The following is a 55,461-nucleotide window of genomic DNA, read 5'->3' as shown; positions in this document are numbered from 1 at the left end:
TCGCGCGGCCTCCTCGTACGTGAGGTCGCCCCAGGCGATCAGCAGCAGGACGTCGCGGTCCCTGGCGGGCAGCGCGGCCAGGGCGCCGGCCAGCTCCGCGCGGACGGCGCGGGCGGACACCCCGGCCGCCACCCGGTCTGCGGGCGACTCCACCTCGTGGTCGACAGGGGCGCGCAGGAGTGCGCGGTAGCGGGCCGCCTCTGTGCGGTGGTGCCGGGAGATGAGCTTGGTGAGGATGCCGAAGAGCCACGGCCTGGCGTCCGGATAGGCCAGGTCATAGCTCTTCCTGCGGGAGAAGGCGACCAGGAACGTCTCGCCGACGAGGTCCTCGGCGGGTTCCGGGCCGAGGCGTCTGGAGACGTACCTGAAGAGCATGGCGGAGTAGCGGTCGAAGAGCTCGGCGAACACCTCGGGTTCTGTCAGCGAGGCGCTCACGAGCTCGGCGTCCGCACCCCTGACGGCGGGCTGCGTGATCATCTCCGCCCTTCTGCGGGGAATGGGTCACGGATGTCTTGCCACAACCCGCCGTAAGGGTTCAGGGATCGTCGCGCCGGCGGCGTCAGAGGAGCGGGGGGAAGGCGTGTCCCCTGCGCAGGCGCAGCTCGTTGAGCAGCTGCTGGATGACCTCGCGCACGTGGTCGGTGAGGTTGAAGACCAGCATGGGGTCGTCGGCGGCCGACGGGTCGTACTCGTCGGTGCGGATCGGCTCCCCGAACTCGATCATCCACTTCGACGGCAGCGGCACCAGGCCGAGCGGCCCGAGCAGCGGGAAGAACGGGGTGATCGGCAGGTAGGGCAGCCCCAGCAGCCGGGCCAGCGACTTGAGGTCGCCGATCTTGGGGTAGATCTCCTCGGCCCCGACGATCGCGGTGGGCACGATCGGCACGCCCGCGCGGATCGCGGAGGCCACGAAGCCGCCGCGCCCGAAGCGCTGCAGCTTGTAGCGCTCGGAGAACGGCTTGCCGACGCCCTTGAAGCCCTCGGGGAACACCCCGACCAGCTCGCCCTTGCGCAGCAGCCGGTCGGCGTCCTCGCGGCAGGCCAGCGTGTGGCCGGTCTTGCGGGCCAGGTGGCTGAGCAGCGGAAGCTGGTAGACCAGGTCGGCGCCGAGCAGCCGCAGCGGCCTGGCGGCCTCGTCGTGCAGCGCCACCTGCAGCATCAGCGCGTCGACCGGCAGCGTGCCCGAGTGGTTGGCCACGATGAGCGCGCCGCTGTCGTCGGGGATGTTCTTCAGCTCGAGCGTCTCGACCCTGAACCAGTGGCGGTAGAGCGGCCTGAGCAGCTCGAGCACGACCTTGTCGGTCAGCTCGGGGTCGTAGCCGAACTCGTCGACCTCGTAGTCGCCGGTGACCCGCCGCCTGATGAAGGCGAGCGCCTTGGCCACGGGGTCGGGCTCGTCGTACGACGGCGCCGCGGTGATGGGGATCACCCGGCCTTCCTCATCTGGCGCTGGGCGCGGAACGCTCATGCGCGGAAACTTCCCAGCGGACGCAGCCCGCGCGAGCGCAGGAAGTCGTCGAACGCCGCACCGGTGCTGAACTTGGGCTTCCAGCCCAGCTCGGCCTCCAGGTGGGCGGTGTCGACCGCGCGGCCGTGGCTCATCAGCCGCAGCTGCTCGGGCGAGTATTCGACCAGGCCGAGCCGGCGCGCGGCACCGCCGAGCACGGTGAAGGCGGGCGAGATCAGCGGCAGCGAGGGCCGCCCCGCCCTGCGCGCGCACTGCGACAGCAGCAACACGCCTGCCCCGGCCACGTTGTACGTGCCGGGGTGATCCTCGGTCGCCATCCGGCGCAGCACCTCGACCGCGTCGTCCTCGTGGACGAACTGCAGCCGCGGGTCGAAGCCGAGCACGGTCGGCAGCACCGGCTGGGTGAAGTAACGCGTCAGCGGCGAGTCGACGCCTGGACCCATGAAGTTGGCGAAGCGCAGCAGCGACACGGTGACGTCGGGACGCCGCCGCGCGAAACCGCGGACGTAGCCCTCGACCTCGGCCGCGTCCTTGGCATAGCCGTGGACGGGGCCGTCATGCGGCTCCAGGCCCTCGGTGAACACCGCGGGATCCCGGGGGGACGAGCCGTAGACGGCGGTGGTGGATCGCACCACCACGCGCCGCACGGTCGCCGACCGCTGGCAGGCACCGAGCAACTGCATGGTGCCGATGACGTTGTGCTCCTTCATGGCAGCCCTGCCCCCATTGTGTGAGGGAGCGCTGACCAGGCTCATGTGCACAACGGTGTCGATGTCCGCGGCCGCGATCACCTGGGCGATGTCGGGGCTGCGCAGATCCACCCGGACGAACTCGGTCCGGCCGAGCGAGATGCCGCCGTCTCGCGTGAGCGAGGGGGGCGGCACGGTGTCCACTCCGATGACACGGCTGATGTCCGGGTCCGCCGCCAGAACGCTCGCCACCCGGGCGCCGATGTGGCGCGAGACCCCGGTGACAAGCACGGTGTGGGTCATCAGCGCCTCGCAGCTGCGTCGGTTACTTCTTGTTGCGCCGCTGGATGCGCGTCTTCTTGAGCAGCTTACGGTGCTTCTTCTTAGCCATCCGCTTGCGGCGCTTCTTGATCACAGAGCCCACGGGACCCCCAGGTACTGATAGCACGTTTGAATCGGAGTGCGAGCGCACACCGGCTCACAGACTACCGGCGATCCACGGTAGATCGCCCCTCGGGGGGCGAGCGCCCGGCCGTACCAGCGGGCGGCCGGGCCTCTCCCGCGACACACTCACGACACGTTCGGGCGTGTCGCTACGTCATCCTGCCTCGATGTAGGCCTCCCGGAGATAATCGTGTACCGCCTGCTCAGGCACCCTGAACGAGCGGCCGACTCGGATGGCCGGCAGCTCGCCGGAGTGGACGAGCCGGTACACCGTCATCTTGGACACCCTCATGACCGTCGCCACTTCTGCGACGGTCAGGAACTTCACCTCGCTGAGAGGTCTTTCGCCTGCACCCATCGGACGCCTCTTCCGCACGTGTTTCCGGGTTATCCCCACTGGTGCCATTGCTCACGCACGTGTACTGCCGTCAGCGTAAGTCGGGACTCCGAGTGCGCAAACCCCCTATTTTTCCAGCCGACGGAGCCACCTGTCAGCCGAACCAGCGAAATCGCTGGCCAACCGCCTGGCCAAGCACCTCGCCTGGACGCTGGAACTGTCCAAGCTGCCACACATAAGAGTCGCCGGAGCCCTGCCAAAAGTTGGCAAAGGGACAGCGAGCCCCTTGGAATGCAGGCGCGAAAAGACGGTATGGGGAGGGCCGTTATCGACTCAAAGGGCTCGTGAGACTTCTGTGACTAGCCGCTCCGTCAACGGAGAGTAATAGCGGGGTAGCACGTTGTCGTCAAGTGGCACGACCACGTCAAGCTTGCCCTCCGCCTCCCCGAGGAACAGCCCGGGGTCGTTGCAGTCGGCGAAGGCCACCGTCGGCACGCCCGCCTCGCCCGCCGCTCCGGCCCAGCCGTGGTCGGCGATCACCAGGTCGGGCAGGTCGCCGCCCAGCTCGTCCAGCATGTGGCGCATCGGGATCGCGTCGTGGGTGTGCACGAGCGCGCCCCGGTCGTCGAGCATCGCGACGTCCTGGAGGTAGCGAATCCTGCGCGGCCTGCCGAAGCCGGAGCCCGCGTACGACCAGCCCTCGGCGGGGGTCAGCAGCCGCGCGCCGCGCGCCACGCAGAAGGCGGCCAGCGGCAGGTGCACGGCGAGCAGGCCCGTGGGGTGTCCGGTGGCGAACAGGACGCGGGGCTCGGGCCGCGCCAGCACGGCGGCGATGCGCTCGGCCATCGCGTCGAGCGCGTCGATGGTCAGGTCGGGGTCGATGGTGTCCTGGCCGTAGCGGTGGTCGGGGTCGGCGACGACGCCCGCGGACTTGGCCATGAGGGCCAGGATGTCGCGGTAGGACCACGGCTGGTCGAAGGTCAGGCCGAGCGCGTAGTAGGGGTCGCCGTTGGCCAGCGAGCTGTAGTGGTCGAGGTTGTTCTCGCGAGAGGTCGCGACATCGCCGGCGATGCGGCTGTGAACAAGGTGATCTCGAAGTTCGTCGCGGCTCAGCACTGCTTCATTCCTCGTCAGGGCATCGGATCGAGGCCGTGCAGGGGGAACACCGCTTGCCGGGTCGCCATGACCGCACGGTCAATGGGGTCCGCAGGATCATAACCACCAGATAGGTCGCTGAATTCCGGATGGCGGCCGTCTGTCATGGTGAGGGGTGGTGTCTCCCCCGTACGCTCGCGGACGAACCTGCGCCACTCCTCCGGCGTCGGCGTGGCCGGATCGATCGGATGCCCGGCCAGCTCGGCCATCAGGTGCGTCCACACCCGCGGCACCACCTGCACCAGCTCGTAGCCGCCACCGCCGGTCGCGATCCAGCGCCCGCCCGCCGTCTCGTGGGCCAGGCGGTGCAGCGCCTCGCAGGCGGCCCGCTGACCGTCGACGCTCAGCATCAGGTTGGCGAGGGGGTCGAGCGCGTGGCTGTCGCAGCCGTGCTGGGTCACCAGGATCTCCGGCCCGAACTCGTGCAGCAGCGGCGGCACCACCGCGTGGAAGGCGCGCAGCCAGCCCGCGTCGCCGGTGCCGGCCGGCAGCGCGACGTTGACCGCCGTGCCGTCGGCGCCGGTCTCGTGCGGGAAGCCGGTGCCGGGGAACAGCGTGCGCGGGCTCTCGTGCAGGCTGATCGTCAGCACCCTGGGGTCGTCGTAGAAGATCGTCTGTACGCCGTCGCCGTGATGGACGTCGACGTCCACGTACGCGACGCGCCCCACTCCCTGCTCCAGCAGCCACGCGATCGCCAGCGCGGGGTCGTTGTAGACGCAGAAGCCGCTCGCCAGGGCCGGCATCGCGTGGTGCAGCCCGCCCGCGACGTTGACGGCGTGCTCGGCCGTGCCCTCCCAGACCGAGCGGGCGGCGGCCAGCGAGGCGCCGGCGATGAGCGCGCTGGCCTCGTGGACGCCCGCGAAGGCCGGGTTGTCGGTGGTGCCGAGCCCGGCGCTCATGTCGGGCAGGCCGGAGGCGGAGACGCGCTTGACGGCCTCGATGTAGCCGCGGTGGTGGACCCGCACCAGCTCGTCGTCGCTCGCCGGCTCACAGCCGGCCAGCTCGACCTTGTCGAGCACGCCCATCGCGCGGGCCAGCGCCATGGTCAGCTCGACGCGCACGGGGGCCAGCGGATGGCTCGGGCCGAAGTCGTAGGTGGTCAGAGCGTCGTCCCAGATCACCCGTGCCGAACGGCTCATGCCAACCCCTCTGCCGCGTGCCCTCGCCTTGCGCCGACGTTACCGCAGCGCAGACCGCTGGTTGTAGCCCGGCCTCAAGCGGCCTGAAAGATCACGTCGATATCGAAATCTCGTGATTTAAGGTCTTAGCGTGCGCTTAGCACGGACGTTCATGAGCATCGTGCGGTTCTTCCGGCGGCCCACGGTGTACGACCGCACGCTGGTGATCGTGCTGTGCCTGCCCGGGCTGATCAGCGTCGTGACGGGCGTGCTGGGCATGACGGAGATGCTCCCGGGCAACGTCACGTACCTCGTGGGCACGTTGTTCCTGCTCATGCGCCGCAACCGGCCGCTCCTCACGACCGGCGCGGTGGTCGCCGTGGACGCCGTCTCGATGGCGACCGGCCTGGTGACCAGCTCTAACGTGCACAGTGCCGTCGCGCTCTACAGCCTGGGCCGCTACACGGGGGGCCGTCCGACCGCGATCGCCACCGGAGCCGCCTTCGCCGTGTACGCCGTCGCCATGGAGGTGGGCAGGCCAGGCGTCAACAGCTGGCTGAGCGCCCTGTTCCTGGTCGGCGTGTTCGTGGGCACGGGCCAGTTCGTCCGGCTCAGGACCGAGCTGCGGGAGCGCACCACCCGCGAGGCCGCCGACGCCGCCGTACGCGCCGAGCGCAGGCGCATCGCCAGGGAGCTGCACGACGTGGTGGCGCACCACATCACCGTGATCAACGCGCTGGTCGGCGGCGCCAGGGCCACCCTGCCCCCCGGGCAGCAGGTCACCAGGGAGGCGCTGGAGAGCGCCGAGCAGACCGCCCGCCAGGCCATGTCGGAGATGCGGCGGCTGCTCGACGTGCTGAGGGCCGAGGGCGGGGAGGGCGCGGACGCGGCGACAGGGGTCGGCACGGACCGGTTGCCCGCCCTCATCAACGAGGCGGGGTCGGCGGGCCTGCCGGCCACCCTGACCGTGACGGGCGAGCCCGTCGAGCTGCCCGCCGCCGTGGACCACGCCGTCTACCGGATCGTCCAGGAGGCGCTGACGAACACCCGCAAGCACGCCGTCGGAGCCAGGGCCAGCGTGCTGCTGACCTATGACCCGGAGGCCGTGGAGGTCGAGGTGCTCGACGACGGCGTGGCCAAGAACGACGGCACGCCCCCGGGCTTCGGGCTCGGCGGCATGGCGGAGCGGGTGGCCCTGTGCGGCGGCCGGCTCTCGACGGGGCCCAGGCCAGAAGGAGGATTCCGCGTGCACGCCCGCATCCCGCTGGAGAGCGCATGACGCCCGCGATCAGGGTGCTGCTCGCCGACGACCACGCCCTCGTGCGCAGGGGCTTCAAGCTGATGCTGGACGCCCAGCCCGACCTCGGCGTGGTCGGCGAGGCGGCCGACGGCGAGCAGGCGGTGGAGCTGAGCCGGCGGCTGCGGCCCCACGTGGTGCTCATGGACCTGCACATGCCCGGCATGGACGGCGTGCGCGCCACCGAGCTGATCACCGCCGAGCTGCCGCAGGTGCGGGTGCTCGCGCTGAGCACGTTCGACCTGGACGAGAACGTGGTCGCGGCGCTGCGCGCGGGCGCCGACGGCTTCCTGCCCAAGGACGTCTCCCCCGAGGAGCTGATCGAGGGCGTCCGGGTCGTGCACCGCGGCGAGTCCGCCGTCGCGCCCCGGCTGCTGACCCGGCTCATCGGCACATATGTCCGCACCACGCCGCCGCGATCCACCCCCGCCGAGCTGGCCGGGCTGACCGTGCGCGAGCAGGAGATCCTCGTGCTGATCGCCCGCGGCCGCTCCAACACCGAGATCGCCGCCGAGCTGTCCGTCTCCCCCTCGACCGTCAAGAACCACGTGACGAGCCTGTTCGCCAAGATCGGCGTCAGGGATCGGGCGCAGGCGGTGATCGCCGCGTACGAGGCGGGGCTCGTCCGACCCGGAGAGTAGGACCAGGGTCCCAGAACGCCGCCGCGCGAACGGTTCGCGGGCAGGAGGTGATCGGGGGCGCGCGACGGCACGCTTGAGTCCATGACCGCGATTCGGGCAACCAACCTGAGCAAGCGTTACGGCGGCACCGTGGCCGTCGACGACCTGTCGTTCGACGTCGAGCCCGGCAGAGTGACCGGCTTCCTCGGCCCCAACGGGGCGGGCAAGTCGACCACCATGCGCATGATCCTCGGGCTCGACCACCCCTCCGGCGGCTCCGTGCTCGTGGACGGCAAGCCGTACGCGGAGCTGAAGCACCCCCTCCGCAAGGTCGGCGCGCTGCTGGACGCCAAGGCCGTGCACGGCGGGCGCAGCGCGCGCAACCACCTGCTGGCCATCGCCCAGAGCAACGGCATCCCGGCGAGCCGCATCGACGAGGTGCTGGAGATCGTCGGGCTGAGCGGCGTGACGAAGCGGCGCGTCGGCGGGTTCTCCCTCGGCATGGCGCAACGCCTGGGCATCGCCGCGGCGCTGCTCGGCGACCCCGAGATCCTGCTGTTCGACGAGCCGGTCAACGGGCTCGACCCCGACGGCATCCTGTGGATCCGCACCTTCATGCGCCGACTGGCCGCCGAGGGGCGGACCGTGTTCGTCTCCAGCCACCTCATGAGCGAGATGGCGCAGACCGCCGACCACCTCATCGTGATCGGCAAGGGGCGGCTCATCGCCGACACCAGCGTGCCGGAGTTCATCGGGCGCAGCTCCCAGGGCTACGTACGGGTGCGCTCGCCCCGCCTGGCCGAGGTCGCCGAGCTGGTCAAGGTGGGCGAGCTGCACCCCGACCACCTGCGGGTGACCGCGATGACCACCCTCGAGATCGGCACCCTCACCGCGCGGGCGGGGCTGCCGCTGGAGGAGCTGACGTTCGTGCAGCCCTCGCTCGAAGCCGCGTACATGGAGCTCACCAAGGACAGCCTGGAGTACTCGTCATGACCGACATCCTGCGATCAGAGTGGACCAAGATCCGCTCGGTGCGCTCCACGATGTGGACGCTCGGCGTCACCTTTCTGCTCATGGCCGGCTTCAGCACGCTGCTGGGCGTCGCCGCCACCGCCAGCGGCAGCGGGCCGATCCCGGCCGAGGAGGCGCTCTCCATGAGCCTCGCCGGTGCGCTCTTCGCCACGCTCGCCCTGGCCACTCTGGGCGTGCTGGTGATCTCCAGCGAATACCGCACGGGAGGCATCAGGACGTCGCTGATGGCCGTGCCTCAGCGGTACAAGCTGCTGACCGGCAAGCTGGTCGTGTTCACCGCGACGGCCCTCGTGGTCAGCGCGGTCTCCTCGGCCGCCGCGCTCGCCGTCGGCGTGGCCATCATGCAGCCCGCCGGGCTCGAGATCGGCGACGCCGTACGCGCGGGCTTCGGCAGCACGCTCTACCTGACCGCGTGCGGGCTGTTCGGGCTGGGGCTCGGCACGCTCGTCCGGCACACGCCGGGTGCGCTGCTCTCAGCCGTCGCGCTGATGCTGGTGCTGCCGCAGCTCACGAACATGCTGCCGGGGGCCTGGGGCCAGACCGTGTCCGACTACTTCACCACCAACGCCGGGTCCCTGGTGGTCTTCGGGCAGTCCAACGAGTCGCTGGGGGCGTGGAGCGGGTTCGGCGTCTATCTCGGGTGGATCGCCGTGACGGTGCTGGCGGGGGCCGTACTGATGCGGCGGCGCGACGCCTAGAACGTCTCACTCGGCGCGCAGGGCGACGACCGCATCCATCCGGCCCGCCCTGCGCGGCGGCGCGACCGGCGCACGCCGAACCTGGGGCTCCGGGTGGTGAGCGCCGGATCCTCACGTAGAGCAACAGAAGCAGGTAAGCAGCCGTATTTCGGTGAAAACCAAAAGGTCAGAGCCGGTTTTCAGGACGACACCCCCGTTGCGATGCCGCTATGGTGGCCGCGATCAACGGGAAAGGATCACTATGCTGCGCATTCTCCGGCGTTCCGTCCTCACCGGCGCGCTCGCGACGGGACTCGCCATGGCGGCCGTCGGCATCGCCCCTGCCTCGGCCTCGGCCACCCCACCGTACGCGCTGGTGAAGCTGACCTGGAACTGCTCGAGGGTGGGCGACGTGACGATCATCCTCAAGGGCCCCGGCGTCGCGTCCTCCGCCCGCAAGTCCACCGGCACGGGCTACTGGCGCGGCCGGCCCGGCACCTTCAAGTTGGAGCGCCTCTCCAACGGCCGGATCGCCCCGAAGACCAAGTCGTTCAAGATCGGAAACTTCTCGACCAAGCGCATCTCGGTCTGCTCCAGCAAGTGGTAGAACCGCCGTTCCTGCGGTGACCTGCCGCCCCGAGTCCGGCCGGGGCGGCAGCGTCAGGCAGGGCCGGTCGTTCAGGGCCGGTCATTCAGGACTCGACGACGCGGCTCAGCAGCCCCATGAGCTGTCGCAACTCGGCGTCCGTCAGCACCTTCAGCGGAGTCTTCTCCAGCGTCGTCCGCAGCAGCTCCTCGCGGATCCGACGCCCCCGGTCGGTCAGGACCAGGACGCGCGAGCGCCGATCGTACGGATCGACGGCGCGCTCGACCAGCCCTCGCTCGGTGAGCTGGTTGGTGATGAACGTCAGGTTGGGAGCGTTGCAGTGCAGCCGCTCCGCCATCACCTTCATCGACGGCGGCGGCTCGGCCGGATCGATGGCCCACAGCGCCTGGAACGTCGCGGGCGTCAACCGGTGCCCGGCCAGCGCATCCATGATCAGCGCGTTGGTCCGCATCCAGATCTCGTAGGTCGCCGTGACCACTGCCGTGAGCTCGTGTACGGACATGACCGCCATCCTACGACGCTTCGAGCCTCGAAGTAATCGTGCTACCTTTACTTCGAGACTCGAAACAAAGGAGGCGCAAATGAGCGACGGCTATCGAGGCGTCACCGCGCTGGTCACCGGCGCGTCCAAGGGGCTCGGGCGGGCGTACGCGATGGAGCTGGCCCGCCGGGGTGCCCGGGTGATCCTGCTGGCGCGCTCGGAAGGCGACCTGCGCGAACTCGCCGCGCAGCTCCACGAGCGGCACGGCGGGCAGGACGCCGAGGTGGTCGTCGGCGACCTCGCCGCCCCCGACGGCCCTGACCGGATCCTGCGCGAGCTGCACGACCGCGGCCTGACCGTCGACCTCCTGCTCAACAACGCCGGCGCCGGCAGCGCGGGTCCGTTCCTCGGCCGCCCGCTCGGGCCGCAGCTGCGGTCGGTCAGCCTCAACGTCGGCGGCCTGCTCGCGCTGACCCACGCGATCGGGGCCGAGATGGTCGCGCGCGGCTCGGGCGGCGTCATCAACGTGTCCTCCACCGCCGCCTTCCAGCCCATGCCCTACCAGGCCAGCTACGCCGCGACCAAGGCGTTCGTGCTCTCCTTCACCGAGGCGCTGGCCGAGGAGCTGCGCGGCACCGGCGTGCACGTCATGGCCGCGCACCCCGGCGCGATCGCGACCGGCTTCTTCGACGGCACCTCCGCCACGATCGACCCCCGGGCCGACACCCCGGCCACCGTCGCGGCCCGCACGCTGGACGACTACGCCAGGCGCCGCCCGGTCTCCTACCCGGGCCGCCCCGTCAACCGGATGCTGACCTGGCCCGCCCGCCTGCTGCCCCGCACGGCCGTCGCCCGCATCGCCGGCGCCTTCAACCGCCGCCAGCACCTGCACGAGACCGTCGACGTGACCTGATCGCCCAGAGGTCAGCCGGCGGCGAGTTCGCGGCCCCGGTCGCGGGCGGCCTCGATGGCGGCGAGGAAGGCCGCGCGTACGCTGTGGCGCTCCAGCTCAGCGATGGCCGCGATGGTCGTGCCGCCCGGCGAGGTGACCGCCTCGCGCAGGATGACCGGGTGCTCGCCCGAGTCGCGCAGCATCACCGCCGCCCCCACGATCGACTGGGTGACCATGTCAAGGGCCGCCGCGCGCGGCATGCCCAGCAGGATGCCCGCGTCGACCATGGCCTCGACCAGGTAGAAGAAGTAGGCGGGCCCGCTGCCGGACAGCGCCGTCGCGGCGTCCTGCTGCGACTCGGGGATGCGCAGCACCTTGCCGACCGGCCGCAGCAGCCCCTCGGCGAGCTGGAGATGCTCTTCGCCGGCGTGCGCCCCCGCCGAGATCACGCTCATCGCCTCGTCGAACTTGATCGGCGTGTTGGACATCACCCGCACCACCGGCACCTCGACTCCCAGCCGCTGCTCCACGAACGACGTGGTGATGCCCGCCGCGGCGCTGATCACCAGCGTCTGCGCCGGCACGTAGGAGGCGATCTCGGCCAGCAGGGTGCCCATGTCCTGGGGCTTGACGGCGAGGATGAGCGTGTCGGCGGCCTTGGCGGCCTCGGAGTTGGACACGACGCGCACGCCGTACGTCTCGCGCAGCGCCTGGGCCCGCTCCTCCCTGCGCGTGGTCGCCAGGATGTCGCCCGGCTTGAACCCGGCGCGCAACAACCCGGACAGCAGGGCCTCGCCCATCTTGCCCGTGCCCAGAATCGCGATCATCTTCGGAGCCCCTCGTACGGAACGGACGCTAGATCCAGGTCTCGCAGCCTATCGGCTACCGCCGCGACAGCAGCGAACGCAGGAAGAACGTCAGATTCCTCGGCCGCTCGGCGAGGCGGCGCATGAGGTAGGGGTACCAGTCGGAGCCGTACGGCACGTAGACGCGCACCCGCGCGCCCAGCCCGGCCAGGCGGCGCTGCTCGTCGGGGCGCACGCCGTACAGCATCTGGTGTTCGAAGCCGGTCGCGTCACGGCCGGCCAGCTCGGCGAGCGTGGCGGCGATGCGGATCAGCCTGGGGTCGTGGGTGGCGACCATGGGGTAGCCGGTGCCGGACATGAGGACTTTCAGGCACCGTACGTAGGAGCGGTCGATGTCGGCCGGCCTGGTGTAGGCGCCGGGCGCGGTGTAGGCCCCCTTGCACAGCCGTACGCGGGCGCCGCCGAGCTTCTCGCACCGGTCGAGCGAGTCGGGCAGGTACGACTGCACCACCACGCCCACGTCGGGATGCTCGCGGCGCAGCGCGGCGTGCACGGCGTGCAGCCCGGCGATCGTGTCGTGCTCCTCGGCGTCGAGCGTCACCGTGAGGTCCCGCTGCGCGGCGGCGGCGCAGACGGCGGCGGCGTGTTCGAGCGCGAGCCGCTGCGACAGCCGCAGCCCGAGCGCGGTGAGCTTGACCGACACGTCGGCCCCCGTGGGCAGCAGGTCGAGCAGCGCGAGGTAGTGGGCGACGGCCTGCCCCGCCGCGGCCTCGTCGGTGACCTCCTCGCCGAGGTGGTCGACGCTGACCAGCAAGCCCTCGCGGGTCAGTGCGCCGACCACGCGGGCGACGTCGTCCGCGACATAGCGATCGACCACGTCCGCGGTCAGCGGCGAGGTGGTGACGAGCCGTTCGGCGCGCCGGCTCTTGGAGAGGGCGAGCATGGCCTGACGGAGCACGAGATCCACACTAATCACTCGGACCGCTCCGCTTGAACCGCCGGGGAGCGGAATCCGTCCTAGGGGTATGCGGACTATGACAGCGACTCTCCTGGCCGGATGTCTCGCGCTCGCGACGGGCTGCGCCGCCGCGCCGTCGCCGGAGCAGCAGCGGGTGGCCGCCACGACCCCTGGCAGGCCACCGGTCGTGTCGGAGCCGGTGACCACGGCGCCCACGAAGAAGCCCCAGGTGGTCAAGCCGCGGGGCGACGCGATCAACGTGCGCAAGGTCCGCTGGACCAAGGCGAAGCCGGTCGACAAGGGCCGGAAGGTTCAGCTCACGTGGTGGTCGGGGGTGGAGCCGTGCACGGTGCTCGACCGGGTCAAGGTGAAGGAGACCGCCAAGAAGGTCACCGTCACCCTGTACGAGGGCACCGCCCCCAAGGCGAAGAACACGGCCTGCATCATGATGGCCGTCGAGAAGACCACGACGGTCAAGCTCAAGAAGCCGCTCGGCGAGCGCAGGCTGGCCGACGGCGCCAAGAAGTAGATCCTCCTCGAACGGGGTCCGGCACGCGCCGGGCCCCGTTCTTTCGTCCCTGAGATGTCCCTGAGTCGCCCCTGAACCCGGAACCCGGGCAGGCCCGGTCTCGTTGGCCCCGGTGTGCGCTTGCTCCGCTGTTCGTGCTCGTCAGAGGGAATGCATCCGCGCTCAGGGGGGTTGAGTCAGGTAGGCTCAAGTCGTTTGACAAAGGCGACACCCATCCATAGGTTGAGTCCAAACGACTCAACTTTGACTACAAGGACGTACTCATGGCACGTGCGGTAGGTATCGACCTTGGGACGACCAACTCCGTCGTCTCGATCCTCGAGGGCGGTGAGCCCACCGTCATCGCGAACGCGCAGGGCTCGCGGACCACCCCGTCCGTGGTCGCCTTCGCTAAGAACGGCGAGGTCCTCGTCGGAGAGGTCGCCAAGCGGCAGGCCGTCACCAACGTCGACAGGACGATCCGTTCCGTCAAGCGCGAGATGGGCACCAACTGGTCCCAGGAGATCGACGGCAAGAAGTTCTCGCCGCAGCAGATCAGCGCCTTCGTCCTGCAGAAGCTCAAGCAGGACGCGGAGGCCTACCTCGGCGAGAAGATCACCGACGCGGTGATCACCGTCCCGGCCTACTTCAACGACGCCCAGCGGCAGGCCACCAAGGAGGCCGGCACCATCGCGGGCCTCAACGTGCTCCGCATCATCAACGAGCCGACCGCCGCGGCCCTCGCCTACGGGCTCGACAAGGAGCAGGACCAGACGATCCTGGTCTTCGACCTCGGTGGCGGCACCTTCGACGTGTCGCTGCTCGACGTCGGCCAGGAGGACGGCCACGGCTTCGTCGAGGTCAAGGCCACCTCCGGTGACAACCACCTCGGTGGTGACGACTGGGACCAGCGCATCGTCGACGAGCTCGTCAAGCGCTTCCAGAACGCCCATGGCGTCGACCTGGCCAAGGACAAGATGGCGCTCCAGCGCCTGCGTGAGGCGGCCGAGAAGGCCAAGATCGAGCTGTCCAGCCAGTCCGAGACCAACATCAACCTGCCCTACATCACGGCTTCCTCCGAGGGCCCGCTGCACCTCGACGAGAAGCTGACCCGCTCCGAGTTCCAGCGGCTGACGGCCGACCTGCTCGAGCGCACCAAGGGCCCGTTCAACCAGGTCATCAAGGACGCCGGCATCAAGGTCTCCGACATCGCCCACGTGGTGCTGGTCGGCGGCTCGACCCGCATGCCCGCCGTCTCCGACCTGGTCAAGGAGCTGACCGGCGGCAAGGAGCCCAACAAGGGCGTCAACCCCGACGAGGTCGTGGCCATCGGCGCCGCGCTCCAGGCCGGCGTGCTCAAGGGTGAGGTCAAGGACGTCCTGCTGCTCGACGTGACCCCGCTGTCGCTGGGCATCGAGACCAAGGGCGGCATCTTCACCAAGATCATCGAGCGCAACACGACGATCCCGACCAAGCGCTCCGAGGTCTTCACCACGGCCGAGGACAACCAGCCGTCGGTGCAGATCCAGGTCTACCAGGGCGAGCGCGAGATCGCTTCCTACAACAAGAAGCTGGCCACGTTCGAGCTGACCGGCATCGCGCCGGCGCCGCGCGGCATCCCGCAGATCGAGGTCACCTTCGACATCGACGCCAACGGCATCGTCAACGTCTCCGCCAAGGACCTGGGCACGGGCAAGGAGCAGACGATGACGATCACCGGCGGCTCCGCGCTGCCGAAGGACGACATCGAGCGGATGATGCGCGAGGCCGAGTCGTACGCCGAGGAGGACAAGAAGCGCCGCGAGGAGGCCGAGGTCCGCAACAACGCGGACGGTCTGGCCTACCAGACGGAGAAGTTCCTCCGGGAGAACGACGACAAGGTCCCCGGCGACATCAAGACCGAGGTCAACGACGCCCTCGCCGAGCTGAAGAAGGCTCTGGAGGGCACCGACACCGACGTCATCCGCACCTCGGCGGAAAAGCTCGCCACCGTGAGCCAGAAGATGGGCTCGGCCATCTACGCCGCCAGCCAGGGCCAGCAGGCCGGCCCTGAGGGCGCCCCGCAGGACGCCTCGGCCGGTCAGGGCAGCCAGAAGGCCGACGACGACGTGGTCGAAGCCGAGATCGTGGACGACGACCAGCCGAAGAAGGACCAGTGATGCCGCCGCGTGACAACGGGCACGAGGAGCCGGTGATCCGCGACAACCGCAAGATCGACCCTGAGACGGGCCAGGTCAAGGACCAGCCGCCCGCCGAGCAGCCGCAAGAGGCGCCCGGCGACGTGCTGGAGCCGCAGGACGGCGAGCTGGCGGCCCAGCTCGCCGAGCGGACGGCCGACCTGCAGCGTCTCCAGGCGGAGTACACCAACTACCGCCGCAGGGTCGAGCGCGACCGCGTGGCGGTCCGCGAGCAGGCGGTCGCCGGGGCGCTCACGGAGCTCCTGCCCGTCCTCGACGACATCGGCAGGGCCCGCGAACACGGCGAGCTGACCGGCGGTTTCGCCAAGGTCGCCGAGTCGCTGGAGTCCGTGCTGACCAAGCTGGGCCTCAGCGCCTTCGGCCAGAAGGGCGACCCGTTCGACCCGACCGTCCACGAGGCGCTGATGCACAGCTACTCGACGGACGTGACCGAGCCGACCGCGGTCGAGGTGCTGCAGCCTGGATACCGGATGGGTGACCGGGTGCTGCGCCCCGCGCGGGTGGCCGTCGCCGAGCCGGAGGACGCTCCCGCGGCGTCCGATGACGACGAAGAAAACTGACCACAAGGACGAAGGGCCGTAGATGAGCACCAAGGACTACCTGGAGAAGGACTACTACGCCGTCCTTGGTGTGCCCAAGACCGCCACCGCCGAAGAGATCAAAAAGGCGTACCGGAAGCTGGCCAGGCAATACCACCCCGACACCAACCAGGGCGACTCGACCAAAGAGACCAAGTTCAAGGAGGTCTCCGAGGCTTACGACGTCCTGTCCGACGCCAAGCGCCGCAAGGAGTACGACGAGGCGCGCACGCTGTTCGGGTCCGGGGTGGGGGCCCAGCGTCCCGGCGGCGGTGGCGGTTTCCCGTTCGACTTCGGTGACCTGTTCGGCGGCACCAGCCAGCAGGGTCCCGGCGGGAGCGCGGGCGAACGGCTCGGCGACCTGTTCGGCGGGCTGTTCAACCGGGGTGGCGCCGGAGGCCGCACCACCGGCGGCACCACCAGGGCGCGGCGTGGCCAGGACATCGAGTCCGAGGTGACGCTGACGTTCACCGAAGCCGTCGAGGGCACCACCGTCTCACTGCGGTTGACCAGCTCCGCCGCCTGCACCGCGTGCAGCGGCACCGGCGCCAAGGCGGGCACGACCCCCAGGGTCTGTCCCACCTGCGAAGGCACCGGCGCGGCCAGCCGCAACCTGGGCAGCTTCGCCTTCTCCGAGCCGTGCCGCGACTGCAAGGGCCGCGGGCTGCTGGTCGACGACCCCTGCCCCGTGTGCGAGGGCAGCGGCCGGGCCAAGAGCACCCGCACCATCCAGGCGCGCATCCCCGCCGGCGTGGCCGACGGCCAGCGGGTCAAGCTCAAGGGCAAGGGCGCGCCGGGCGAGAACGGCGGGCCGGCGGGCGACCTCTACATCCAGACCCACGTCAAGCCGCACGCCGTCTTCGGCAGGACGGGCGACAACCTGACGATCACCGTGCCGGTGACGTTCACGGAGGCCGCCCTGGGCGCCGAGATCAAGGTGCCGATCCTCAGGGGCATGCCGGTCACCCTCCGCATCCCCCCAGGCACCCCCAACGGCCGCACGTTCCGCGTCCGTGGCAGGGGTGTCACGAGGAAAGACGGCACCAAAGGCGACCTGCTCGCCACCGTCGAGGTGCTCGTGCCGAAGACGCTCGACGACAAATCGCGCGAGCTCCTCACCGAGTTCAACACCGCGACCGCGGGTGAGGACCCGCGCGCCGAGCTGATTCAGCGAGCCAGAAGCGAGTGAGCGGATGGACGCCAACTATTTCGACCTGTCTGACGACACCCCTGTCTACGTGATCTCGGTGGCCGCGCAGCTGTCGGGGCTGCACCCGCAGACCCTGCGGCAATATGACCGGCTCGGCCTGGTCAGCCCCGGCCGTACGGCGGGGCGCGGCCGCCTCTACTCCACAAGAGACATCATCCAGCTCCGCGAGGTGCAGCGGCTCTCCCAGGAGGAGGGCATCAACCTCGCGGGCATCAAGCGGATACTCGAGCTCGAGAACGAAGCTCTCCGGCTGCGCGAGGAAGTGCACCGCCTGCGCGCGGAGATGCGGATGGTCAAGGCGCTGATCCGCTACCAGCTGCCACCGGGGGCGTAAGAACCATGGACTACAAGCTCACCCAGAAGAGCCAGGAAGCGCTCTCGGGTGCCATGCGGCGTGCCGCCGCGGAGGGCAACCCCGAGATCGCTCCCGCTCACCTGCTCAGCACGCTGCTCTCGCAGACCGGAGGCACGGCCGTGCCGCTGCTGGAGGCCGTGGGGGCCGACTGGCGGGCGCTGCGGTCGCGCACCGAGGAGCAGCTCGCCGCACTGCCGAAGGCGCAGGGCGCGACGGTGGGGGCGCCGTCGAGCTCGCGCCAGCTGCTGACCGTCATGAACACCGCCGCCCAGCACGCCAACCGGCTCGAAGACCTCTACGTCTCGACCGAGCACCTGCTGGTCGGCCTCGCGGCCGACGGGGGCCAGACCGCCGACCTGCTGAAGTCGCAGGGCGCGACCCCGCAGGCGCTGCTCGACGCCTTCGAGAAGGTACGCGGCCACGCCCGCGTCACCAGCGAGACGCCCGAGGACACCTTCCAGGCCCTGGAGAAGTACGGCGTCGACCTGACCGAGCGGGCCCGCGGCGGCAAGCTCGACCCGGTCATCGGCCGCGACACCGAGATCCGCCGCGTCGTCCAGGTGCTCAGCCGCCGCACCAAGAACAACCCGGTGCTCATCGGCGAGCCCGGCGTCGGCAAGACCGCCGTCGTCGAGGGCCTGGCCCAGCGCATCGTGGCCGGCGACGTGCCCGAGTCGCTGCGCAACAAGCGGCTCATCTCGCTCGACCTGGGCGCGATGGTGGCCGGCGCGAAATACCGCGGCGAGTTCGAGGAGCGGCTCAAGGCCGTGCTCTCCGAGATCAAGGAGAGCGACGGGCAGATCGTGACGTTCATCGACGAGCTGCACACCGTCGTCGGCGCGGGGGCCGGCGAGGGCGCCATGGACGCCGGCAACATGCTCAAGCCCATGCTGGCCCGCGGCGAGCTACGCATGATCGGCGCGACCACGCTCGACGAATACCGCGAGCGCATCGAGAAGGACCCGGCGCTGGAGCGCCGCTTCCAGCAGGTCTACGTCGGCGAGCCCACGGTCGAGGACACCATCGCGATCCTGCGCGGGCTCAAGGGCCGCTACGAGGCGCACCACCAGGTCCAGATCGCCGACAGCGCGCTGGTCGCCGCCGCCGCGCTGTCCGACCGCTACATCACCAACCGCTTCCTGCCCGACAAGGCCATCGACCTCGTCGACGAGGCCGCCTCGCGGCTGCGCATGGAGATCGACTCGCGTCCCGTGGAGATCGACCAGCTCCAGCGCAGCGTCGACCGGCTGAAGATGGAGGAACTGGCGCTGTCGAAGGAGACCGACGAGGCCTCCGTCCAGCGGCTCGAACGCCTGCGTCAAGAGCTGGCCGACCGCCAGGAGGAGCTCAACGCCCTCGTCGGCCGCTGGGAGCACGAGAAGGCCGGGCTCAACAAGGTCGGTGAGCTGAAGAAGCAGCTCGACGAGGCGCGCGGCGCGGCCGAGCGGGCCCAGCGCGACGGCGACTTCGAGGCGGCGTCGCGGCTGATGTACGCCGAGGTGCCCCGGCTGGAGCAGGCCCTCAAGGCCGCCTCCGAGGCCGCGCCCCCGGAGAACGCCATGGTCAAGGAGGAGGTCGGAGCCGACGACATCGCCGAGGTGATCTCGTCGTGGACCGGCATCCCCGCCGGGCGGCTGCTCGAGGCCGAGACGACCAAGCTGCTGCGCATGGAGGAGGAGCTGGGCAGGCGGCTCATCGGGCAGCGGCCGGCCGTCCAGGCGGTCTCCGACGCCGTACGCCGCAGCAGGGCCGGCATCGCCGACCCCGACAGGCCCACCGGCTCGTTCCTGTTCCTCGGCCCCACGGGCGTGGGCAAGACCGAGCTGGCCAAGGCGCTCGCGGAGTTCCTGTTCGACGACGAGCGGGCGATGACCCGCATCGACATGAGCGAATACTCCGAGAAGCACAGCGTGGCCAGGCTCGTCGGCGCGCCTCCCGGCTACGTCGGCTACGAGGAGGGCGGCCAGCTCACCGAGGCCGTCAGGCGGCGCCCGTACACCGTGGTGCTTCTCGACGAGGTCGAGAAGGCGCACCCCGAGGTGTTCGACATCCTGCTGCAGGTGCTCGACGACGGGCGGCTGACCGACGGTCAGGGCCGCACTGTCGACTTCCGCAACACCATCCTCATCCTGACCTCCAACATCGGCTCGCAGTTCCTGGTCGATCCCAGCCTGGAGAACGGCGCCAAGCGCGAGGCCGTCATGGGGGCGGTGCGCAGCTCGTTCAAGCCGGAGTTCCTCAACCGGCTCGACGACGTGATCCTGTTCGACGCGCTCGGCTCCGAGGAGCTGGCCCAGATCGTCGACCTGCAGGTCGAGCGGCTGACGCGGCGCCTGGCCGACCGCCGGCTGCGGCTGGAGGTCACGCCCGCCGCCCGCGAGTGGCTGGCCCTGACCGGCTACGACCCGCTCTACGGCGCCCGCCCGCTGCGCCGCCTGGTGCAGTCGGCCATCGGCGACAAGCTCGCCAAGGCCGTGCTGTCGGGCGAGGTCGTGGACGGCGACGAGGTCAAGGTCGAGCTGGGCGACGACGAACTCCTCATCCAGCGCGCCGCCTGACCACGGCCGGCGCACCCCTGCGGGCCGCACCCAGATGATCCCGGGGGCTCGCTCGGGGCCGGCTTGGACCCCCTCCCGTAGACCGAGCAGGCCGGCTGGGCGCCGCGCACGACGGCCTTTCCGAGGTTCTGAGCCCGGAGATCTCGCGAGATCTCCGGGCTTCGGCGTGTCATGCCAGGGTCATCAGGCCCGGCGTTCGGTAAGGTTCGCCCCACTCTTCGGACAAGCCGCCTCCCCCACTCATGATCGCTGACTACGTTGTGCGTTCGTCAGTGCACCGACATCGATGAGGGGGACGTGCGGTGTCATTCCAGAAGATCCGGAGCACGATCGCGGTGGCCGCGGTCGCCGTGGGCGTCAGCTGGCTGTGCGCGGGTCCCGCGACGGCCCGGACGTGCGCCCGCACAGAAGGGGCGCTCCTGACGCCCGCCCTGGCCCAATGCGGCGGCCACACGGGCATCCAGCTCGACGACCCCGGCATCGGCGCCACCCGGGTGGTGGCGTCGGAGACCGCCAAGCTGGCCATGGCGGCCGGCGACACGGCCAGGCGGCTCGGCCGGACCGGCCTGGCCACCGGCAAGCAGGCGCTCGGCATGAGCGACCTCGGCGGGGTGGCGGCGACGTGGGGCATGCCGCCCCTGGTGGGCTCGCCCGCGCTGCTTCCCCTGGTGCCGGAGCCGCTCACGATGAAGGACGTCACCACCATGCGCGGCGTGCCGGCGCTGCCCGAGCTGCCCAAGGTGCCGCTGGCGGGCAAGCCGCCCGTGAACAAGAAGGCGCGCAACGCGCCCCCGCAGGGCACCATCGCCGGCACCGGCCTCGACTCGCCGATGAAGCTCCAGGAGCCGGTACGCCAGGTCGGCTCGCAGGTCATCGGGGAGGTGCTGCCAAAGGCGTTCGAGAGCCTGCAGGGCACGAAGTTCGCGCCCGGCGGCGGCTCCATCATCAGCGGCTTCAGCAGCCTGTCCGGCCTCACCCAGGGCCTCCCTCTCCCCCTGGGCTGACCGGCGCTCCTGAGCGCCCTGAGCGCCCTCAGCCGCGTCGCCCGTGGCGGCGGCGCCGAAGCGGGGGCCGCGGAGGGCGCCGGGCCACTTGTCCGGGCGTGGGTCGTGCCTGCCGCGCCCGGCCTCCAGGCCGGAGGGACCGGGACCACCCGGCCCTCCGGCCGCCCCTCACCCACCACACAAGCCGCACACGCCACAGCACGCCACGCGACCTACGCGACCTACGCGGAAGCGCGGAAGCACGAAGACGCGGAAGCACGAAGGTGCGCGAAGACGCAGAAACGCGAAGGTGCGAAGACGCGGAAGCGCGTCAGTCGGCTGGTTGCGGGCACGGGTCAGGGAGCCCTGCCGGTGCGGCGGGCTCCTCTGGACGCGCGGTCGTCAGGAGACGAGCTCGTCGAGCTCGTCTTCCGGCAGCCCGAGATCGACCCTGATGCGGTAGCGGGTGCGCAGCACCGCCACCTGCTCCGGGTCGTTCTCATCGCAGCCGAGGGCGGCCTGGGTGGCCCATTCGAGCCCCCCTTGCAGGTCGCCATAGGCCACGAGCGTCTCGGCGATCGTGTGAGCGGTCGCCGTGGAGACGTTGCCTTCCGCGCGTATCGTCTCGATGACCTCCCTGGCCTCGTCCGGCCGGTCGAGCTCGAAGAGCGTGTCGGCGATGCCGGCACGCGCGTCGAAGCCCGCGTCTCCGCCGTCCTCGACCGCGCGCTGGAAACACTCCATCGCACGGGCGGGCTGTCCGGCCGCTCGCCATTCCTCGGCGGCGAGGACCAGGATGGATGCCCTGGAGACGTCGCCGGACGAATAGTCGAGCGCGACGTCGTACAGCCGACTGGCCAGCGAATCGTGGTCGTCGGCCAGCAGGGCCTGCTCGAGCAGACGATCAAGGTGCTCACGGGTCACATGCGCCACACCGCGAGACTACCGAGCCACCCGGCTGTTTGCCCGGTCAATCCGCATCGCCGGTCACGTGCAAATTCGGTAACGTCTCGTCCAATCCCGTGCACGCAATGCGTATCTGCCCAGGTCACAGGGCATATACGAGGCACTCAGCCGCCACGCGAGCGGAGGGACTGTGATGGGCATGTCCAAGCAGATGACCTTCACGCTGGCCTGTGCCGTGGTGTTGTCGGCCCTCGGGCCAGGTGTGGCCGGCTATCTGTCGGCCCGTCTGGAGTCCATCGAGGCGGCCGAACGCAACCTGCGGGCCCTGGAGACCCGGCTGCAGATCCGCGAGGCCAGAGAGGCCCGCCCTGCCGCCCTGCCGGGCGCGTGCGAGAGCACGCCGGCCCCGCCCCGACTCCAGGACGTGCCCGCGACGGCGCTGGCCGAGCAGGAGGAGGCCGAGCGACGGCTGCCCGACCTGCCCGCCCGCCCGGGGATGATCCGCTATTGACCGGCCGCCACCGGGGGCGACCAGGATCTCAGCTGCCGGGACAGGAACCCTCTGATGAGGTGTTTGGCGGCGTCGATGATCTCGGGTGAGCCCTGGGGGTCGCGGCGGAAGGCGAGCTTCAGCACCGCGTCGCCGGCCTCGACCGCGACGAGCACGGCCAGGTCGAGCGATGGGCTGTCGGCCAGCCCGAACTCCTTGAGGAACAACCCGCGCAACCGCCCGGCGATCACCGCGTTGTTGTCGGAGTCGGAGTCGAGCAGGTTGAGATCGACGGCGTCGCCGAAGTGGAGGCTCTTGAAGCCGGCGACGGTCCTGTGCATGTCGACGTAGATGTCGATGATCGCGTCGACCGCCTCCCACCAGCCGCGGTAGTCCTCTTCGAGGAACCTGCGATCGACTCGGCGGACGAACTCCTCGACGTTGCGCCGGGTGAGCTCCTGGGTGATGGCGCGCTTGTCGGGGAAGAACTGGTAGACCGATCCGATCGCCACCCCGGCGCGTTCGGCGATGCGGGTGGTCGACAGGGTTTCGTAGCCGAGCTCGTCGAGCAGTTCGGCACACGCGTCGAGCATCCGCTCGACACGTCGGGCACTGCGGCGCTGCGAAGGCTGCCGCCTGAGAGCTTTCGGCTGGACGCACGCGTCGTCCATTTGCTGCGGCGAAGACACGGATTCATCTTCTCCCGTTGGGGCGATCGTTACCTGCCGAATTCCGGAATCCTCGAAGGAGCGCTCAAGCGGGCGAACCCGCGCAGGGCGCGAGGCGAAATCCGCGAGAGGGCATACCCGATTTTTCCCTCCATGTTCACGGGAACGACTGCTTGATTTCGATGGACGGCCCGCAATATGTACGCCGCCACCCGCTCCGGCGGGTACCCCCGCCGCGTCAGCGCCCGTACGGCCGCCCCGCGCAACCCCTCATCGGTGTACGTCGCGCGCCCCGCGATCCCCGTCGAGACGAACCCGGGACAGACGACGCTGACCCCGATCCCCCGGCCGGCCAGCTCGGCCCTGAGACAGTCGCTGAGCGCCTTCACCGCCGCCTTGGACACCGTGTACGCAGGCAGCAGCCGCGTCGGCACGAACGCCGCAAGCGACGCCACGTTCACGATGTGCCCGCCCGTGCCGCGCTCGGCCATGGCGGCCCCGAAGAGGCGGCAGCCGTGCACGACGCCCCACAGATTGACGTCGAGGGTCCTGCGCCAGTCGGCCACGGTGTGATCGAGGAACGGCCCGGCGACCGCGATCCCGGCATTGTTCACCACAATGTCCGGCACTCCATATTGGGCGATGATATTTCGCGCGAAGTCTTCCATCTGATCGCTATTCGCCACGTCCACCCGCATGGCGTAAGCCGTACCGTGAATATCCTTCGCAATAGCGTCGGCCGTCTGCTTCGCCGCGTCGATGTCGATATCCGCGCAGATGACCCGTCCCCCGTGCGCCGCGAACGCCCGCGCGGTCGCCCGCCCGATCCCCGAACCCGCGCCGGTCACCACGACCAGCCGCCCACCGAAACCTGACCGCACCCGACCCATCCCGGCCTCCTATTGGACGATCTGTCCAGAACAATAGATCGCCGGGCGGCGGCAGGCTACTCCTCGTCCGGCCGGGCGGTCAGGCCCGTGCAGGAGCGCAGCGCCTTCCAGTCGGCCACCGCGCGGGTCCTGGCCGAGCCCGTCATCGGCACCGGCACTCCCCCCTGGATGGTGGCCGGCGTCCAGGTGTCCTTGATGATCCGCCGGCCGTTGACGGTCAGCGTGAGCACCCCGGTCCTGCCGGTGGTGGCCGGGTTGGAGTTGTAGAAGACGAAGTTGCCCATGCCGTAGCTGACGTAGGCGTCGTCCAGGTAGCCCGAGCCGAGCAGGATGTGCGCGTGCCCGCCGACCACCACGTCGGCGCCCGCCTTGACCAGCTTCGGCGCGAGCGAGCGCTGTGCCTCGTTCGGGCACTTCTGCAGCTCGGTGCCCCAGTGCAGGTGGACGATGACGGTGTCGGAGTTCTTGCGCGCCTGCCGGACGGCCTTGAGCAGCGCGGTCTCGTTCTTGGCCGAGGCCAGGCCGCCCTTGCCGGACGTGGCCGTCCACGCCTGGATGAACTCCGCGTCCATCACCTGCGTGGCGCCGATGATCGCGACGCGGTTGCCGTTCACCGTTTCGCGATACGGCCGGTACGCCTGCGCCGCGTCCGTCCCGATCCCCACCACGGGGAACTTGGCGCGCTTGGCCGCCTTGAGGGAGTCGGCGAGCCCGCTCTCCATGTAGTCCATGCCGTGGTTGTTGGCCATGGACGCGACGTCCACCCCGGCCGCCTTGAGCGCGGTGAGCGCGCTGGACGGCGCCCTGAACGTGTACTGCTTGCCGGGCGCCGGGGTCCCGCCGGTGGTGATGGCGGTCTCCAGGTTCACCATCGCGAGGTCGGCCTTGCGCAGCACGCTCGCGATCGGGCCGAGCGCGGTGCGCGGGTCGGCGAGGCGCGGGCGCAGGATCCCCTCGAAGTGCACGTCGCCGCCGAACGCGATGGTGAACGGCCGGCGCTTCGGCTTCGGCTTCTTGGTGGGCTCGTTCGTCGGCTCCTCCGCGGCCTGCCGCTGGACTTCCTTGCGCTGCGGCTGCCGCTCCGGCTCCTGCCCGGGGAGGGCGGAACACGCGGCCACCGATACGAGGGCAGCGAGAACCGGGAGGGCATGGGGGAGTCTCATATGCCGCCACTTCCGCTCGAAACCTGACTTTCAGCAATCGAGCATGCCATGTAGGGCGGTTTACCGGGCAGACCCCATGAGCTTGGACATTGCCGTACGAGTCGGGTCGTCCATCGGCGTGGAGACGACCATCCGGATCTCCGGCATCGCGGTGAAACCGGTCGCGCTGAAGCGCAGCAGCCCGTACTCCGGGTGCTTGTACGCCTTCACCCGCGACCCCGGCTCCGCCACGTCCTGCCGCGCCCACAGCCGCGCGAACTCGGCGCTCTCCGCGCTGAGCCGGCGCAGGAAGTCCTGCCAGCACGGGTCGTCGGAGTGCCGGCTGTAGGCGCCGCGGAAGACGGCCACCAGCCGCGCCACCTCCTGGTCGCGGTCGACCACCAGCATCGAGGGCTGCGGCCCGACGCAGAGCTGCCAGAGGTGGTTGCGCTCCCCCTCGGGTGCGGCGACCAGCTCGGGGAAGAGCCGCGCGAACGCTTCGTTCCAGGCCAGCGCGTCGCACCGGCCGTTGGAGATGACGGCGGGCAGCTCGCCGAGCCGGTCGAGGATGATCTGCATCTCGGGCGTCACCTGCCCGGACGCGACCGGCACCGGATCGGCCACGTGGCCGGCCAGCCGGTAGAGGTGCTGCCGCTCGGCGCTGTCCATGCGCAGCGTGCGGGCGATGGCGTCGAGCACCTGCGAACTGGCGTTGATGGGCCGCCCCTGCTCAAGCCACGTGTACCAGGTGACGCCGACCCCGGCGAGCTGGGCGACCTCTTCTCGTCGCAGCCCGGGGGTGCGCCTGCGGGGTCCCGGCGGGAGATCGACCATCTCGGGCGTGATGCGCGCACGCCGGGAGCGCAGAAACGCCGACAGATCCGTACGTCTTGCCTCAACCACCTGCATACATCCACTATGCGTGACGAAAGTGATGCTCAGCCAGTTACTGCTGATACCAGGATAAAGGGGCTCTCGTTACTGGTACTGGGGACACGGCAGACTTCTCATCATGTCCCAAACCACCGCTGTTCCCTCCCCTGTGGGCACCACCTCACCGGAGAGCCCCAAGGCCGGCGGACTGCTCCTGGCGACGATCCTCGTGGGGCAGTTCCTGGCCATCCTGAACGTCAACATCGTCAACGTGGCCACCCCGACCATCGAGTCCGACCTGCACTCGTCGGGCGCCGGGCTGCAGATGATCATTGCCGGTTACACCATCGTCTATGCCGTCCTGTTGATCACCGGAGCCAGGATCGGCGACCTGTTCGGCTACCGACGAGCGTTTCTGGGCGGATTGGCGGCCTTCACCGTGACCACGCTCGCCGCCGGCCTCGCACCCACGACCGGCTGGCTGGTGGCAGCCAGGCTGCTGCAAGGTGCCGGGGCCGCGATGATGATGCCGCAGGTGCTGACCTTGATCCAGCGCAACTTCCAGGGCGCGGCCCGTGGCCGGGCGATCGGCCTGTGGTCCTTGATGATCAGCGGCGGCATCGTGGCCGGTCAGGCGCTCGGCGGCATCCTGCTGGGCTTCGGCCTGGGCTGGCGGGTCGTGTTCCTGGTAGTGGTGCCGGTCGCGCTGCTGCTGCTGGCCGCCGGCGCCCGCCTGCTGCCCGCCGACCACGGCGGCGGCCGTGGCGGGCTCGACCCCTTGGGCCTGGTGACGCTGTCGGCGGCCGTGCTGCTGTTCGTGGTGCCGCTGGTGCTCGGACGCGACCTGGGCTGGCCGTTGTGGGGCTGGATCTCGATGGGGCTGAGCGTGGTGATGTTCGCGGTGTTCGTCCGCGTCGAGCGCTGGGTGACAGGTCGCGGCGGGCGCCCGCTGGTGGACGCCAGGGTGCTGCGCGCGCCGGGCATGCGTCCCGGCCTCGCCGTGCTGCTGTTCGGCCCGGCCACCTGGGGCGCGTTCCTGTTCACCTCCGCCCTGCACCTGCAAGGCGACCTGCACATGACGCCGCTCGCCTCCGGCATGATGCTGGTCCCGTGCGCGCTGACCTTCGGCCTGGTCGGCCTCGCCTGGCCCCGCCTGCCGCTGCGCCTGCAGCGCCCGCTGGTGCCGTTCGGCTACGTCCTGGCGGCCCCCGCGTACATCGGCCTCGGCCTCGCCGCGGAAGGCGGCTTCCTGTACGCCCTGATGGGCGCCCTCGTCGGCGCCGGTCTGGGCGTGCAGGTGGCGGTGACCAACATGGCCACAGAGCAGGTGGACGGGGCGTACGCGGCGGACGCCAGCGGCGCCCTCCTCACGGTGATGCAGATCGGCCAGGTCATCGGAGTCGCCGCCATCGGCACCCTGTTCATCTCCCTGGACACCGTATCCTCTTCCACGGCCTCCATGACCACGGCCGCCGCCATGGCCGCCCTCGCCGTTCTGGCCGGCCTCAGCTCCCTGTTCCTCGTACGCCGCCCCAAGCCGATCCCCTCATGACGTGCGAGCCCGCGTCCTTCCATGGACGCGGGCCGCTCGCATGGCACGGTGAGGCACATGACCCCCCGCAACCGGCGCACGCCGAGCCTGCTGATGCCCCTCCTCCTGACGATCGCGGCGGTGTGCGCCGCCGCGACGCTGCTCTCTCCGCTCCTGCTGGACCTCCTGGTGCCCGCGAGCCTGCGCTGGCAGGAACTGAGCGCGGTCGGCGAGACGTACGGCGCCGCGTCGGCGGTGCTGTCCGCCTTCGCGCTCGTGGCCATCGGGGTCTCTCTTTTCCTGCAGGCCAGGGAAATGCGATTCGCGCGTGAGGACGCCTCTCGATCGCATCATTTCCAGCTCATGCAGCTGCAGATCGAAAATCCTGCACTGCACAATGCCTTGGGCAGGGTGGACAGCGGGCTCGATCCGGCGACGCACCTTTACCTCAATCTGGTGCTCTCCTACTGGGAGATGCTTTTCAACGTCGGCGACATGCCGGAGCCGGTCCTCGTGAAATACGCGCAGGCCGACATCTTCAGTACGGAGACCGGCCGGAGGTTCTGGGTGCGCACTCGTGAGCACCGCCGGGCGGTGGCGAAGAGTCGGCGGGCCGTGCGGTTCGTGGCGACGCTCGATCTGGCCTACCGCAAGAGCCTGGAGGAACGGCCCGCGCCGCCCCCCGATGCCGTGGTCCCCGCCGCCCGATCCGGTCGGCCTGCCGCGCTGCACGTGGCTGCTGCGGCGGCGGTCGCCGTGGCGGGAATCTCCTGGCTGAGCCGGATCAGGAAACGGCGCGCCGGAGGTTGATCAAATTGGCGGTGGATGTGCCATGATGTGCACGTCTTCTCTGCTCGACCTGTGGGGAGAGCCGGAAAGCCGGGAGGCACTGCCATGCCTCCACCCGAACGGCCCTGCGTCTCCGATGGGTGCCAGGGCCGTTCACTTATCCCCTGCCTACGGGCGTGGCAAGGTCGAACTCGCCGCTGCGCACCCCGGCGGTGAAGGCGGCCCACTCCTCCGGCGTGAAGACCAGGACGGGACCGTCCTGCTCCTTGCTGTCCCGTAGCGCGACGTTCCCGTCGGCCAGAGGGGCAACCTCGACGCACGTCGCCGCGCCGTTGCAGAAGGTGCTCTTCCGCCAGGCTGCCGTCTTTAGGTGGTTGTACATTTTCTCCCCAAATGCGTAAAGGGGCACCGTTGCCCCTTTCTGAGGTTTTTCCGTCGTCGCTATCGACGCCAGAGCATGGCTTTACGCTGGATGAGAACGCGCGACTCGTCCTCATCCAAGGCCTCTGACTTGATGTGGTCGAAGGCCATTTCGTATCCAGCTACCCGTTCGAGATCGTCGACAAAGTGAGCAGTATACAACTGTTCTAGATACACAACATCGTCAAAAGCGGAAAACTTCAGGTGAATGAACGCACCAGTGTTAACCGGATGAAGTGCATCCAGAGGCAGGACATGCACGCTCACGTGCGGCAGCACGGACATCTCCAGGAGATGCTCCATCTGCTCACGCATGACCGATGGCTCACCGAAGCGGCGCGTCAGGGCCGACTCGTCGAGCACCACGGTGAGCGCGCAGGGATCGGGCCTGTGCAGCACGCGTTCCTGCCTGTCGAGCCGTGCCTCGACCCGGCTCCTGACACCGCTGTGCGTGATGCGGGCGATGCCCCGGGTCGCCAGGATCACTTCTCTGGCGTAGTCCTCTGTCTGTAGCAAGCCAGGCACAACCTGGGGTTCCCAGTCGCGCTGGAATGTCGCCTCCGCCTCCAGCCCGAGGAATGTCGTGTACTCCTCCGGGAGGGCGTCCTCGTAATCTTCCCACCAACCCCGCTGCTCCGCGTCACGCAACAGGCCGAAAAGCTCATCGAGTTTGTCCCCGTCCAGGCGGTACAGCTTGGCCAGGGCCTTGATGTCGTCGGTGCTGGGCATGGTCTTGGCGGCTTCGATGCGGCTGACCTTGCTGGCGCTCCAGCCGAGGTCTCTGGCCGCCCTGGCGCCGGTGAGCTTGCGGCGCTCGCGGAGGAGGCGGAGCTCCTGGCCCAACCGGAGTCGCCGTACTGTTGGACTGCCCTGCTGCGATGGCACCGTCCACACTCCTTCTCGGGAATGAAGGTGTAGCCGGAAGGGACCGTTTGGAGCCCGGCTTTTTGGGCCGTTCGCCCAATCTTACACTGCAAGTTGCATGTGTAGTGCCGCACAGCCTTGCCAGAAGGCTTTCACGGGGAGAGCGTAGGGGCAAGGACAACCTTCGCGAGTGCGCCGGAGCCGGGCATAGATCTTCCTTCTCGCCCACGGATGATGACAGTTCTCGTGCAAGTTGCAGAGCAACGGGCGAAGAAAATTAAATCTTCCCTTGCTCCTGGTATTGCAGCATCGCCGGGCGAGGGGGACGATCAGAACCAGGAGGGTTCTCGAGAGGTGAGGAGGCCGGACATGACGACACGGCCGTACGCATCGGGACTCTCGCCCATGATCGCGCGCTCGCACGGCGGGCACGTCCCCGGCAACGTCGCCGTCCCGGAAACGAACATCTTCCCCAGGGAGGCCACTTGCCGGAAGGACTTCGTCATCGCCTGAAGCGCGTAGCGCGCATTCGCTCGTTCGAGCACGAAAAAAGCCGGGCCGAGGCTGACCACCAGTACGCCGCATTAAGGGCTGCCACCCTGCGGCGAAACCGGTCATCAGCCGTCGGACCGGCCAAGAAGCCACCTCTAAAATGCCGCGAAAGGGGTCTTCTATGTACTCACAAGGTACCAAGGGACTCAGCCGAATCAAGTCCTGGATTCAGGACCTCGTCGCCTCGGCGGACTACGAGATCTGCGTAGAGCCCGACGAGTTCGCGTTCCGGATGGGATGGACGGTCACCACGACGGGCTTCGGCTCCCGTCTCTACCGCGACCCGCGCTTCGACCAGCTCCGCCTCCCACGCAAGGTGACCGAGGAGGTGTCCTGATGGCGAGGAACCCGCGTAACCAGATCTACCCCGCCTACGAGGACCTCCCGGCCGCACGCGGGGGCGGCCCGCTGGTCAGACTGTGGCGGGCCAGGGCCGAGCTGCTGCTGCTCGCCGCCGCGACGCTGTTCGTGCTCGCGCTCCTGGGCGCGACCAGAGACGGCCAGTGGGTGCCGGTCGTCCTGCTGACCAGCGCCGTGTCGGTGCCGGCCGCCACCAGGCGGGGCCGCAGCTGGGTCGCCGCGCACTTCTGGTGCGTGTTCTCCCGCCACCGCCTGCACCGGGTGTGCATGGAGACGACCATGCACACCCGGGCGGGACGGATCCCGCTGGTGCTGTGGATCACGCCGACGGCGACGGGTGAGAAGGCCCTGATCATGGTCAGGGCGGGCATCAGCGCCGAGGAGTTCGAGGCGTACGCCGAGGAGATCGCCGCGGCCTGCTGGGCCCGCGGCGTGAACGTCTACCGGCACCGTACCCGCAGCCAGTTCCTCATCGTGGAGATCGTGCGCAGGGACGAGACGCCCGGCGCGACCTCCCCCGGCCTGGACCGCCTGTACGGCCGCCGCTCCTGGGTCGCCCTGCGGCCCGACCTTGAGGAGCCGCCTGATCTGCGCACCGAGGTGGTGCTGCCGAGGGCGGCGTGAAGGCCTAGGGAACCGGGACATTCCCTGGGGGGCGAAGCCCCGGAGACCGCGGGGGCTTCGGGGCTTCCCCATCTACCCGGGAAAAGACGACCGGCGGCGCTGTGCCCCTCACCAGGATCAGCGGAACGGAGCCGGTGATCCGTGGGGCCGACCCACTCGAACACAAGTCCCGTATGGACACGGAGTGCGACGGAGCAGATACTCCTCGTGTCAGCCTCTTCTCCCCTGTCACATGTCCTCGGAACACGCATACGCCGGCCGGCGCGTGTCGCTCGGACATCGTGCCTGTCAGGGAATAGGACAAGGAGAGACCATGCGGTTCAAGAAGTCCCTGCTCCTTTCCATCGCCGCTCTCGCTACGGCAGCCTGCGTGACGGCCACCGTCGTCACCCTTCAAGCACCCGCCCCCGTGGCGGCGGCGACCCGCCACGCGGCGCTGCCCCCCGGCTACCAGCTCGTCACTCTCCCCAACGCGAACGTCCCCAACTTCCAGCGCCGCACGCTCTACTGCCCGGGCTCCAAGCGCGTCCTCGGCGGCGGCGCCGAGGCCCGCGGCAACGCCGCCATCCTGGTGGGGTCGTTCCCCACCGACGACGGACGCGGCTGGATCGGCCTCGGCCGCCAAATCGGCTACAACGACGTCGGTATCAGCGTCTTCGCCATCTGCGCCGACTGACAGACCATCATCACCGGCCCCCGCCGTCGAACGGGCGGGGGGCCGGCCGGCGCAGGCCCGACGACGACGGCTCCGGGGCTTCCCCATGCGGGCGGTCCGCGCGAAGATGAGTTCATCTGGCGAACTCAGGAGTGACGATGACGTCGACCGTGCACCGGACCTGTCCCCTCTGCGAAGCCGTCTGCGGCCTGACGCTCACCCTCGACGCGACCGGGCACGTGACCGGCGTGCGCGGTGACAAGGACGACCCGTTCAGCAAGGGGTTCATCTGCCCGAAGGGCGCCAGCCTCGGCCGGCTCGACGAGGACCCCGACCGGCTGAGCGCGCCGCTCATCAGGCAGGGCGACCGGTGGCGCGAGGCGAGCTGGGACGAGGCGTTCGCCGCCGTACGGGCGGGCCTTGAGCGTGTGGCAGACCGCCGCGAGGTGGCCGTCTACCTGGGCAACCCCAGCGCCCACACCATGGCGGGCGCGCTTTACGCCACCCCGCTCATCAAGTCGCTCGGCACCCGCAACGTCTTCTCCGCCAGCACCGCCGACCAGATGCCGAAGCACGTGGCGGCGGGGCTGATGTTCGGCCATCCGATGACGATCCCGGTGCCCGACCTGGACAGGACCGGCCACCTGCTGATGCTGGGCGCCAACCCGCTGGAGTCCAACGGCTCGCTGTGCACCGCGCCCGACTTCCCTGGCCGGCTCAAGGCCCTGAGGCGGCGCGGCGGCCGGCTGGTCGTGGTGGACCCCCGCCGTACGCGGACCGCGGCGCTGGCCGACGAGCACGTGTTCGTCAGGCCGGGCACGGACGCGTACCTGCTGTTCGGCATCGTGCACACCTTGTTCGCCGAGGACCTGCTCAGCCTGCGGCACGAGGTCAACGGGCTGGCCGAGGTGCGCGAGGCGGCCAAGCACTTCCCGCCCGACGCGGTGGCGCGCAGGACGGGCGTGCCGGCCGAGGTGGTGACCCGGCTGGCCAGGGAGCTGGCGGCGGCGCCGCGGGCGGCCGTGTACGCCAGGATCGGCACCTGCACGGCCGAGTTCGGCACGCTGGCCCAGTGGCTGGTCGACGTGCTCAACGTGCTGACCGGCAACCTCGACAGGCCGGGCGGCGTGATGTTCCCCAAGGCCGCGACGGAGCCGCCGGGGCGGCGCCGGCCGTATCAGGTGGGGCGCTGGCGCAGCCGGGTGCGCGGGCTGCCGGAGGCGAACGGCGAGCTGCCGGTCGCCACGCTGGCCGACGAGATCGAGACGCCGGGCGAGGGGCAGGTCAGGTTCCTGCTGACGATCGCCGGCAACCCGGTGCTGTCGGCGCCCAACGGGGCCAGGCTGGACAGGGCGTTCGAGCGGCTCGACTTCATGGTGAGCGTCGATCCGTACCTGAACGAGACCACCAGGCACGCGAACGTCATCCTGCCGCCGCCGCGCATCCTGCAGGCGGGACACTACGACTTCGCGCTGACCGGCTTCGCGGTGCGCAACTACGCGCGGTACTCACCGCCGCTGCTGCCGCTGGACGGGCGACCGTCGGAGGCGGAGATCCTGGCCAGGCTGGCGGGCATCGCCTCGGGGCTCGAAGGGGACCTGGACGCGTACGTCATCGACGAGACGCTGCGCAAGGCGACGGAGACGCCCGGCTCCGGCGTCGAGGGGCGGGACGTGGCAGAGCTGCGCGCGCTGCTGGACGGCGAGACGGGCGCGGAGCGGCGGCTGGACATGATGCTGCGGCTCGGCCCGTACGGCGACTGGTCGGGAAAGGGCGACCTGTCGCTGCGCACGCTGCGGGACAACCCGCACGGCCTGGACCTGGGTCCGCTGGAGCCCCGGCTGGAGGAGGTGCTGCGGACGGCGTCGGGGCTGGTCGAGCTGGCTCCCCCGCGGCTGATCGAGGACGTCGAGCGGCTGCGCGCCAGGCTGGCGGACGAGCCGGCGGGGATCGTCCTCATCGGGCGGCGCCACCTGCGCTCCAACAACAGCTGGATGCACAACGTCGAGCCGCTGGTGGGCGGCAGCAACACGTGCACGCTGCAGATCCACCCCGAGGACGTGGCCCGGCTCGGGCTGGCCGGCGAGGCGGTGGTGCGTTCGGCGAAGGGCGAGGTCACGGTGGCGCTTGAGCCCACCGACACGATCATGCCGGGCGTGGTCAGCCTGCCGCACGGCTGGGGACACGTGGGGAGCGCGCAGCGCGTGGCGGCCGGGCACGCGGGCGTCAGCGCCAACGCGCTCACGGACGAAACGGCGATCGATGCACCAAGTGGTAACGCAGTGTTCAACGGAGTTCCGGTCACGATTTCACCAACCGGGGTGATCACCGCACATTAGGGTGTCGCGCGTGACTATCGTGCCAGAAGAGGACCGCCTGAACGCCCAGATCGCCTTCGCCATCGAGATCGACAAGTTGAAGCGGATCATCCGCCGCAACCATCTCATCGACGGCTCGCGACGGGAGAACACCGCCGAGCACTCCTGGTACGTGGGCACGCTGGCGATGGTCCTCGGCGAGCACGCCCCACCCGGAACCGACCTGCAACGGGTCGTCGCCATGCTGCTGGTGCACGACCTGGTGGAGATCGACGCGGGCGACACGTTCATCTACGACCCGGTGGAGGTGGCCGCGCAGGCGGAGGTCGAGCGGGCCGCCGCCGACCGCATCTTCGGCCTGCTGCCCGCCGAGCAGGGGGCGTGGCTCCGGGAGCTGTGGGACGAGTTCGAGGAGCGCAAGACGCCGGAGGCGCGCTTCGCCAAGGCGCTCGACCGGTTCGCCCCGATCCTGGCCAACCACCACACCGAGGGCGGCACCTGGCCGCTGTTCAAAGTGACGGCGGGACAGGTCAGGGAGAAGGTGCGGATCATCGAGGAGGGCTCGCCCTCGCTCGGCGCGTACGCCCTGGAGCTGGTCGAACTCTCCGTGGCCAGGGGACACCTGTCCGAGTGATCCCCACATGGCCGGGGTAGGGGACTTGTCGTGAAAGAGACAGTACGCGCGAAGCGTCGGCAGTTGCGGGGTTTCGCCGGGCCGGTGGCGCTAGCCGATCGGCTCGAGAAGTCGAAAGGCATGGACCGGCCGATCAGGGCGCTCGCGAAGGTCGTCCGCCGGCGGCTGCGCCAGGGCAGGCTGCGCGACATGCTGCACGGCGTGCCGCTGGGCGAGCCCGTGCACCCGTCGCTGGCCACGGTGAGCCTCGGCTGCTGGCTCTCCACCGCCGTGCTGGACCTCGCGGACGCCGACCCCAGGGCCTCCCGCCTGCTGCTGACCACCGGCATCATCAATGCGCTGCCCACGGCGGCGTCCGGGGTGACCGACTGGTCGATGCTGCATCGGGAGCAGCAGCGGGTGGGGTTCGTCCACATGCTGGCCAACACGGCCGCGCTCGGCCTGTTCAGCGCGTCCCTGCTGGCCCGGCTGCGCGGGCGCGAGCGGCCGGGACGGATGCTGTCGTACGCGGGGCTCGCCGTCGGCGGGCTCGGGGCGTACCTCGGCGGGCATCTCGCGCACCGGCAGGCGGCGGGCGCCAACCACGCGCCGCAGGTGACGCACCTGGTGCCGCTGGGCTGGCACGACCTGTGCCCGATCAAGGACCTGCCGGAGGGCCGCCCTGTCGCGCGGCGGCTCGGCTACATCCAGCTCTTCGTGCTGCGCCAGGGCGAGGGCGTCACCGTGCTCGGCGACCGCTGCCCGCACCTGGCGGGCCCGCTGCACCAGGGCCGGCTGGTCATGCAGGACGGCGAGGCGTGCGTGGTGTGCCCGTGGCACAGCAGCACGTTCCGGCTGTCGGACGGCTCGGTCAAGCACGGGCCCGCGACGGCGCCCGCGCCGGTGTTCGAGACGCGGATCAGGAGGGACGGCACCGTCCAGGTGCGTCCTGGGTTGACCTGAAGCTTGGTTGAGGTCCTACGGTCGTCGGCATGGGAAAGATCCTGGTGACCGGTGCGACCGGCAATGTCGGCAGTCATGTGGCGTCCCAGCTCGCCGAGGCGGGGCTGGACGTACGCGCGTTCGCGAGACGGCCCGAGCGGGCGCCTGCGGGCGTCGAGGCCGTTCAGGGCGACCTGACGGCCCCCGAGAGCCTGGAGCCCGCGCTGAAGGACGTGGAGAGCGTCTTCCTGCTGTGGCCCGGCTTCTCCGTGGGCAACGCGGAGGAGGTGGTGGAGGTCGTCGCCCGGCACGCGCGGCGCGTGGTCTACCTGTCGGCGAACGTGCCGGGCACCGATGACACGCACTACTCCGCGATCGAGCGGCTGATCAGGCGCTCTCCGCTCAACTGGACGTTCCTGCGGCCCGGCGGCTTCGCGGCCAACACCCTGGGCTGGGCGGAGCAGATCAAGCGGGGCGTGGTGCGCTGGCCGTACGGGGAGGCGTCCAGGGCGCTCATCCACGAGAAGGACATCGCGGCCGTGGCCGTGCACGCGCTCACCTCGGCCGGGCACAACGGCGCCGCGTATCACCTGACCGGGCCCGCCGAGCTGACCCAGATCGAGCAGGTCCGCACGATCGGCGAGGTGGTCGGCCGCGAGGTGCGCTGGGAGGAGCAGCCGATCGAGGAGGCCCGCGAGCAGCTGCTGGCCGCCTGGGGCGAGCCGGCGTTCGTGGAGCAGGCGCTGACGACCTGGGGCTCCTTCGTGGCCGCGCCCGAGCGGGCCGTCGACACCGTGCGGCGGCTGCTCGGCCGCCCTGCCCTGACGTTCAGGCAGTGGGCCGAGGACCACGCGGCGGACTTCCGTTAGGCCTCGTCGGCGGGGTGCTCGACCAGCGCGAGGATGCGGCTGGACATGAACCTCGCGGTACGCACCGGCGTGCCGCTCCTGGTGACCTCGCTCACCTCGACGAGCCCGCGCCGGGTGGCCACCTCGACCCGCCGGCCGGCGCGGGTGGCCGTGATCTCGTAGGTGCGCGGCGATGACCCACCCGCGTCGATGACGATCTCCACCCGGTCACCTTTCATGACCAAGTCATACCCATCACGACTTATCCGTACACCAGTACGATAATCGCGACAATGCCGACGCAGACGATGACCCCCCGCAGGATCGGCGCCGGGATGCGCCGGCCCAGCCGGGCGCCTGCGAAGCCACCGACGATCGCGCCCAGCGCCACCCCGGCCGCCGCCTGCCAGTCGACGTCGGCCACGAACAGGAACAGCACCGCGGCCACCCCGTTGACCAGCAGCGCGAGCACGTTCTTGGCCGCGTTGACGCGCTGCAGGCCGTCGTCGAGGAAGATGCCGAGCAGCCCGATCAGCAGCACGCCCTGCGCCGCGCCGAAATAGCCGCCGTAGATGCCCGCGCCCAGCACGCCCAGCCACAGCATGGGACCGCCGTGCGGGTGCGGCCGGTCGCGGCGGGCGGCCATCCACGTGTTGAGCCGCGGCTGCACCATGACCAGGACGCAGGCCAGCGCGATCAGCGCCACGACCACGACCTCGAAGACGGCGGGATCGAGGAACAGCAGCAGGATCCCGCCGATCAGCGCGCCCAGGGCCGAGGCCATGCCCAGCCGCAGCAGGCGGTCACGCTGGCCGCGCAACTCCGCGCGGTAGCCGTACGCCGCGGTGAAGGAGCCGGGCACCAGGCCGACGGTGTTGGAGACGTTCGCCACGACGGGATCGACGCCGAGCGCCACCAGCGTCGGGAACGTGATCAGCGAGCCCGACCCCACCACGGCGTTGATGGCACCGGCGATCACGCCGACGCCGCAGACGACGGCAAGTTCCCACCCCGTCACGCGTTCCTCCCGAGACTGCCGTCACTTGCTCCCGGTCAGGACGTCACCGGGTGTCCGGGCCCTTGGGGGGTGTGGTGAAGAGGCCGCCCAGGCTTTCCAGGACCTTTCCCATTTCGGATGGGACGATCCAGATTTTATTGGCGTCGCCTTTGGCGATCTCGGGGAGGGTCTGGAGATATTGGTAGGCGAGCAGCTGCTGGCTCGGGTTGCCCTCATGGATGGCCCTGAACACCATGCCGATCGCGTCGGCCTGCCCCTTGGCCCGCATCGCCTGCGCCTCGGCCTCGGCCTGCGCGCGCAGCACCGCCGCCTCCGCCTCGCCGCGCGCCCGCAGCACCGCCGCCTGCTTCTCGCCCTCGGCGGCCAGGATCGCCGCCTGGCGCTGCCCCTCGGCGGTCAGCACGGCGGCCCGCTTGTCGCGGTCGGCGCGCATCTGCTTCTCCATCGAGTCCTGGATGGAGACGGGCGGGTCGATGGCCTTGAGCTCGACCCGGTTGACTCGGATGCCCCACTTGCCGGTCGCGTCGTCCAGCACGCCGCGCAGCGCGGTGTTGATGTCCTCGCGCGAGGTCAGCGTGCGCTCGAGGTCCATGCCGCCGACGACGTTGCGCAGCGTGGTGACCGTGAGCTGCTCGACGCCGACGAGGAAGTTCGCGATCTCGTACGTGGCCGCCTTGGGATTGGTGACCTGGAAGTAGATGACGGTGTCGATGGACACCACGAGGTTGTCGGAGGTGATCACCGGCTGCGGCGGGAACGAGACCACCTGCTCGCGCAGGTCGATCATGTCCTTCACCCGGTCGATGAACGGCACCACCAGGTTGAGCCCCGGCGAGAGCGTGCGGTGATAGCGGCCGAGCCGCTCGATGATGGCTGCCGTGGCCTGCGGGATGATGCGGATCGTACGGGCCACTCCGAAGCCGACCGCCGCGACCACGACGATGGCGACGACGAGCTGCTCGACGGACATGGCGACGCTCCGAAGCCGAGGGAACCGACTCCGTAGATCCTATTCGCCCTCCGCCTGGCCCGTCCCTTACCGAACGAAACGGTGATCAGTGGGCTCTGGCGTACCAGCGGCCCTCCGCGCTGCGCTCAAGCGACAGCGGCACCCCGAACGTCTGCGACAGGTTCTCGGCCGTCATCACGTGCTCGAGCGGCCCCTGCGCCACCACCGAGCCGTGCCGCAGCAGCAGCCCGTGGGTGAAGCCGGCGGGCACCTCCTCCACGTGGTGCGTCACCAGCACCAGCGTCGGCGAGCGGTAGTCGCCGGCGAGCAGCGAGAGCCGGCGGACGAGGTCTTCCCTGCCGCCCAGGTCGAGGCCCGCGGCCGGCTCGTCGAGCAGCAGCATCTCGGGGTCGGGCATGAGCGCGCGGGCGATCTGCACGCGCTTGCGCTCGCCCTCGGACAGCGTGCCGAACCTGCGCCTGATCAGGTGGGCCGCGCCCATCATGTCGATCAGCTCGACGGCCCTGGTCACGTCGTTGGAGTCGTACTCCTCCGTCCAGCGGCCCATGATCGCGTAGGAGGCCGTCAGCACGAGGTCGATGACCTTCTCCTCAGGCGGGATGCGCTCGGCCAGCGCGGCGCTCGCCAGGCCGATGCGCGGCCGCAGATCGAACACGTCGGCCTGCCCCAGCCGCTCGCCCAGCACCTCGACCAGGCCCTCACTCGGATAGAGCAGCGTGGCGGCGACCTGCAGCAAGGTCGTCTTGCCCGCGCCGTTGGGCCCGATGACGACCCACCGCTCGTCCTCGTTGACCGTCCAGTCGATGCCGCGCAGCAGGGCCGCTCCGTCGCGCCTGACGGCGACGTCCTGGAGCCGCAGCACCTGACCACCCATCCCCGATACCTCCTTAGGAGTCACCCTCGGGACAAACCTATTGCAGCGCGAGCGCTTATCGTGGACCGGTGCGCCCTGAATCGACTGTCTGCCCATCCCTGGTCGCCTGGGGCAACGCGTGGCTGTCCGGTCACGTGGGCCTCGACGAGGCGGCTGACCACGTAGAAGCCGCAGGCGGGCCCGCCGTCGTGGGCGAGCTGCCGCTGCGCAAGCATCTCGCGAACCTGCGCTCCGACGGCCTGCGCGAGTTGCGGCTCGCGCTGCCCGCGCCGGGCGACCCGCTCGGGCTGTCGGGTCCTCCCGCGTTCAACTCGGCCGCGGTCGACGCCGGTCAGGCCGTCATCGCGGTGCTCGCCGACCGCAACCTCGGCCTGGTGCCCTCGCTCGACCGGCGCGGGTCGTCGTACGTCGGCGTGCGGTTCGACGTGCACGACGCCGGCCCCGTACGCCATGACCTGCCCTCGCTGGCCGAGGCGGAGCGTGACCTGTCCGACGCGATGCGCGCCGCTACCGAGGCCCTCACCTCGGTCGACGGCCCCGTGGGCGACCGGCCGGGCCGTCCCGTGCGCGGCGGCGAGCTGGCGCCCGGCTACCCGGGGCGGGCCCACCGGGTCTCCACCCTCGCCACGCGGCTGGCCGCCGTGCTGCGCCTGGCCGACTCGCGCGGGCTCACCACCGGGCAGGTCGCCGTACGCGAGAGCGCGCTGCGCGAGCTCGACCGCGCCGTGCGCCGCGCGCTGGTCGCCGCCCACCACGCGATCTTCGAGCCCGTACGCCACCAGTAGCTCAGCCCAGCCCGTGGCGGACGGCATAGAGCGCCGCCTGGGTGCGGTCCTGGACGCCCAGCTTCATCAGCACGTTCGAGACGTGAGTTTTCACCGTCTTCTCCGCCACGGCCAGGCTGCGCGCGATCTCCCTGTTGGACCGGCCGGCCGCGATGAGCGCCAGCACCTCACGCTCGCGCTCGGTCAGCGGCACGGGCCCCGGCGCCTGGCCGTTGCCCGGCGCGGCCAGCATCGCCCCGGCCGCCTCCGGCGCGAGCAGCACCTGGCCGCCGTGCACCGCGCGGACGGCCTGGACCAGCGCCTGCGGATCGACGTCCTTGTAGAGGAAGCCGGCCGCGCCCGCCCGCATCGCGGGGCCGACGTCGGCCGGGTCGCTCACCGAGGTCAGCACGACCACGCGGGTGGGCGTGCCGGTCAGCCGTTCGAGCGCGCCGAGCCCGTCGAGCACCGGCATCTTCAGGTCGAGCAGCAGCACGTCGGGCGAAAGCTCGCCGACCAGCTCGACGGCCTGCGCGCCGTCGCCCGCCTCGCCGACGACCGTGATGTCGTCCTGCAGGTCGAGGAACGTGCGCAGCCCCTGCCGCACCACCGGATGGTCGTCGGCGATCAGCACCCGGATCACGCGCTCACCTCCATGCGCACGGTCGTCCCCTCGCCGGGGGCCGACGCGACGGTCATGACGCCTCCGACGGACTCGGCCCTGTCGCGCATCGACACCAGCCCGAGCCCGCGCTGCGGATCCGCCGGGTCGAAGCCCTTGCCGTCGTCGTGCACGCTCAGCACCAGCCTGCCGTCCTCGTCCGCCAGCCGCACCCGCACGTGCGCCGCCCCCGAGTGCCGCAGCGCGTTGTGCAGCGCCTCCTGGGCCACCCGCAGCACCGCCACCTCGGTCTCGGGCGCCAGCGCCGGCAGCTCGCCGCACTCGAACGCCACCAGGGGCGGGTGCAGCCGGTCGAGCAGGCGCACGTGCTTGCGCAGCGTCTCCGTCAGCCCGTGGCGGTCGAGCTCGGCCGGCCGCAGCTCGACGATGACCGCGCGCAGCTCGGAGATCGCCTCGCCGGCCAGCCGCTGCACCCGGTCGAGCTCGGCGGCGGCCTTGCCGGCGTCTCTGTCCAGCAGGGCGCCGGCGGCCTGCGCGGACAGCCGCAGCGAGAACAGCTTCTGGCTGACCGCGTCGTGCAGCTCCCTCGCCATGCGGTTGCGCTCCTCCAGCATGGCCAGCTCGCGGCTGTGCTCATAGAGCCTGGCGTTGGTCAGCGCGATGGCCGCGTGCGCGGCGAACAGCGTGAGCAGCTCCTGGTCGGCGTCGGTGAAGCCGCCGCCGCGCCGCTTGTTGGCCAGGAAGATGATGCCGAGCACCCGGTCGCCGTCGCGGATCGGCACCCCGAGGAAGTCCTTCATCACCGGGTGGGCCTTCGGCCACCACTCGAACCGCTCGTCCTTGCGCAGGTCGGGCAGCCTGACCGGGGTGCCGTCGCGCAGCATCGCGCCGAGCATGCCGTGCTGGCGGGGCAGCGGGCCGATCGCGTCCCACTGCTTGTCGGTCAGGCCCTCGGCGACGAACTCGGCGAACGAGCCGTCGTCGTCGGGCACGCCGAGCGCGGCGTAGCGGGCGTCGAGCAGGCGCTGCGCCGAGCGTACGATGACCTGCAGCACCTCGCGCACCGACAGGTGGCGGGTGACCGCGAGCACGGCCGAGCTCACCGCCTGCATGATCTCGTCTCGGTCGGAAGGCACGTCGGAGGGCACGCGACCCACTCTATGGTCCTAGGACGAAGTGCCCAGGCACCGGCCGGTCCTCGGCCCGATGTCCGCGCGGCCGTCCGTTCCTAGCGTCGGTGTCATGACGAACACCGCACTCATCACCGGAGCTTCACGAGGTCTCGGCCTGGCCCTGGCCAGGGCGCTCGGCGCGGCGGGCTGGCGCCTCGTCCTCACCGCGCGCGGCGCCGACGACCTCGACAGGGCCGCCGCCGAGCTGGGCGCGACCGCGATCGCCGGCGACGTGACCGACCCCGCGCACGTGGCCCGCCTGGCCGCCGCGGCGCCCTCGCTGGACCTGCTGGTCAACAACGCGAGCGACCTCGGCGTGACGCCGCTGCCGCACCTCGCGGACTATCCGCTGGAGGCGTTCAGAGGGCTGCTGGAGACGAACGTCACGGCGCCGCTCGCGCTCATCCAGGCCACGCTGCCCGCGCTGCGCGCCGCCGGCGGCTCGATCGTGAACGTCACCTCCGACGCCGCCACCGGCGCGTACGAGGGCTGGGGCGGCTACGGCGCCACCAAGGCCGCGCTGGAGCAGCTGTCCAACGTGCTGGCCGCCGAGGAGCCCGCCCTGCGCGTGTGGTGGGTCGATCCCGGCGAGATGAACACCCGCATGCTGGCCGACGCCGTCGGCGCCGAGGAGGCCGCGGGCGCCGCCGACCCGGCCAAGGTGGCGGCGGCGCTGTACGACCTGGTCGGCGCCCGCCCCGCGAGCGGCAAGGTGAGCCTGCAATGACCGCCGCGCTGGACTTCTCGCTGCCACCAGGACTGTCCGCCCACGAGCCGCCCGAGGCGCGCGGCACGGCCAGGGACGGGGTGCGCCTGCTCGTCTCGCGCGGCGACCGCGACCCGTCGCACCACCGCTTCCACGACCTGCCCTCCCTGCTGGACCCCGGCGACCTCATCGTGGTCAACAACTCGGCGACGCTGCCCGCCGCCGTCCGGCTCGACCGACTCGCCGTGCACTTCTCCACCGCGCGGCAGGACGGCACGTGGCTGGTCGAGCTGCGCCGGCGCACCTCCAAGGCGAGCGAGCCTTATGCGGGGGGCGAGCCGGGCGAGTGGCTGCCCATGCCGGGACGCGCCACGCTGCGGCTGCTCGGGCGCGAGACGCCGCGGCTGTGGCGGGCCGTCCTCGACCGGGACGTGGAGGAGTACCTGCGGGTGCACGGGGTGCCGATCCGCTACTCCTACGTGGAGCGCGACTGGCCGATCGAGGCGTACCAGACGGTGTTCGCGACCGTGCCGGGCAGCGCGGAGATGCCGAGCGCGGCGCGGCCGTTCACCGACGCGCTGGTCACGGCGCTGGTGTCGCGGGGCGTCGGCATCGCGCCGATCACGCTGCACACGGGGGTGGCCTCGCCGGAGAAGGACGAGCCGCCCTATGCCGAGCGCTACGAGGTGCCCGCGTCCACGGCCGACCTGGTGAACCTGACCAGGCGGAACGGCGGCCGGGTGGTGGCGGCGGGCACCACCGTCGTACGGGCGCTGGAGACCGCCGTCGACGCCGCAGGAGTGGTCTCCGCCTCCCGTGGGTGGACCGGGCACGTGGTGACGCCGGAGGGTGGCGTACGGGCCGTCTCCGGGTTGATCACCGGGCTGCACGAGCCGCGGTCGAGCCACCTGATGATGCTGACCGCGATCGCGGGCGAGGCGGCGCTGGCGCGGGCGTACAAGGAGGCGTTGCGCGAGAGTTATCTGTGGCACGAGTTCGGCGACACACACCTGATTCTGCAGAAATAAGCTTTACCCCGCTTTGCCCACGTGATAGGAAAAGCCGACATTTACGGGGGCTTAGTGTGTCGCGTCCCCGTTTTTCCACCCACGACGGAGACGTTTGTATGCGTAACTCTCTGCCCAAGGTCGCGACGGTCGCATTAGCGGCAGGCGCCCTGCTGCTTTCCGCCGCCCCCGCTTCCGCCACCGCCCAGGACGACCCGTTCTCCGTCTTCGACGTGCAGGTCAAGGCACCGAAGAAGGTCAAGCGCGGCGGAAAGATCTCCTACACCGTCGTCGCCCGCAACAAGGGCCCCCACTACGCCGACTACTACTTCCTGGGCGGCGAGTTCCCCAAGGACATCGACCTGAAGATGGTCTACTACCGCTCCAGCGTCAAGGGCACGGAGTGCGGGCTCGACGGCCGGGCGCTGTACTGCTTCGTGCCCAAGGTCGTCGAGAAGGGCGAGAGCATCGCCATGATCTTCGACGTCAGGCTCACCAAGAAGGCCAAGGGCACCCAGACCGCCAAGCTCGGCATCGTCTCCTACGACGTCCAGACGGGCATGGAGAACATGAGCAAGGAGGAGCTCGACCGGCTCGGCATCCCCGTCCACGGCTACGCGAAGACGGTCAAGACCAAGATCGCTCGCTGACCCCGTCCCTACTGCGCCCGAGCCCGAATGCGCGACCTGCTGCGCGAGCACCGGATCGGGCGCAGTACCGTGGCTGAATGTGGACCAGCGCACCCTCCTGATCACACTCACCGGCCCCGACCGCCCCGGCGTCACCTCCCGGCTCTTCTCCGTCCTGTCGAAGTTCCCCGTGACGGTGGCCGACATCGAGCAGGTCGTCATCCGAGGCCGCCTGACGCTCGGCGTGCTCGTCGCGTACGCGGGCGGGCCGTCCACCGGCACCGGCACCACGCTCGGCGCCATGTGGACCGCCGTCGAGCGCGTCGCCGAAGACCTCGGCATGGAGGTGGAGCTGTCCACCGGCTCCCAGGCCAAGGAGCAGCGCCGCCGCGGCCGCCTGTCGGTCAGCGTGCTCGGCGCCACCCTCTCGCCGGCCGCCATGGCGGGCATCGCCGGCCGCATCGCCGCCGCCGGCGCCAACATCGACCGCATCGAACGCCTCGCCCAGTGGCCCGTCACCTGCATCGAGCTGTCGGTCTCCGGCGCCGACCCCGCCGCCCTGCGCGTCGAGCTCGCCGCCGAGGCCGCGCAGCAGGAGGTCGACGTCGCCGTCCAGCGCACCGGCCTGTCCCGCAGGGCCAAGCGGCTCATCGTCATGGACGTCGACTCCACCCTCATCCAGGGCGAGGTCATCGAGCTGCTGGCCGCCCACGCCGGCTGCCTCGACGAGGTCGCCCGCGTCACCGAAGAGGCCATGCGCGGCGAGCTCGACTTCGCCGAGTCGCTCAAGCGGCGCGTCGCGCTGCTCGAAGGGCTGCCCGCCGAGGTGTTCGAGCAGGTGCGCAAGGAAGTCGTGCTGACCCCCGGCGCCCGCACGCTGGTCCGCACGCTCAAGCGGCTCGACTACCGCTTCGCCATCGTCAGCGGCGGCTTCACCCAGATCACCGACGCGCTGGTCGACGAGCTCGGCATCGACTACTCCGCCGCGAACGTCCTGGAGGTCGTCGACGGCAGGCTCACCGGGCGCGTCGTCGGCGAGATCGTCGACCGGCCGGGCAAGGCGCGGGCGCTCGAACGCTTCGCCCGCGAGGCCGGCCTGCCGATCTCCCAGACCGTGGCCATCGGCGACGGCGCCAACGACCTCGACATGATCGCGGCGGCCGGGCTCGGCATCGCGTTCAACGCCAAGCCGGTCGTCCGCCAGGCCGCCGACACGGCCGTCAACACGCCGTACCTCGACTCGATCCTCTACCTGCTGGGCATCTCCCGCGACGAGGTGGAGGCCGCCGACGCCGAGGACGCCGTCCTGCCCGTCCTCTGATCAGCGCTCTTTGTCCGGGGCCCAGCGGTTGATCAGGCGGCCCTCGCCCGGTGACAGCTGCTCCCAGGGCGGCTCCACCGCGATCGCCGCGAACGACCCCGGCCTGAACCCGTAGTCGCCGCCCGCCAGCCCCAGGGCCAGCTCGTGGACGCCCGGGTTGTGCCCGCACAGTGCCACGGTGCCCGCCTCGGGGTCGGCGCGGCGCAGGAGCTCCAGGAGCTCGTCCGGGTACGCCTCGTAGATGTCCTGCTCGTAGCTGACCTCCACGCCGGGGAAGGCCAGCTCGGCGGTGCGCCGCGTCCTGGCCGCAGGTGAGCACAGAACCACGTCGGGGACGAGCCCCGCCGCCCTGATCTCCTCGCCCGCCCGCTTGGCGTCCTGCTCGCCCTGATCCGTCAGCGGGCGCTCCCAATCAACCAGGCCCGGCACGGAGGCGGCCTTGGCGTGCCGCAGCACGATCAACGTACGCACGCGCTCATCCCCTCGACGCCCAGACCGCGAGCCCCACGATCACGGCCAGGATGGCGACCATGGCCAGCAGGATCATGCCCAGGGTCTTGCCGCCGCTGGGCTGCTGCTTGTCATCGTTCACGCGCCCAGTTTCCCACCCAACCCCCCAGCCTCCACCCCCACCTTCCCCATCCGACAAAAGAACGCCCGCCCCCACCCACCTTCCCCTTCCGACAAAAGGACGCCCGCCCCCACCTACGGGGACGGGCGCCTCACACGCTCAACGAACTACGAGGCCACAGGCTCGTGCTCGCGGTTGTTGTTGTTCGCCGGCTCGATGGCCACCGACCGCCGCTTGGACACGATGATCGCGCCCACCACGACCGCCACCGCGACCACGGTGATGCCGATCCGCAGGGTCGGGTTGCCCGCGTACAGCACCACGGCCGGCGCCACCAGCAGCGCCACCAGGTTCATCACCTTGATCAGCGGGTTGATGGCAGGACCGGCGGTGTCCTTGAACGGGTCACCGACGGTGTCACCGATGACCGTGGCGGCGTGCGCCTCGGAGCCCTTGCCGCCGTGGTGACCGTCCTCGACGAGCTTCTTGGCGTTGTCCCAGGCACCACCGGAGTTGGCGAGGAAGACGGCCATCAGCGTGCCGCACGCGATCGCACCGGCGAGGAAGGCGCCGAGCGGCGCGTACCCCAGCGCGAACCCGACCGCGATCGGCGTCATGACCGCCAGCAGACCGGGCGTGGCCAGCTCGCGCAGCGAGTCGCGGGTGCAGATGTCCACGACGCGGCCGTACTCGGGCGTCTCGGTGCCGTCCATGATGCCGGGCTTGTTGCGGAACTGGTCGCGTACCTCGAAGACCACCCGCATCGCGGCCCGGCCGACCGCCATGATGGCGAGCCCGGAGAACAGGAACACCACCGCGGCGCCGATGATCAGACCCACCAGCACGTTCGGCTGGTCGATGCTGAGGCTGAAGGACGAGAACGTGCCGAGCGCGTCCTTGACCGACGCCGTGGCGGCGGTCAGCTCGGTCTCCACCGCCGTACGGAACGCGCCGAACAGCGCCGTCGCCGCCAGCACCGCCGTCGCGATGGCGATGCCCTTGGTGATCGCCTTCGTGGTGTTGCCGACCGCGTCGAGGCTGGTCAGCACCCGCGCGCCCTCGCCCTCGACGTCGCCTGACATCTCCGCGATGCCCTGCGCGTTGTCGGAGACCGGGCCGAAGGTGTCCATGGAGACGATGACGCCGACCGTGGTCAGCAGACCGGTGCCGGCGAGCGCCACCGCGAACAGCGCGATCGTCACGTTCCCGAACCCGAGCAGGAACGCGCCGTAGACGGCGCCGCCGATGATCAGCGCGGAGTACACCGCCGACTCGAGGCCGACGCTGATGCCGGCCAGGATGACGGTGGCCGGGCCGGTGGCCGAGCTCTCGCCGATCTCCCTGACCGGGCGGCGGTTGGTCTCGGTGAAGTAGCCGGTGAGCAGCTGGATCGCGCTGGCCAGCACGAGACCGATCAGCACCGCGCCGATGGCGATGAGCCGCGGGTCGGCGTCGGACTGCACGGTGGAGCCGGTCAGGCCGGAGAAGCTGCTCGGCAGGTACCAGAACGCGGCCGCCGCCACGAGCACCGCCGAGATGGCGGCGGAGATGAAGAAGCTGCGGTTGATCGCCGCCATGCCGTTGCGGTCGCGGTCGCGCATGCCGGTGACGAAGATGCCGATGATCGCGGTGATCACACCGATCATCGGGACGATGAGGGGGAAGATCAGCCCCTCCTCGCCGAAGGCCACCCGGCCCAGGATGAGGCTCGCGACCAGCATGACCGCGTACGACTCGAACAGGTCGGCCGCCATGCCGGCGCAGTCGCCGACGTTGTCGCCCACGTTGTCGGCGATGGTCGCGGCGTTGCGCGGGTCGTCCTCGGGAATGCCCTGCTCGACCTTGCCGACCAGGTCGGCGCCCACGTCGGCGGCCTTGGTGAAGATGCCGCCGCCGACTCGCATGAACATCGCCAGCAGCGCCGCGCCGAAGCCGAAGCCTTCGAGCACGCCCGGCGCGTTGCCCTGGTAGATGAAGACCACGACCGCCGCGCCCAGCAGGCCGAGGCCCACCGTGAACATGCCGGCCACACCGCCGGTACGGAACGCGATGCGCATCGCCCGCTTCTCACCGGCGTCCTTGGCGGCGGCGGCGACGCGCACATTTCCGCGCACCGCGAGCCACATGCCCATGAACCCGGTCAGCGCGGAGAACACCGCCCCGACCACGAAGAAGATCGAACGTCCGATGCGTACGTCCGTCTCTCCAGGTAGCAGGAGCAGCAGGAAGGGAATCACGATGACGAAGATCGCCAACGTGCGGAACTGACGCGTGAGATAGGCCGCGGCGCCTTCTTGTACGGCGCGCGCGATGTTCTGCATTCGTTCGGTGCCCTGGCCGGCGGACAGCACTTCGCGCACCAGGCCGCCGGCGACGGCTAGCGCGATCAGTGCGACCGCGGCGACCACGATCACGATGGTGAGATTGTTTCCGCTCAGAACCAGATTGGACGCTGGCTCCGCTGCCAGCATGTGCCTGCTCATCGTTCTCCTCGGCAAGACCGGTCGTCCTGCCCGGGCGGTGCTGCAGTTTTCCTCGGCGGGTGTTGCGGCACCATCCGGGTTGTGGGTGCCGCTTCCGGTTGAATCCGCGTTCCGCCGGATCACCTTGGCCGGTGCCGGGAGTCTACGCAGGCAGTCCGTGGATATGAAGGCTCTGGGGGTCGCTAATTGTGCGAGTGTCTAGTAATCCCCTGACAGTGCCCTGGTTTGGGATCTGACACCAGAAATTTCCAAGCCTTTACGGTCACAGCAAGGCACCTTTTCGGCCCGCCCGAAACCCCGATTCTTGCGGCCTTCCCGCCCCTTGACCACACCCCTGCATCCCCACCGGCCCCGGGCCTCCCCGTACGTACCGCACCCTCCTGCACCCACTTGGCCTGGCCCCACACCCCCGCCGCCCCAAACCCACCCCTCCTGGATACGCACGACGACAACCCGCCGTTCGATCCTCAGACGCTCTCCTGGCGCGCATGCCGCCCTGCCCCCACAGCCGAACCCACCCCAGCTGCCGCCCAATGCGCACAAATCGCCCCTCAGAGGCGCAGAGAGGCCCTCCAGGGCCTATCGGCGCAGAGAGGGGCCGCCCGAGACTGCCCTGCCGACAGCACAAAGCCACGGACCTTGGCCGAACCACCTACCTCGACCTCAGCCCGCAGCTACCTCAACCTCGAATGCCGCAGACAGCCCCAGCCCACGCGGCAGTCCTCGGCCTATGTGCCAGTCCTCGGCCCATGTGCCAGACCTCAGCCATGCCCCGGGCCTCCGCCATGCCCCGGGCCCCCAGGACAACCCGAAAGCCTCCCGGAACAGCCCGAAAGCCCGCCCGCCTCATTCCCGGCTGGGATGGGGTTGGGCTGATCAGGGCGGCTCAGATGGTCCCGGTGCTGGTGTTGGTGCTGCTGCCGACGGCAGCCGGCCAGCTCATCCGGATATTCGTGCCTTTGGGGCTGGGAAACACCTCGACATCATCGGCCAACCCTTCGATGACCGCGATCCCGAAGTTGGACATGAACGAGTCAGAGAGCATGCCCAGGTCCAGCGGCTTTTCTTGCTTGATCTCCTCGCTGGGAGCCAGGTCACTGACCGTGACCTCGAAACGCCCCGAATCGTCACGTAGCTCGATGCGGATGGGCTCGCCCGGACAGTGCGCTCGATGCGCCTCGACTGCCCGGGAACATGCCTCACCCACGGCGAGCCTGACTTCGTCCAGCAGGGACTCCTCCACACCGGTGCGGCGCGCGATAGCCGTCGCCACCAGCCGTGCGGTGCGCACGTGTGCGGGGAGAGCGCTGAACGTGAGCTCGACGGTAGCCATGCTACTTGTCTTTGCCGTGAGCTTCCTTGGCCTCGTCGACCGAAGCGTAGATCCCGAAGACCTTGGTCAGCCCGGTGATCCGGAAGATCTTGAGGATGCGCTCCTGCGTGCAGACCAGCTCAAGCGAGCCGTCGTGCGCGCGAACTCGCTTGAGCCCCCCGACCAGGACCCCGAGGCCCGTGGAGTCGAGGAAGTCGACCTTCTCCATGTTCACAAGAAGGTGGAAGTTGCCCTTGTTGACCAGATCGATGAGGAGCTCACGCAATCTCGGCGCCGTGTAGACATCGATCTCACCCTCGACCTCCACGATGGTGAGTCGGTCTTCGGTGCGGTGATCCAACTTCAGATCCACAGATCCTCCAGCGCCTCGCCTGCGAAAGTAGTCTTGCCGGCCTGGCAATCTGGAGCGTGGCCCCAGACTGTCCGACCCTGACGCGCGGCATTCAACCACGCGCCTGGCTTGTGTCTATACGAAATCACGATTCCCGGCGACTTTGCCCACGGATGCAAGACTGGAAACAGTGACTTCCACCGGATCCTCCCCAGAACAGACGGCATCACTCCTCCGCCACCTGCTCGGCGTACCCGCACGTCGCGCGCGTGTCACCCATGTGGAGCATGTTCCCGCACGTCAGGCGGGCCAAGTGCGCTGGCCGGAGTGGACGCCGGAAGTCCTCGTTACGCGCTTGGCGAACCGCGGGGTGACAGGACTCTGGCCTCACCAGTACGAGGCCGCCGACCTGGCATTCCGTGGCCGAAACGTGATCATTTCGACCGGTACGGCGTCGGGCAAGTCCCTCGCGTACCTCACTCCGGCGGTCGCCGCCTCCCTCGACGGCGGCACGGTTCTTTACCTGACCCCTACCAAGGCATTGGCCGCCGACCAGCTCCGCAGCCTGCGCGAGCTGCGCATCACCCAGCTCCGCGCCGCCTGCTTCGACGGTGACACCCCCTTCGAGGAACGCACCTGGGTGCGCCAGCACGCCAACTACGTACTGACAAATCCCGACATGCTGCACCGCAGCATCCTTCCTCGCCACGCGCAGTGGTCGTCGTTCTTCCGCCGCCTGCGCCTGGTCGTGGTGGACGAGTGCCACGGCTACCGCGGCGTCTTCGGCTCGCACGTCGCCCAGATCCTGCGCCGCCTCCGCCGCGCCTGCGCCCGCTACCACTCCACCCCCACCTTCATGCTCGCCTCGGCGACGGCCAGCGAGCCGGGGCTGTTCGGGCGAAGGCTGACGGGGCTCGAGATGGACGAGGTGACGGTGGACGCCTCGCCCAAGGGCGCGACCACCATCGCGCTGTGGGAGCCGCCCCTGACGGAGCTGCGAGGCGAAGGCGGGGCCCCCGTACGCCGCACGGCCACGGCGGAGGCCGCCGACCTGCTGGCCGACCTCGTCCTGGCCGACGTACGCACCCTCGCCTTCGTCCGCTCAAGGAGAGGCGCAGAAACGGTAGCCCTCTCAGCCCGCGCCAAACTGGCCGACGTAGCCTTCTCCCTCCCCTACACCCCACCCCCCACCTCCAGCACCCCCACCGCTCTCCCTCCGACCAGGAACACCGAGGCCGGCGCACCGAAGGCAGACTCATCCCTGCTGCCGAACCACCCCTCCCCAGCTCCGGTCGAGGGCCATCCGCACGAACCCCACACCTCCCCACACAACCCCCCGCCCTCGCCGCAGGAGAACCAGCCCACCCAGCACCCAGCCCTGCCCTCACCGCACCAGAACCAGCCCACCCAGCACCCAGCCCTGCCCTCACCGCACCAGAACCAGCCCACCCAGCACCCGGACTCACCGTCCCCTCACGACAACCAGCCCACCCAGCACCTGAGCAAAGCTCCCGTTGGCGCGGACCACTCATCCCCCAGCTCGGAACACGCTGCTCCAGCCTCGGAACAGACACGGGCTACCCACGCCGCCGCATCATCCGAACAAGCCCGGAAACACGCACCGGCCGCCCACACCAGAGGCTCACGAGAGCCGGTCCCGCCCGCCGCCCTCTCCGGGGAATCACCCTCCTCCCTGGAATCAGCGTCCCCCCTTGAATCAAGGTCCTCCCTTGAATCAGGGTCCTCCCTGGAATCAGCGTCCCCCGTCGAATCACCGTCCTCCCTCACCTGGGCGATCCCCGAGTCGGCCGAAGCCGACCTCGCCGAGCTCCCCAACAAGATCGCCGCGTACCGGGCGGGCTACCTCGCCGAGGACCGCCGCCTCCTGGAGAAGGCCCTCCGCGCAGGCACGATCATGGGCTTGGCCACCACCAACGCCCTCGAACTCGGCGTGGACGTCTCCGGCCTCGACGCCGTGCTGATCGCCGGCTGGCCGGGCACCCGCGCCTCGCTCTGGCAGCAGGCGGGCAGGGCGGGCCGCGACGGCAGGGACGCACTGGCCGTACTGATCGCCAGGGACGACCCGTTGGACACCTACCTCGTGCACCACCCCGAGGCCCTGTTCGGCCGCCCGGTGGAGGCGATCGTCCTCGATCCCGACAACCCGTACGTGCTGGGCCCCCACCTCTGCGCCGCCGCCGCCGAGATCCCGCTGAGCGAGGACGACCTGCCCATCTTCGGCCCCACCACCGCCAAGGTCCTCGACGACCTGGTGGCGGACGGCATGCTCAGGAGGCGTCCGGCCGGCTGGTTCTGGACCAGGCGCGAGCGGGCCACGGACCTCGCCGACATCCGAGGCGGCGGAGGAGCCCCGATCCAGGTCGTGGAGTCGTCCACAGGCCGCCTGCTGGGCAGCGTGGACGAGCCCTCCGCGCACACCACCGTGCACACGGGCGCGATCTACCTGCACCAGGGCGAGACCTTCCTCGTGGAGCTCCTGGACCTGGACGCCGGAGTGGCCCTGGTCTCCAGCGCCAACCCGGACTACACGACCTTCGCCCGCGACATCACCGACATCTCCATCCTTTCCACTGAACGCTCCCAACCTCTGGGCCCCGGCACCCTCCACTTCGGCGAGGTGGAGGTGACCCGCCAAGTCGTCTCGTACCTGAAGAGGCGCCTCCAATCAGGCGAAATGCTCGGCGACGAACCTCTGGAACTGCCGCCCCGAACTCTCCGCACCCGCGCCGTCTGGTGGACGCTGCCCGCCTCGGCCGTGGCCCCGCTCGCCGAAGCCGACATCGACCTGGGCGGCGCCGCCCACGCCGCTGAGCACGCCGCCATCGGCCTCCTCCCGTTGTTCGCGACCTGCGACCGCTGGGACATCGGCGGCGTCTCCACCGAACTGCACGCCGACACGGGCCTGCTCACCGTCTTCGTGTACGACGGCCACGAGGGCGGCGCCGGCTTCGCCGAACGCGGCTACGCCCGCGCCACCGACTGGCTCACCGCCACCCGCGAAGCCATCATGTCCTGCGAATGCGAACGCGGCTGCCCTTCCTGCATCCAATCCCCCAAATGCGGCAACGGCAACGAACCCCTGCACAAAAGAGGCGCCATCCGCCTCCTCAACACTTTGCTATCCCCGCAATAAAGACTCACGCGCCTGCAACATAATCTCAGCCGAACCACAGCCGGAACAGACAAAAGTTACCGGCCCAACACCTGATGCCCGCCGCCTGAAACCCTACCCCCAACACCCTTTCCACCTGCACCAAGACCGGCGTTCTAAGCGCACCGCTGAACCGCCCATCCCCCTCAGCAGCCCCCACCCGGCACGACCCCGAACCCCACCACGGACTAACCACCCACCCAACGAGGCCATCGCCAAGCCCCATTTCAGCCGAAAGGCAATTACTCCCTGTCCGACTCGCCTAAATGCTTCCCATTCCTCCGCGCACGACCGGCATATGCCCCATCGCTGTCGCCATCCGCTTCCCAGAAATCGCCATCCCCCGCCTGAGAACGCGCCCAGAACGCACTGTCCTCCATGGATTTAGGCACAGGCGGCAGGAAGTCGTTCCACCGCTCATCGATCGGTACCGCAGGAAGAACAGGCGACGCAGAGCCGTCCGCCACCTCGCCTGAAGGAGATGACGACGCAGCCCCCTCGGAGGAGGAGACATGGGAGGAAGGCGAACCCTCGGGGGAGGGAACACCTCGGGCCGGCGAACCCTCAGGGGAAGACATACCTCGGGCCGGCGAACCCTCGGAAGGCGCCGACCTCTCAGAGGCCACCGAACCGTCCGGCACCCCCATCCCCGCCTGCGACCCCCGCCCCGACGAACCGGACAAGGCAGCTCCCTCCCCCTCCAAAGACCTGGAGGACCCCGCCCCACTCTCCGCCTCGGAAGAGCCAAAAGGCGATGCCGCGCCCTCCGTCCCCGTATGCGGCTCTTGCTCTGATATGCGCGTCTTGGCGACGGACACGATCACTGCGGGTCGTCGCGACGCCGACGTGACCGGCGTTATCGTGCCATCCGCTCGCTTGAGCTTGGTGCCCTGCGCCGTCGAGAGCGTGTACGCCCCACCCGCCGGCCCCGACCTCAGGCCCGCCGAGGAGGGTGAGTCAGCAACCCCGCCCTCGCCCGCAGCCAGCGAACGGCGCCGGGCCCAACCGCCCACCTGCACACCGAGCAGCAGCAAGAGGATGGCGGCCGTCGCATACCACCCGTACTGGCCGATGTTCCCGAGCGGAGACTCGCCGGATGCTGTCGTCACCGCGCCGGTCTGCCCTGGAGCCGAGCCGGCGCCGTCCTTGCCGTTCGACGTGGCCGGGCCACCGCCCTTCTCGGCCCCTTCCTCCCCGGAGGGAACCAGAAGGTTGGCGTTCGGGTCGGCTTCGGATGATTCGGGGGCCGTCGCCGGCTTGCGGTTGCTCGGCTTGCTCGACGGCCGTGTCTGCGGCTTTCCCGGCAGGATGGGCAGCGCGTCGACCCTCGTGGGTCCCTTGTTCTTCGCTGTCTGGCCGGTGTCGGCGGGCTTCTTCTTCGTCGGCTTGGCGGACGGCGTGGCCGGGAAGCTCACGTACGTCATCGCCGACTCCTCCGAGCCGATCGACCCACCGCTCCCATCCCCCCTGAACGCCGTGACCGCGAACCCCACCTTCTTCCCCGCCAGCTGCGCCGGGACCGCCAGCTCCGCTCTGCAGGAGGTGCCGGAGCACGCGCCGGCAGCGGGCATCCGCCCGCCGACACCGGACTGCGTGCTGGACACCTCGTACGACTGCAGGTCCGGCTCGGGCCCCTTTCTCCAGGTCACGAGGACCTTCTTGGTGCCCCGCCGAGCGGCCCGCACATCCGTCGGCGCTTGCGCGGGCCTGCGCAGGGTGAACGTGCTGCTTGCATAGGTCGTGCCGGTGATCTCGCCCTTGAGGGTCACGGTGAAGGTGCCGTTGGGGGCGTCGCCGGCGTTGAACGTCCCGGAAATGGTCTGATTTCCGCTGCCTGTGCCGATCGTCTGGCTAGGCGTGGAAGGCCCCTCGACGTACAGCCCCACCTTCAGCTGCAACAGCCCGGCCCGCGCGGAGACCGGCACGGACGAGCTCGTCACCACCTCACCGTCAGAGGGCGAAGTGATCTCCCCAGGCGCGAACTGTGACGTGGCCGCCGGCCATGCTGAGCTTGCCGACCCGGTCAGGCTGA

57 protein-coding genes and 1 pseudogene (2 of these 58 running past the window's edge) are annotated in these 55,461 nt (G+C 70.1%); 30 read left to right on the top strand and 28 right to left on the bottom strand.

The window, feature by feature from the left end:
• The 7 genes from AB0K12_RS27175 to AB0K12_RS27145 all read right to left on the bottom strand — a co-directional run.
• Positions 1 to 477 carry the 5' portion of an RNA polymerase sigma factor gene (locus AB0K12_RS27175; RefSeq protein WP_364566832.1) on the bottom strand. 102 nt of this gene lie to the left of the window's left edge, so 477 of the gene's 579 nt are visible here — the first part of the coding sequence; the start codon lies at positions 475 to 477; its stop codon lies off the left edge, out of view.
• Between the two features lie 82 nt (positions 478 to 559).
• Complete coding sequence (locus AB0K12_RS27170) at positions 560 to 1,429, bottom strand: lysophospholipid acyltransferase family protein (RefSeq protein ID WP_364566828.1); 870 nt, start codon at positions 1,427 to 1,429, stop codon at positions 560 to 562.
• Positions 1,430 to 1,464: 35 nt separating this feature from the next.
• Complete coding sequence (locus AB0K12_RS27165) at positions 1,465 to 2,460, bottom strand: NAD-dependent epimerase/dehydratase family protein (RefSeq protein ID WP_364566826.1); 996 nt, start codon at positions 2,458 to 2,460, stop codon at positions 1,465 to 1,467.
• Between the two features lie 22 nt (positions 2,461 to 2,482).
• Entirely contained in the window at positions 2,483 to 2,581 is a 99-nt protein-coding gene (locus AB0K12_RS27160) for an AURKAIP1/COX24 domain-containing protein (RefSeq protein ID WP_018654693.1), read from the bottom strand.
• Positions 2,582 to 2,755: 174 nt separating this feature from the next.
• Positions 2,756 to 2,959, bottom strand: a complete 204-nt coding sequence (locus AB0K12_RS27155; protein WP_026214222.1) for a helix-turn-helix domain-containing protein — start codon at positions 2,957 to 2,959, stop codon at positions 2,756 to 2,758.
• A 312-nt stretch (positions 2,960 to 3,271) separates the two neighbouring features.
• On the bottom strand, positions 3,272 to 4,054 hold the full coding sequence (locus tag AB0K12_RS27150) for a phosphatase (protein WP_364566824.1): 783 nt from the start codon (positions 4,052 to 4,054) through the stop codon (positions 3,272 to 3,274).
• Between the two features lie 14 nt (positions 4,055 to 4,068).
• Entirely contained in the window at positions 4,069 to 5,232 is a 1,164-nt protein-coding gene (locus AB0K12_RS27145) for an acetoin utilization protein AcuC (protein WP_364566822.1), read from the bottom strand.
• Between the two features lie 151 nt (positions 5,233 to 5,383).
• On the opposite strand from AB0K12_RS27145, the gene AB0K12_RS27140 reads away from it, so the two are divergent.
• From AB0K12_RS27140 to AB0K12_RS27120, 5 genes are all read left to right on the top strand, one after another.
• Positions 5,384 to 6,490 carry a histidine kinase gene (locus tag AB0K12_RS27140; protein ID WP_364566819.1) on the top strand — a complete coding sequence of 369 codons (1,107 nt, stop codon included), beginning with the start codon at positions 5,384 to 5,386 and terminating at the stop codon, positions 6,488 to 6,490.
• Positions 6,487 to 7,149: a response regulator transcription factor gene (locus AB0K12_RS27135; RefSeq protein ID WP_364566816.1), complete on the top strand. Its 663-nt coding sequence runs from the start codon at positions 6,487 to 6,489 to the stop codon at positions 7,147 to 7,149. The genes AB0K12_RS27140 and AB0K12_RS27135 overlap by 4 nt, the downstream gene beginning before the upstream one ends.
• An 81-nt stretch (positions 7,150 to 7,230) precedes the next feature.
• Positions 7,231 to 8,121, top strand: coding sequence for an ABC transporter ATP-binding protein (locus AB0K12_RS27130; protein ID WP_364566814.1), 891 nt, complete (start codon positions 7,231 to 7,233; stop codon positions 8,119 to 8,121).
• On the top strand, positions 8,118 to 8,858 hold the full coding sequence (locus AB0K12_RS27125) for an ABC transporter permease subunit (protein WP_364566812.1): 741 nt from the start codon (positions 8,118 to 8,120) through the stop codon (positions 8,856 to 8,858). The genes AB0K12_RS27130 and AB0K12_RS27125 overlap by 4 nt, the downstream gene beginning before the upstream one ends.
• A 241-nt stretch (positions 8,859 to 9,099) precedes the next feature.
• Positions 9,100 to 9,444, top strand: a complete 345-nt coding sequence (locus AB0K12_RS27120; RefSeq protein WP_364566810.1) for a hypothetical protein — start codon at positions 9,100 to 9,102, stop codon at positions 9,442 to 9,444.
• A gap of 85 nt (positions 9,445 to 9,529) precedes the next feature.
• Here AB0K12_RS27120 and AB0K12_RS27115 read toward each other — a convergent pair whose 3' ends face one another.
• The gene (locus AB0K12_RS27115) at positions 9,530 to 9,946 is read right to left on the bottom strand and encodes a MarR family winged helix-turn-helix transcriptional regulator (protein WP_364566807.1); all 417 of its coding nucleotides are present in this window, start codon (positions 9,944 to 9,946) and stop codon (positions 9,530 to 9,532) included.
• Positions 9,947 to 10,025: 79 nt separating this feature from the next.
• On the opposite strand from AB0K12_RS27115, the gene AB0K12_RS27110 reads away from it, so the two are divergent.
• The gene (locus AB0K12_RS27110; protein ID WP_364566805.1) at positions 10,026 to 10,838 is read left to right on the top strand and encodes an SDR family oxidoreductase; all 813 of its coding nucleotides are present in this window, start codon (positions 10,026 to 10,028) and stop codon (positions 10,836 to 10,838) included.
• An 11-nt stretch (positions 10,839 to 10,849) separates the two neighbouring features.
• On the opposite strand, the gene proC is transcribed toward AB0K12_RS27110, so the two are convergent.
• Positions 10,850 to 11,644, bottom strand: a complete 795-nt coding sequence (gene proC / locus AB0K12_RS27105) for a pyrroline-5-carboxylate reductase (protein WP_364566802.1) — start codon at positions 11,642 to 11,644, stop codon at positions 10,850 to 10,852.
• A 55-nt stretch (positions 11,645 to 11,699) separates the two neighbouring features.
• Positions 11,700 to 12,581, bottom strand: a complete 882-nt coding sequence (locus AB0K12_RS27100) for a proline dehydrogenase family protein (protein ID WP_364566799.1) — start codon at positions 12,579 to 12,581, stop codon at positions 11,700 to 11,702.
• Positions 12,582 to 12,657: 76 nt separating this feature from the next.
• Here AB0K12_RS27100 and AB0K12_RS27095 point away from each other — a divergent pair, with 76 nt between their 5' ends.
• From AB0K12_RS27095 to AB0K12_RS27065, 7 genes and pseudogenes are all read left to right on the top strand, one after another.
• The gene (locus AB0K12_RS27095) at positions 12,658 to 13,110 is read left to right on the top strand and encodes a hypothetical protein (RefSeq protein ID WP_364566796.1); all 453 of its coding nucleotides are present in this window, start codon (positions 12,658 to 12,660) and stop codon (positions 13,108 to 13,110) included.
• A gap of 263 nt (positions 13,111 to 13,373) precedes the next feature.
• Entirely contained in the window at positions 13,374 to 15,248 is a 1,875-nt protein-coding gene (gene dnaK, locus AB0K12_RS27090) for a molecular chaperone DnaK (protein ID WP_364566792.1), read from the top strand.
• Positions 15,248 to 15,847, top strand: coding sequence for a nucleotide exchange factor GrpE (gene grpE / locus AB0K12_RS27085; protein WP_364566788.1), 600 nt, complete (start codon positions 15,248 to 15,250; stop codon positions 15,845 to 15,847). The genes dnaK and grpE overlap by 1 nt, the downstream gene beginning before the upstream one ends.
• Before the next feature lie 22 nt (positions 15,848 to 15,869).
• Positions 15,870 to 17,054 carry a molecular chaperone DnaJ gene (gene dnaJ / locus AB0K12_RS27080; RefSeq protein WP_364566784.1) on the top strand — a complete coding sequence of 395 codons (1,185 nt, stop codon included), beginning with the start codon at positions 15,870 to 15,872 and terminating at the stop codon, positions 17,052 to 17,054.
• A gap of 4 nt (positions 17,055 to 17,058) precedes the next feature.
• Positions 17,059 to 17,340 (top strand): annotated as a pseudogene (locus AB0K12_RS27075) (helix-turn-helix transcriptional regulator); the annotation flags it as partial.
• 74 nt (positions 17,341 to 17,414) lie between these two features.
• Positions 17,415 to 19,988 carry an ATP-dependent chaperone ClpB gene (gene clpB / locus AB0K12_RS27070; protein WP_364566781.1) on the top strand — a complete coding sequence of 858 codons (2,574 nt, stop codon included), beginning with the start codon at positions 17,415 to 17,417 and terminating at the stop codon, positions 19,986 to 19,988.
• Between the two features lie 302 nt (positions 19,989 to 20,290).
• On the top strand, positions 20,291 to 20,992 hold the full coding sequence (locus AB0K12_RS27065; RefSeq protein ID WP_364566778.1) for a hypothetical protein: 702 nt from the start codon (positions 20,291 to 20,293) through the stop codon (positions 20,990 to 20,992).
• 381 nt (positions 20,993 to 21,373) lie between these two features.
• Here the strand turns inward: AB0K12_RS27065 and AB0K12_RS27060 are convergent, their stop codons facing one another.
• Positions 21,374 to 21,904 carry a tetratricopeptide repeat protein gene (locus AB0K12_RS27060; protein ID WP_355415452.1) on the bottom strand — a complete coding sequence of 177 codons (531 nt, stop codon included), beginning with the start codon at positions 21,902 to 21,904 and terminating at the stop codon, positions 21,374 to 21,376.
• Positions 21,905 to 22,076: 172 nt separating this feature from the next.
• On the opposite strand from AB0K12_RS27060, the gene AB0K12_RS27055 reads away from it, so the two are divergent.
• Positions 22,077 to 22,388 (top strand): hypothetical protein, encoded by a 312-nt coding sequence (locus AB0K12_RS27055; RefSeq protein ID WP_364383850.1) that lies wholly within the window; start codon positions 22,077 to 22,079, stop codon positions 22,386 to 22,388.
• Here AB0K12_RS27055 and AB0K12_RS27050 read toward each other — a convergent pair.
• From AB0K12_RS27050 to AB0K12_RS27035, 4 genes are all read right to left on the bottom strand, one after another.
• A complete protein-coding gene (locus AB0K12_RS27050; protein WP_355415448.1) occupies positions 22,382 to 22,960 on the bottom strand; it encodes a TetR/AcrR family transcriptional regulator in 579 nt (192 codons plus the stop codon). The genes AB0K12_RS27055 and AB0K12_RS27050 overlap by 7 nt on opposite strands.
• 125 nt (positions 22,961 to 23,085) lie before the next feature.
• Positions 23,086 to 23,925: an SDR family NAD(P)-dependent oxidoreductase gene (locus AB0K12_RS27045; RefSeq protein ID WP_364566773.1), complete on the bottom strand. Its 840-nt coding sequence runs from the start codon at positions 23,923 to 23,925 to the stop codon at positions 23,086 to 23,088.
• Positions 23,926 to 23,981: 56 nt separating this feature from the next.
• Positions 23,982 to 25,043: a CapA family protein gene (locus AB0K12_RS27040; protein ID WP_364566770.1), complete on the bottom strand. Its 1,062-nt coding sequence runs from the start codon at positions 25,041 to 25,043 to the stop codon at positions 23,982 to 23,984.
• 105 nt (positions 25,044 to 25,148) lie between these two features.
• The gene (locus AB0K12_RS27035; RefSeq protein ID WP_364566767.1) at positions 25,149 to 25,976 is read right to left on the bottom strand and encodes a helix-turn-helix transcriptional regulator; all 828 of its coding nucleotides are present in this window, start codon (positions 25,974 to 25,976) and stop codon (positions 25,149 to 25,151) included.
• 103 nt (positions 25,977 to 26,079) lie between these two features.
• Here AB0K12_RS27035 and AB0K12_RS27030 point away from each other — a divergent pair, with 103 nt between their 5' ends.
• Together AB0K12_RS27030 and AB0K12_RS27025 are read left to right on the top strand one after the other, a co-directional pair.
• Positions 26,080 to 27,492 carry an MFS transporter gene (locus tag AB0K12_RS27030; RefSeq protein ID WP_364566764.1) on the top strand — a complete coding sequence of 471 codons (1,413 nt, stop codon included), beginning with the start codon at positions 26,080 to 26,082 and terminating at the stop codon, positions 27,490 to 27,492.
• Between the two features lie 57 nt (positions 27,493 to 27,549).
• Entirely contained in the window at positions 27,550 to 28,281 is a 732-nt protein-coding gene (locus tag AB0K12_RS27025) for a DUF6082 family protein (RefSeq protein WP_364566761.1), read from the top strand.
• A 136-nt stretch (positions 28,282 to 28,417) separates the two neighbouring features.
• Here the strand turns inward: AB0K12_RS27025 and AB0K12_RS27020 are convergent, their stop codons facing one another.
• Entirely contained in the window at positions 28,418 to 28,642 is a 225-nt protein-coding gene (locus tag AB0K12_RS27020) for a DUF397 domain-containing protein (RefSeq protein ID WP_345394225.1), read from the bottom strand.
• 59 nt (positions 28,643 to 28,701) lie between these two features.
• Positions 28,702 to 29,565 carry a helix-turn-helix transcriptional regulator gene (locus AB0K12_RS27015; RefSeq protein ID WP_364566757.1) on the bottom strand — a complete coding sequence of 288 codons (864 nt, stop codon included), beginning with the start codon at positions 29,563 to 29,565 and terminating at the stop codon, positions 28,702 to 28,704.
• Positions 29,566 to 29,913: 348 nt separating this feature from the next.
• Here AB0K12_RS27015 and AB0K12_RS27010 point away from each other — a divergent pair, with 348 nt between their 5' ends.
• The 8 genes from AB0K12_RS27010 to AB0K12_RS26975 all read left to right on the top strand — a co-directional run bounded on the left by AB0K12_RS27010 (position 29,914) and on the right by AB0K12_RS26975 (position 36,477).
• Positions 29,914 to 30,057 (top strand): hypothetical protein, encoded by a 144-nt coding sequence (locus tag AB0K12_RS27010; RefSeq protein WP_364566754.1) that lies wholly within the window; start codon positions 29,914 to 29,916, stop codon positions 30,055 to 30,057.
• A 160-nt stretch (positions 30,058 to 30,217) separates the two neighbouring features.
• A complete protein-coding gene (locus AB0K12_RS27005; RefSeq protein ID WP_364566751.1) occupies positions 30,218 to 30,433 on the top strand; it encodes a hypothetical protein in 216 nt (71 codons plus the stop codon).
• A complete protein-coding gene (locus AB0K12_RS27000; protein ID WP_364566748.1) occupies positions 30,433 to 31,080 on the top strand; it encodes a hypothetical protein in 648 nt (215 codons plus the stop codon). The genes AB0K12_RS27005 and AB0K12_RS27000 overlap by 1 nt, the downstream gene beginning before the upstream one ends.
• Positions 31,081 to 31,393: 313 nt before the next feature.
• A complete protein-coding gene (locus AB0K12_RS26995) occupies positions 31,394 to 31,756 on the top strand; it encodes a hypothetical protein (protein WP_364566745.1) in 363 nt (120 codons plus the stop codon).
• Positions 31,757 to 31,893: 137 nt separating this feature from the next.
• On the top strand, positions 31,894 to 34,074 hold the full coding sequence (locus AB0K12_RS26990; protein ID WP_364566742.1) for a molybdopterin-dependent oxidoreductase: 2,181 nt from the start codon (positions 31,894 to 31,896) through the stop codon (positions 34,072 to 34,074).
• A gap of 1 nt (position 34,075) precedes the next feature.
• Positions 34,076 to 34,687: an HD domain-containing protein gene (locus tag AB0K12_RS26985; protein WP_364368050.1), complete on the top strand. Its 612-nt coding sequence runs from the start codon at positions 34,076 to 34,078 to the stop codon at positions 34,685 to 34,687.
• A gap of 120 nt (positions 34,688 to 34,807) precedes the next feature.
• On the top strand, positions 34,808 to 35,629 hold the full coding sequence (locus AB0K12_RS26980; RefSeq protein WP_364566738.1) for a Rieske 2Fe-2S domain-containing protein: 822 nt from the start codon (positions 34,808 to 34,810) through the stop codon (positions 35,627 to 35,629).
• A gap of 29 nt (positions 35,630 to 35,658) precedes the next feature.
• Positions 35,659 to 36,477, top strand: coding sequence for an NAD(P)H-binding protein (locus AB0K12_RS26975; RefSeq protein WP_364566734.1), 819 nt, complete (start codon positions 35,659 to 35,661; stop codon positions 36,475 to 36,477).
• On the opposite strand, the gene AB0K12_RS26970 is transcribed toward AB0K12_RS26975, so the two are convergent.
• From AB0K12_RS26970 to AB0K12_RS26955, 4 genes are all read right to left on the bottom strand, one after another.
• Positions 36,474 to 36,695 carry a hypothetical protein gene (locus AB0K12_RS26970; protein WP_355415418.1) on the bottom strand — a complete coding sequence of 74 codons (222 nt, stop codon included), beginning with the start codon at positions 36,693 to 36,695 and terminating at the stop codon, positions 36,474 to 36,476. The genes AB0K12_RS26975 and AB0K12_RS26970 overlap by 4 nt on opposite strands.
• Positions 36,696 to 36,718: 23 nt before the next feature.
• Positions 36,719 to 37,474, bottom strand: coding sequence for a sulfite exporter TauE/SafE family protein (locus AB0K12_RS26965; protein ID WP_355415416.1), 756 nt, complete (start codon positions 37,472 to 37,474; stop codon positions 36,719 to 36,721).
• 43 nt (positions 37,475 to 37,517) lie between these two features.
• Positions 37,518 to 38,444, bottom strand: coding sequence for an SPFH domain-containing protein (locus tag AB0K12_RS26960; protein WP_364566730.1), 927 nt, complete (start codon positions 38,442 to 38,444; stop codon positions 37,518 to 37,520).
• A gap of 85 nt (positions 38,445 to 38,529) precedes the next feature.
• Positions 38,530 to 39,318, bottom strand: coding sequence for an ABC transporter ATP-binding protein (locus AB0K12_RS26955; protein ID WP_364566727.1), 789 nt, complete (start codon positions 39,316 to 39,318; stop codon positions 38,530 to 38,532).
• Positions 39,319 to 39,386: 68 nt separating this feature from the next.
• Here AB0K12_RS26955 and AB0K12_RS26950 point away from each other — a divergent pair, with 68 nt between their 5' ends.
• Positions 39,387 to 40,103 (top strand): hypothetical protein, encoded by a 717-nt coding sequence (locus AB0K12_RS26950; protein WP_364566725.1) that lies wholly within the window; start codon positions 39,387 to 39,389, stop codon positions 40,101 to 40,103.
• A gap of 1 nt (position 40,104) precedes the next feature.
• Here the strand turns inward: AB0K12_RS26950 and AB0K12_RS26945 are convergent, their stop codons facing one another.
• Both AB0K12_RS26945 and AB0K12_RS26940 read right to left on the bottom strand, forming a co-directional pair.
• Positions 40,105 to 40,725, bottom strand: coding sequence for a response regulator transcription factor (locus tag AB0K12_RS26945; RefSeq protein ID WP_364566722.1), 621 nt, complete (start codon positions 40,723 to 40,725; stop codon positions 40,105 to 40,107).
• Positions 40,722 to 41,852 carry a GAF domain-containing sensor histidine kinase gene (locus tag AB0K12_RS26940; protein WP_364566719.1) on the bottom strand — a complete coding sequence of 377 codons (1,131 nt, stop codon included), beginning with the start codon at positions 41,850 to 41,852 and terminating at the stop codon, positions 40,722 to 40,724. Before AB0K12_RS26940 ends, AB0K12_RS26945 begins: the two co-directional genes overlap by 4 nt.
• Positions 41,853 to 41,946: 94 nt before the next feature.
• Here AB0K12_RS26940 and AB0K12_RS26935 point away from each other — a divergent pair, with 94 nt between their 5' ends.
• The 4 genes from AB0K12_RS26935 (at position 41,947) to serB (ending at position 45,539) form a co-directional block, all read left to right on the top strand.
• Positions 41,947 to 42,603, top strand: a complete 657-nt coding sequence (locus tag AB0K12_RS26935) for an SDR family oxidoreductase (protein WP_364566716.1) — start codon at positions 41,947 to 41,949, stop codon at positions 42,601 to 42,603.
• Positions 42,600 to 43,610, top strand: a complete 1,011-nt coding sequence (locus tag AB0K12_RS26930) for an S-adenosylmethionine:tRNA ribosyltransferase-isomerase (protein WP_364566714.1) — start codon at positions 42,600 to 42,602, stop codon at positions 43,608 to 43,610. Before AB0K12_RS26935 ends, AB0K12_RS26930 begins: the two co-directional genes overlap by 4 nt.
• A gap of 98 nt (positions 43,611 to 43,708) precedes the next feature.
• Positions 43,709 to 44,239 carry a hypothetical protein gene (locus AB0K12_RS26925; RefSeq protein ID WP_364566711.1) on the top strand — a complete coding sequence of 177 codons (531 nt, stop codon included), beginning with the start codon at positions 43,709 to 43,711 and terminating at the stop codon, positions 44,237 to 44,239.
• 79 nt (positions 44,240 to 44,318) lie between these two features.
• Complete coding sequence (gene serB / locus AB0K12_RS26920) at positions 44,319 to 45,539, top strand: phosphoserine phosphatase SerB (protein ID WP_355415398.1); 1,221 nt, start codon at positions 44,319 to 44,321, stop codon at positions 45,537 to 45,539.
• On the opposite strand, the gene AB0K12_RS26915 is transcribed toward serB, so the two are convergent.
• The 4 genes from AB0K12_RS26915 to AB0K12_RS26900 all read right to left on the bottom strand — a co-directional run bounded on the left by AB0K12_RS26915 (position 45,540) and on the right by AB0K12_RS26900 (position 50,278).
• The gene (locus tag AB0K12_RS26915; protein ID WP_364566708.1) at positions 45,540 to 46,010 is read right to left on the bottom strand and encodes a histidine phosphatase family protein; all 471 of its coding nucleotides are present in this window, start codon (positions 46,008 to 46,010) and stop codon (positions 45,540 to 45,542) included.
• Between the two features lie 267 nt (positions 46,011 to 46,277).
• The gene (locus AB0K12_RS26910; protein WP_364566705.1) at positions 46,278 to 48,593 is read right to left on the bottom strand and encodes a sodium-translocating pyrophosphatase; all 2,316 of its coding nucleotides are present in this window, start codon (positions 48,591 to 48,593) and stop codon (positions 46,278 to 46,280) included.
• Positions 48,594 to 49,479: 886 nt separating this feature from the next.
• A complete protein-coding gene (locus AB0K12_RS26905; RefSeq protein ID WP_364566703.1) occupies positions 49,480 to 49,926 on the bottom strand; it encodes an ATP-binding protein in 447 nt (148 codons plus the stop codon).
• 1 nt (position 49,927) lies between these two features.
• The gene (locus AB0K12_RS26900; RefSeq protein ID WP_043629845.1) at positions 49,928 to 50,278 is read right to left on the bottom strand and encodes an STAS domain-containing protein; all 351 of its coding nucleotides are present in this window, start codon (positions 50,276 to 50,278) and stop codon (positions 49,928 to 49,930) included.
• A gap of 409 nt (positions 50,279 to 50,687) precedes the next feature.
• Here AB0K12_RS26900 and AB0K12_RS26895 point away from each other — a divergent pair, with 409 nt between their 5' ends.
• A complete protein-coding gene (locus AB0K12_RS26895) occupies positions 50,688 to 53,411 on the top strand; it encodes a DEAD/DEAH box helicase (RefSeq protein ID WP_364566700.1) in 2,724 nt (907 codons plus the stop codon).
• Positions 53,412 to 53,671: 260 nt separating this feature from the next.
• Here the strand turns inward: AB0K12_RS26895 and AB0K12_RS26890 are convergent, their stop codons facing one another.
• A protein-coding gene (locus AB0K12_RS26890) for a hypothetical protein (RefSeq protein ID WP_364566697.1) crosses the window boundary here: on the bottom strand, positions 53,672 to 55,461 show its 3' portion. The gene runs 106 nt beyond the window's last position; the window shows 1,790 of its 1,896 coding nt (coding positions 107-1,896); the start codon falls outside the window, past its right edge — the gene reads right to left on this strand; the stop codon is at positions 53,672 to 53,674.

The sequence above is a fragment of the Nonomuraea sp. NPDC049419 genome (assembly GCF_040676995.1).
GTDB lineage: Bacteria > Actinomycetota > Actinomycetes > Streptosporangiales > Streptosporangiaceae > Nonomuraea > Nonomuraea salmonea.
The sequence above is the reverse complement of the archived record's forward strand: the minus strand, read 5'-3'. Positions and strand labels throughout refer to the sequence as shown.

Bases quoted from the DNA above. Each gene is read 5' to 3' on its own strand.
- AB0K12_RS27055 (WP_364383850.1), top strand. From the start codon at position 22,077: ATGTCCAAGCAGATGACCTTCACGCTGGCCTGTGCCGTGGTGTTGTCG.
- proC (WP_364566802.1), bottom strand. From the start codon at position 11,644: ATGATCGCGATTCTGGGCACGGGCAAGATGGGCGAGGCCCTGCTGTCC.
- AB0K12_RS27110 (WP_364566805.1), top strand. From the start codon at position 10,026: ATGAGCGACGGCTATCGAGGCGTCACCGCGCTGGTCACCGGCGCGTCC.
- AB0K12_RS26955 (WP_364566727.1), bottom strand. From the start codon at position 39,318: ATGGGTGGTCAGGTGCTGCGGCTCCAGGACGTCGCCGTCAGGCGCGAC.
- AB0K12_RS27020 (WP_345394225.1), bottom strand. From the start codon at position 28,642: ATGTACAACCACCTAAAGACGGCAGCCTGGCGGAAGAGCACCTTCTGC.
- AB0K12_RS27035 (WP_364566767.1), bottom strand. From the start codon at position 25,976: ATGCAGGTGGTTGAGGCAAGACGTACGGATCTGTCGGCGTTTCTGCGC.
- AB0K12_RS27000 (WP_364566748.1), top strand. From the start codon at position 30,433: ATGGCGAGGAACCCGCGTAACCAGATCTACCCCGCCTACGAGGACCTC.
- AB0K12_RS27115 (WP_364566807.1), bottom strand. From the start codon at position 9,946: ATGTCCGTACACGAGCTCACGGCAGTGGTCACGGCGACCTACGAGATC.
- AB0K12_RS27050 (WP_355415448.1), bottom strand. From the start codon at position 22,960: ATGCTCGACGCGTGTGCCGAACTGCTCGACGAGCTCGGCTACGAAACC.
- dnaJ (WP_364566784.1), top strand. From the start codon at position 15,870: ATGAGCACCAAGGACTACCTGGAGAAGGACTACTACGCCGTCCTTGGT.
- AB0K12_RS26975 (WP_364566734.1), top strand. From the start codon at position 35,659: ATGGGAAAGATCCTGGTGACCGGTGCGACCGGCAATGTCGGCAGTCAT.
- AB0K12_RS26980 (WP_364566738.1), top strand. From the start codon at position 34,808: ATGGACCGGCCGATCAGGGCGCTCGCGAAGGTCGTCCGCCGGCGGCTG.
- AB0K12_RS27155 (WP_026214222.1), bottom strand. From the start codon at position 2,959: ATGGGTGCAGGCGAAAGACCTCTCAGCGAGGTGAAGTTCCTGACCGTC.
- AB0K12_RS26970 (WP_355415418.1), bottom strand. From the start codon at position 36,695: ATGAAAGGTGACCGGGTGGAGATCGTCATCGACGCGGGTGGGTCATCG.
- AB0K12_RS26905 (WP_364566703.1), bottom strand. From the start codon at position 49,926: ATGGCTACCGTCGAGCTCACGTTCAGCGCTCTCCCCGCACACGTGCGC.
- AB0K12_RS27010 (WP_364566754.1), top strand. From the start codon at position 29,914: ATGACGACACGGCCGTACGCATCGGGACTCTCGCCCATGATCGCGCGC.
- AB0K12_RS26910 (WP_364566705.1), bottom strand. From the start codon at position 48,593: ATGAGCAGGCACATGCTGGCAGCGGAGCCAGCGTCCAATCTGGTTCTG.
- AB0K12_RS26960 (WP_364566730.1), bottom strand. From the start codon at position 38,444: ATGTCCGTCGAGCAGCTCGTCGTCGCCATCGTCGTGGTCGCGGCGGTC.
- AB0K12_RS26930 (WP_364566714.1), top strand. From the start codon at position 42,600: ATGACCGCCGCGCTGGACTTCTCGCTGCCACCAGGACTGTCCGCCCAC.
- AB0K12_RS26925 (WP_364566711.1), top strand. From the start codon at position 43,709: ATGCGTAACTCTCTGCCCAAGGTCGCGACGGTCGCATTAGCGGCAGGC.
- AB0K12_RS27030 (WP_364566764.1), top strand. From the start codon at position 26,080: ATGTCCCAAACCACCGCTGTTCCCTCCCCTGTGGGCACCACCTCACCG.
- AB0K12_RS27130 (WP_364566814.1), top strand. From the start codon at position 7,231: ATGACCGCGATTCGGGCAACCAACCTGAGCAAGCGTTACGGCGGCACC.
- AB0K12_RS27140 (WP_364566819.1), top strand. From the start codon at position 5,384: ATGAGCATCGTGCGGTTCTTCCGGCGGCCCACGGTGTACGACCGCACG.
- AB0K12_RS27165 (WP_364566826.1), bottom strand. From the start codon at position 2,460: ATGACCCACACCGTGCTTGTCACCGGGGTCTCGCGCCACATCGGCGCC.
- AB0K12_RS27045 (WP_364566773.1), bottom strand. From the start codon at position 23,925: ATGGGTCGGGTGCGGTCAGGTTTCGGTGGGCGGCTGGTCGTGGTGACC.
- AB0K12_RS27120 (WP_364566810.1), top strand. From the start codon at position 9,100: ATGCTGCGCATTCTCCGGCGTTCCGTCCTCACCGGCGCGCTCGCGACG.
- AB0K12_RS26995 (WP_364566745.1), top strand. From the start codon at position 31,394: ATGCGGTTCAAGAAGTCCCTGCTCCTTTCCATCGCCGCTCTCGCTACG.
- AB0K12_RS27005 (WP_364566751.1), top strand. From the start codon at position 30,218: ATGTACTCACAAGGTACCAAGGGACTCAGCCGAATCAAGTCCTGGATT.
- grpE (WP_364566788.1), top strand. From the start codon at position 15,248: ATGCCGCCGCGTGACAACGGGCACGAGGAGCCGGTGATCCGCGACAAC.
- AB0K12_RS27135 (WP_364566816.1), top strand. From the start codon at position 6,487: ATGACGCCCGCGATCAGGGTGCTGCTCGCCGACGACCACGCCCTCGTG.
- dnaK (WP_364566792.1), top strand. From the start codon at position 13,374: ATGGCACGTGCGGTAGGTATCGACCTTGGGACGACCAACTCCGTCGTC.
- clpB (WP_364566781.1), top strand. From the start codon at position 17,415: ATGGACTACAAGCTCACCCAGAAGAGCCAGGAAGCGCTCTCGGGTGCC.
- AB0K12_RS27025 (WP_364566761.1), top strand. From the start codon at position 27,550: ATGACCCCCCGCAACCGGCGCACGCCGAGCCTGCTGATGCCCCTCCTC.
- AB0K12_RS26935 (WP_364566716.1), top strand. From the start codon at position 41,947: ATGACGAACACCGCACTCATCACCGGAGCTTCACGAGGTCTCGGCCTG.
- AB0K12_RS27095 (WP_364566796.1), top strand. From the start codon at position 12,658: ATGACAGCGACTCTCCTGGCCGGATGTCTCGCGCTCGCGACGGGCTGC.
- AB0K12_RS27125 (WP_364566812.1), top strand. From the start codon at position 8,118: ATGACCGACATCCTGCGATCAGAGTGGACCAAGATCCGCTCGGTGCGC.
- AB0K12_RS27145 (WP_364566822.1), bottom strand. From the start codon at position 5,232: ATGAGCCGTTCGGCACGGGTGATCTGGGACGACGCTCTGACCACCTAC.
- AB0K12_RS26990 (WP_364566742.1), top strand. From the start codon at position 31,894: ATGACGTCGACCGTGCACCGGACCTGTCCCCTCTGCGAAGCCGTCTGC.